This window comes from Herbaspirillum sp. ST 5-3 (assembly GCF_004804275.1).
GTDB lineage: Bacteria > Pseudomonadota > Gammaproteobacteria > Burkholderiales > Burkholderiaceae_D > Noviherbaspirillum.
Genome location: NZ_STGI01000003.1, coordinates 456,145 through 513,815, shown reverse-complemented (window position 1 = coordinate 513,815; position 57,671 = coordinate 456,145). Strand labels below are relative to the sequence as shown.

At 60.6% G+C, this 57,671-nt stretch carries 45 protein-coding genes (2 of these 45 only partly in view); 13 read left to right on the top strand and 32 right to left on the bottom strand.

What is annotated here, in order from left to right:
- Together mgtA and E6W33_RS09235 are read left to right on the top strand one after the other, a co-directional pair.
- A protein-coding gene (gene mgtA, locus E6W33_RS09240) for a magnesium-translocating P-type ATPase (RefSeq protein ID WP_136416667.1) crosses the window boundary here: on the top strand, positions 1-2,479 show its 3' portion. 53 nt of this gene lie to the left of the window's left edge; the window shows 2,479 of its 2,532 coding nt (coding positions 54-2,532); its start codon lies off the left edge, out of view; it ends in the stop codon at positions 2,477-2,479.
- 111 nt (positions 2,480-2,590) lie between these two features.
- Positions 2,591-3,556 (top strand): alpha/beta hydrolase, encoded by a 966-nt coding sequence (locus tag E6W33_RS09235; RefSeq protein ID WP_136416665.1) that lies wholly within the window; start codon positions 2,591-2,593, stop codon positions 3,554-3,556.
- Between the two features lie 129 nt (positions 3,557-3,685).
- On the opposite strand, the gene E6W33_RS09230 is transcribed toward E6W33_RS09235, so the two are convergent.
- The 4 genes from E6W33_RS09230 to E6W33_RS09215 all read right to left on the bottom strand — a co-directional run bounded on the left by E6W33_RS09230 (position 3,686) and on the right by E6W33_RS09215 (position 9,731).
- Complete coding sequence (locus E6W33_RS09230; RefSeq protein ID WP_136416663.1) at positions 3,686-4,039, bottom strand: c-type cytochrome; 354 nt, start codon at positions 4,037-4,039, stop codon at positions 3,686-3,688.
- Between the two features lie 83 nt (positions 4,040-4,122).
- Complete coding sequence (locus tag E6W33_RS09225) at positions 4,123-6,168, bottom strand: cytochrome c3 family protein (RefSeq protein WP_136416660.1); 2,046 nt, start codon at positions 6,166-6,168, stop codon at positions 4,123-4,125.
- A gap of 221 nt (positions 6,169-6,389) precedes the next feature.
- Positions 6,390-8,741: an MtrB/PioB family decaheme-associated outer membrane protein gene (locus tag E6W33_RS09220; protein WP_136416658.1), complete on the bottom strand. Its 2,352-nt coding sequence runs from the start codon at positions 8,739-8,741 to the stop codon at positions 6,390-6,392.
- Positions 8,742-8,756: 15 nt separating this feature from the next.
- Entirely contained in the window at positions 8,757-9,731 is a 975-nt protein-coding gene (locus tag E6W33_RS09215) for a DmsE family decaheme c-type cytochrome (RefSeq protein WP_136416656.1), read from the bottom strand.
- Between the two features lie 847 nt (positions 9,732-10,578).
- Here E6W33_RS09215 and E6W33_RS09210 point away from each other — a divergent pair.
- The 3 genes from E6W33_RS09210 to E6W33_RS09200 all read left to right on the top strand — a co-directional run bounded on the left by E6W33_RS09210 (position 10,579) and on the right by E6W33_RS09200 (position 15,404).
- Positions 10,579-11,532 carry a DmsE family decaheme c-type cytochrome gene (locus E6W33_RS09210; protein ID WP_136416654.1) on the top strand — a complete coding sequence of 318 codons (954 nt, stop codon included), beginning with the start codon at positions 10,579-10,581 and terminating at the stop codon, positions 11,530-11,532.
- Between the two features lie 18 nt (positions 11,533-11,550).
- Positions 11,551-13,776 carry an MtrB/PioB family decaheme-associated outer membrane protein gene (locus tag E6W33_RS09205; RefSeq protein ID WP_136416652.1) on the top strand — a complete coding sequence of 742 codons (2,226 nt, stop codon included), beginning with the start codon at positions 11,551-11,553 and terminating at the stop codon, positions 13,774-13,776.
- A gap of 302 nt (positions 13,777-14,078) precedes the next feature.
- A complete protein-coding gene (locus E6W33_RS09200; RefSeq protein WP_136416650.1) occupies positions 14,079-15,404 on the top strand; it encodes an ethylbenzene dehydrogenase-related protein in 1,326 nt (441 codons plus the stop codon).
- 204 nt (positions 15,405-15,608) lie between these two features.
- On the opposite strand, the gene E6W33_RS09195 is transcribed toward E6W33_RS09200, so the two are convergent.
- The 18 genes from E6W33_RS09195 to E6W33_RS09110 all read right to left on the bottom strand — a co-directional run bounded on the left by E6W33_RS09195 (position 15,609) and on the right by E6W33_RS09110 (position 34,255).
- Complete coding sequence (locus E6W33_RS09195; RefSeq protein WP_211097276.1) at positions 15,609-15,968, bottom strand: c-type cytochrome; 360 nt, start codon at positions 15,966-15,968, stop codon at positions 15,609-15,611.
- 95 nt (positions 15,969-16,063) lie between these two features.
- Positions 16,064-16,816, bottom strand: a complete 753-nt coding sequence (gene rquA, locus E6W33_RS09190; protein WP_136416648.1) for a rhodoquinone biosynthesis methyltransferase RquA — start codon at positions 16,814-16,816, stop codon at positions 16,064-16,066.
- Between the two features lie 457 nt (positions 16,817-17,273).
- A complete protein-coding gene (locus E6W33_RS09185; protein ID WP_168798584.1) occupies positions 17,274-19,352 on the bottom strand; it encodes an MtrB/PioB family decaheme-associated outer membrane protein in 2,079 nt (692 codons plus the stop codon).
- Between the two features lie 20 nt (positions 19,353-19,372).
- A complete protein-coding gene (locus E6W33_RS09180; RefSeq protein WP_211097275.1) occupies positions 19,373-20,317 on the bottom strand; it encodes a DmsE family decaheme c-type cytochrome in 945 nt (314 codons plus the stop codon).
- A 70-nt stretch (positions 20,318-20,387) separates the two neighbouring features.
- Positions 20,388-20,741 carry a c-type cytochrome gene (locus tag E6W33_RS09175; protein WP_136416644.1) on the bottom strand — a complete coding sequence of 118 codons (354 nt, stop codon included), beginning with the start codon at positions 20,739-20,741 and terminating at the stop codon, positions 20,388-20,390.
- 166 nt (positions 20,742-20,907) lie between these two features.
- The gene (locus E6W33_RS09170) at positions 20,908-23,403 is read right to left on the bottom strand and encodes an MtrB/PioB family decaheme-associated outer membrane protein (RefSeq protein WP_136416641.1); all 2,496 of its coding nucleotides are present in this window, start codon (positions 23,401-23,403) and stop codon (positions 20,908-20,910) included.
- 30 nt (positions 23,404-23,433) lie between these two features.
- Positions 23,434-24,486 carry a DmsE family decaheme c-type cytochrome gene (locus E6W33_RS09165; RefSeq protein WP_136416639.1) on the bottom strand — a complete coding sequence of 351 codons (1,053 nt, stop codon included), beginning with the start codon at positions 24,484-24,486 and terminating at the stop codon, positions 23,434-23,436.
- A gap of 492 nt (positions 24,487-24,978) precedes the next feature.
- Positions 24,979-26,253, bottom strand: coding sequence for a c-type cytochrome biogenesis protein CcmI (ccmI, locus tag E6W33_RS09160; RefSeq protein ID WP_136416637.1), 1,275 nt, complete (start codon positions 26,251-26,253; stop codon positions 24,979-24,981).
- Positions 26,250-26,717: a cytochrome c-type biogenesis protein gene (locus E6W33_RS09155; RefSeq protein WP_348983154.1), complete on the bottom strand. Its 468-nt coding sequence runs from the start codon at positions 26,715-26,717 to the stop codon at positions 26,250-26,252. The genes ccmI and E6W33_RS09155 overlap by 4 nt, the downstream gene beginning before the upstream one ends.
- Positions 26,710-27,237 carry a DsbE family thiol:disulfide interchange protein gene (locus E6W33_RS09150; RefSeq protein WP_136416635.1) on the bottom strand — a complete coding sequence of 176 codons (528 nt, stop codon included), beginning with the start codon at positions 27,235-27,237 and terminating at the stop codon, positions 26,710-26,712. Before E6W33_RS09150 ends, E6W33_RS09155 begins: the two co-directional genes overlap by 8 nt.
- A gap of 67 nt (positions 27,238-27,304) precedes the next feature.
- Positions 27,305-29,287: a heme lyase CcmF/NrfE family subunit gene (locus E6W33_RS09145; RefSeq protein ID WP_136416633.1), complete on the bottom strand. Its 1,983-nt coding sequence runs from the start codon at positions 29,285-29,287 to the stop codon at positions 27,305-27,307.
- Positions 29,288-29,755, bottom strand: a complete 468-nt coding sequence (gene ccmE, locus E6W33_RS09140; protein ID WP_136416631.1) for a cytochrome c maturation protein CcmE — start codon at positions 29,753-29,755, stop codon at positions 29,288-29,290.
- The gene (gene ccmD, locus E6W33_RS09135) at positions 29,739-29,933 is read right to left on the bottom strand and encodes a heme exporter protein CcmD (RefSeq protein WP_136416628.1); all 195 of its coding nucleotides are present in this window, start codon (positions 29,931-29,933) and stop codon (positions 29,739-29,741) included. The genes ccmE and ccmD overlap by 17 nt, the downstream gene beginning before the upstream one ends.
- Positions 29,930-30,610, bottom strand: coding sequence for a heme ABC transporter permease CcmC (ccmC, locus tag E6W33_RS09130; RefSeq protein ID WP_136416626.1), 681 nt, complete (start codon positions 30,608-30,610; stop codon positions 29,930-29,932). The genes ccmD and ccmC overlap by 4 nt, the downstream gene beginning before the upstream one ends.
- A gap of 348 nt (positions 30,611-30,958) precedes the next feature.
- Positions 30,959-31,627, bottom strand: coding sequence for a heme exporter protein CcmB (gene ccmB, locus E6W33_RS09125; RefSeq protein ID WP_136416624.1), 669 nt, complete (start codon positions 31,625-31,627; stop codon positions 30,959-30,961).
- On the bottom strand, positions 31,621-32,256 hold the full coding sequence (gene ccmA / locus E6W33_RS09120) for a cytochrome c biogenesis heme-transporting ATPase CcmA (RefSeq protein WP_136416621.1): 636 nt from the start codon (positions 32,254-32,256) through the stop codon (positions 31,621-31,623). Before ccmA ends, ccmB begins: the two co-directional genes overlap by 7 nt.
- Positions 32,257-32,600: 344 nt before the next feature.
- The gene (locus tag E6W33_RS09115) at positions 32,601-33,272 is read right to left on the bottom strand and encodes a Crp/Fnr family transcriptional regulator (protein ID WP_168798583.1); all 672 of its coding nucleotides are present in this window, start codon (positions 33,270-33,272) and stop codon (positions 32,601-32,603) included.
- A gap of 380 nt (positions 33,273-33,652) precedes the next feature.
- Entirely contained in the window at positions 33,653-34,255 is a 603-nt protein-coding gene (locus E6W33_RS09110) for a cytochrome c3 family protein (RefSeq protein ID WP_136416617.1), read from the bottom strand.
- A 44-nt stretch (positions 34,256-34,299) separates the two neighbouring features.
- Here E6W33_RS09110 and E6W33_RS09105 point away from each other — a divergent pair, with 44 nt between their 5' ends.
- From E6W33_RS09105 to E6W33_RS09090, 4 genes are all read left to right on the top strand, one after another.
- Positions 34,300-34,950 carry a hemerythrin domain-containing protein gene (locus E6W33_RS09105; protein WP_168798582.1) on the top strand — a complete coding sequence of 217 codons (651 nt, stop codon included), beginning with the start codon at positions 34,300-34,302 and terminating at the stop codon, positions 34,948-34,950.
- A 216-nt stretch (positions 34,951-35,166) separates the two neighbouring features.
- Complete coding sequence (locus E6W33_RS09100; RefSeq protein ID WP_136416612.1) at positions 35,167-36,573, top strand: bifunctional enoyl-CoA hydratase/phosphate acetyltransferase; 1,407 nt, start codon at positions 35,167-35,169, stop codon at positions 36,571-36,573.
- The gene (locus tag E6W33_RS09095; RefSeq protein ID WP_136416610.1) at positions 36,570-37,763 is read left to right on the top strand and encodes an acetate/propionate family kinase; all 1,194 of its coding nucleotides are present in this window, start codon (positions 36,570-36,572) and stop codon (positions 37,761-37,763) included. Before E6W33_RS09100 ends, E6W33_RS09095 begins: the two co-directional genes overlap by 4 nt.
- Positions 37,764-38,262: 499 nt before the next feature.
- Positions 38,263-39,513, top strand: a complete 1,251-nt coding sequence (locus E6W33_RS09090; protein ID WP_136416608.1) for a putative Na+/H+ antiporter — start codon at positions 38,263-38,265, stop codon at positions 39,511-39,513.
- A 56-nt stretch (positions 39,514-39,569) separates the two neighbouring features.
- On the opposite strand, the gene phaZ is transcribed toward E6W33_RS09090, so the two are convergent.
- The gene (gene phaZ / locus E6W33_RS09085; RefSeq protein WP_136416606.1) at positions 39,570-40,781 is read right to left on the bottom strand and encodes a polyhydroxyalkanoate depolymerase; all 1,212 of its coding nucleotides are present in this window, start codon (positions 40,779-40,781) and stop codon (positions 39,570-39,572) included.
- Between the two features lie 112 nt (positions 40,782-40,893).
- A complete protein-coding gene (locus E6W33_RS09080) occupies positions 40,894-42,627 on the bottom strand; it encodes a methyl-accepting chemotaxis protein (protein ID WP_211097274.1) in 1,734 nt (577 codons plus the stop codon).
- A gap of 476 nt (positions 42,628-43,103) precedes the next feature.
- On the opposite strand from E6W33_RS09080, the gene E6W33_RS09075 reads away from it, so the two are divergent.
- Positions 43,104-43,547, top strand: coding sequence for a CBS domain-containing protein (locus tag E6W33_RS09075; protein WP_136416604.1), 444 nt, complete (start codon positions 43,104-43,106; stop codon positions 43,545-43,547).
- A gap of 19 nt (positions 43,548-43,566) precedes the next feature.
- Here E6W33_RS09075 and E6W33_RS09070 read toward each other — a convergent pair whose 3' ends face one another.
- The 7 genes from E6W33_RS09070 to E6W33_RS09040 all read right to left on the bottom strand — a co-directional run bounded on the left by E6W33_RS09070 (position 43,567) and on the right by E6W33_RS09040 (position 52,377).
- Complete coding sequence (locus tag E6W33_RS09070; protein WP_211097273.1) at positions 43,567-44,049, bottom strand: universal stress protein; 483 nt, start codon at positions 44,047-44,049, stop codon at positions 43,567-43,569.
- Positions 44,050-44,190: 141 nt separating this feature from the next.
- Positions 44,191-45,564, bottom strand: a complete 1,374-nt coding sequence (locus E6W33_RS09065; RefSeq protein ID WP_136416599.1) for an HlyD family efflux transporter periplasmic adaptor subunit — start codon at positions 45,562-45,564, stop codon at positions 44,191-44,193.
- A gap of 4 nt (positions 45,565-45,568) precedes the next feature.
- Complete coding sequence (locus E6W33_RS09060) at positions 45,569-48,067, bottom strand: FHA domain-containing protein (RefSeq protein WP_348983153.1); 2,499 nt, start codon at positions 48,065-48,067, stop codon at positions 45,569-45,571.
- A gap of 11 nt (positions 48,068-48,078) precedes the next feature.
- Complete coding sequence (locus E6W33_RS09055) at positions 48,079-49,473, bottom strand: efflux transporter outer membrane subunit (protein ID WP_136416597.1); 1,395 nt, start codon at positions 49,471-49,473, stop codon at positions 48,079-48,081.
- Positions 49,470-51,401: an HD domain-containing phosphohydrolase gene (locus E6W33_RS09050; protein ID WP_136416595.1), complete on the bottom strand. Its 1,932-nt coding sequence runs from the start codon at positions 51,399-51,401 to the stop codon at positions 49,470-49,472. The genes E6W33_RS09055 and E6W33_RS09050 overlap by 4 nt, the downstream gene beginning before the upstream one ends.
- A 140-nt stretch (positions 51,402-51,541) precedes the next feature.
- Entirely contained in the window at positions 51,542-51,964 is a 423-nt protein-coding gene (locus E6W33_RS09045) for a DUF4399 domain-containing protein (protein ID WP_136416593.1), read from the bottom strand.
- A gap of 20 nt (positions 51,965-51,984) precedes the next feature.
- Positions 51,985-52,377 (bottom strand): DUF4399 domain-containing protein, encoded by a 393-nt coding sequence (locus E6W33_RS09040; protein ID WP_211097290.1) that lies wholly within the window; start codon positions 52,375-52,377, stop codon positions 51,985-51,987.
- Positions 52,378-52,731: 354 nt separating this feature from the next.
- Between E6W33_RS09040 and E6W33_RS09035 the strand changes: the two genes are divergently transcribed.
- Positions 52,732-54,546, top strand: coding sequence for an SUMF1/EgtB/PvdO family nonheme iron enzyme (locus E6W33_RS09035; protein WP_247869585.1), 1,815 nt, complete (start codon positions 52,732-52,734; stop codon positions 54,544-54,546).
- Between the two features lie 32 nt (positions 54,547-54,578).
- Here E6W33_RS09035 and E6W33_RS09030 read toward each other — a convergent pair whose 3' ends face one another.
- Complete coding sequence (locus tag E6W33_RS09030; RefSeq protein ID WP_136416587.1) at positions 54,579-56,663, bottom strand: serine/threonine-protein kinase; 2,085 nt, start codon at positions 56,661-56,663, stop codon at positions 54,579-54,581.
- Positions 56,664-57,094: 431 nt separating this feature from the next.
- Here E6W33_RS09030 and E6W33_RS09025 point away from each other — a divergent pair, with 431 nt between their 5' ends.
- On the top strand, positions 57,095-57,376 hold the full coding sequence (locus E6W33_RS09025; RefSeq protein ID WP_136416585.1) for a hypothetical protein: 282 nt from the start codon (positions 57,095-57,097) through the stop codon (positions 57,374-57,376).
- A gap of 65 nt (positions 57,377-57,441) precedes the next feature.
- Positions 57,442-57,671, top strand: the 5' portion of a protein-coding gene (locus E6W33_RS09020) for a hypothetical protein (RefSeq protein ID WP_136416583.1). Its footprint extends 34 nt past the window's final position; only the first 230 of its 264 coding nucleotides appear in the window; its start codon is at positions 57,442-57,444; its stop codon lies beyond the right edge, outside the window.

Sequence of the window (57,671 nt, the reverse complement as noted above, 5' to 3'; positions counted from 1 at the left end):
TCTGGATACCCGTATCGAAGGGCTGTCCAGCGAGCAGGCACACATCCGCGCAATGCGGCATGGTCCCAATGCTGTGGAAGCCGATGAGGAATTGCTCGCGCTGTCACTGTTGCTGCGCCAGCTTGCAAGTCCGCTCGTCCTCATCCTCGTGTTTGGCGCAGTTGTTTCGCTGGTGCTGCAGGACTGGACCAACGCCATCATCATCCTCGTCATCGTCCTGGGCAGCGTCCTGCTCGGATTCTCGCAGGAATACCGCGCCTCGCGCGCTGTCGCCCGCCTGCGCCGCAGCCTCGCGCTGACCACGAGGGTTTTCCGCGATGGCAAGCTGCAAGCCTTGCTGGCCAGCGAACTGGTGCCGGGCGACATCATCCGGCTGTCGGCCGGCAACCTCGTTCCCGCCGATGGAGTGGTGATCGACGCCACCGATTTTCTGGTGACAGAAGCCAGCCTGACCGGCGAACCTTTCCCGGTCCAGAAGCAGGCCGGCGAGCTTGCAGCGGATACGCCTATCGCCGAGCGCACCAACTGCGTCTATTCCGGCACGTCGGTGCGCAGCGGCACGGCAACCGTGCTGGTGGTCGAAATCGGGCGCAGGACAGCGCTCGGCGCCATCGCCGCCAGTCTCAAGTCGAGCGCCCCGGAGACCGAATTCACGCGCGGCGTGCGGCAATTCGGCTACCTGCTGCTGCGCGTCATGCTGATCACGGTCATCTTCGTGCTGGCGGTAAATCAACTGTTCCATCGTCCCGCCATCGAGTCGCTGCTGTTTGCCGTCGCGCTGGCGGTCGGGCTCTCTCCCGAGCTGCTTCCCGCCATCGTGAGCGTCACGTTGTCGCATGGCGCGCGCGCCATGGCACGGCGCGGCGTCATCATCCGCCGGCCCGAAGCCATCGAGAACCTGGGAAGCATGGATGTCCTCTGCACCGACAAGACCGGCACACTGACCGAAGGTGTGATCGAACTCAATGACGCGGTCGATCCCGATGGCAACACTTCATCCTCGGTGCGATGGCTGGCCTATCTCAACGCTGCCTTCGAGACCGGCATCGAAAACCCGCTCGATGCAGCGCTGATCGCCGCGGGCGAGAAGGAAAAGATGAGCACCGACGGCCTGCGCAAAATCGATGAAATTCCCTATGACTTCATCCGACGCCGGCTGACCATCGTGGTCCAGGAACCGGCGTCGCAGGACCGCCATCTGATCATCACCAAGGGCGCGTTCAGCAACGTGCTCGAACTCTGCACCGCGCTCGCGTCAACAAATGGCGAACGCCCGCTGGACGACGAAGCCCGTCGCAAGCTGCAGGACTACTACGAATGCAAGGGACGGAAAGGTTTCCGCGTGCTTGCCGTGGCGACCCGGCATGCGGAGCCCAAGGCCGACTACGTCCATGAAGACGAAAGCGCCATGGCATTCGCCGGCTTCCTGCTCTTCTTCGATCCGCTCAAGACCGGCGCCGGCAAAACCCTGCATGACCTGGCGGCACTCGGCATCCGGGTCAAGATCATCACCGGCGACAACCGTTACGTCGCCGCCCATGTCGCGGAAGGTCTCGGGCTGGAATGCGAGTCGATGCTCACCGGCGCGGAAATGTCGCGGCTGAACGAGGAATCCTTGCGCTATCGGGCCGAGCGCACCGATCTGTTCGCCGAAGTCGATCCGCAGCAAAAGGAGCATATCGTGCGCACGCTGCAGCGCGCCGGCCATGTAGTCGGCTATATCGGCGACGGCATCAACGACGGCCCGCCGCTGCATATCGCCGACGTCGGCATTTCCGTGGACAAGGCGGTCGACGTGGCGCGCGAGGCGGCCGACGTGATCCTGCTGCGGCCTGACCTTGACGTGCTGTGCAACGGCGTCAGGGAGGGCCGGCGCACCTTCGCCAACACGCTCAAGTACATCTGCGTCACGACCAGCGCCAACTTCGGCAACATGATGAGCATGGCATTCGCCACGTCGGTGCTCGATTTCCTGCCGCTCAGCGCCAAGCAAATCCTGCTCAATAATTTCCTCTCGGACATCCCCTCGATCGCCATCTCTACAGACAAGGTGGATCGCGAACGCGTAGAACATGCGCGCCGCTGGAACCTGCGCGAGGTGCGGCAGTTCATGATCGTGTTCGGCCTCGTCAGCTCGGCGTTCGACCTGCTCACTTTCGCCACGCTCATCAAGGTCTTTCACGCCGACGTGGGCACCTTCCAGACCGCCTGGTTCGTCGTCTCCCTGCTGACCGAGCTGGTGGTGGTGCTGGTACTGCGCACCGCCAAGCCCGCGTGGCGCAGCCGACCTTCCCGCCTGTTGCTGGCGACGACAGCGCTGGTGGGCGCACTGGCCTTCTGCATCCCCTATATTCCATACGTCGCGCACGTGTTCGGCTTTGTACCGCTATCCTGGCCAATGGCGCTGACGGCAATGGCGATCGTGCTCGGCTATATTCTCTGCACCGAGGCGGTGAAGCGCAGGTTCTTTGCGTCTTGAGGCCAGCCTCCGGCGGAAGGATACAATGAGTGCCGGTTGCAGACGCCGGCGCACAGGACGGGCCGGCATTCCCCCGAAACAATTTTTCTGACTAATTCCATCATGATCCCCATGAGAACATCATTTTGCATCGCCCTGCTTTCACTGAGCTGTGCACTGCCCGCTGCCCATGCGGGCCGGCTGATGGAGCGCCGCGCCGTTGAACTGCAGGACGACGACACGTCCGGCGCCGCGACGCGTCTTCCGGCCGGCGTCACGCTGCGTCGTGATGTCCCCTATGGCGACGACCGCCTGCAGCGCATGGATGTCTACATTCCGGCGCAAGCGAAAAACGCCCCGGTCATCGTCATGGTCCACGGCGGCGGGTGGCGGCGCGGCGACAAGGCGATGCGTTCGGTAGTCGAAAACAAGCTCGCACGATGGACGGCAAACGGCTTCATCTTCATTTCGGTCAACTACCGGATGCTGCCGCAGGCCGAACCAGCACAACAGGCCGATGACGTGGCAAAGGCCCTGGCCTCCGCACAAGCCCAGGCGGCAAGCTGGGGCGCCGATCCGTCCGCTTTCCTGCTCATGGGGCATTCGGCCGGCGCGCACCTGGTCGCCCTGCTCTCCGCCGATCCCTCGCGCGCATTCCGCCAGGGCGCGAAGCCCTGGCTGGGCACGATTGCGCTCGACAGCGCCGCGCTGGACGTGGTGCGGATCATGCAGGGAAGGCATATGCGCCTGTACGACCAGGCCTTCGGCAGCGACCCGTCCTACTGGAAATTCGTGTCGCCCTTCCACGCGCTATCGTCGACAGCGGTTCCGCTGCTGGCCGTGTGCTCGAGCCGGCGCACTGATTCCTGCCCGCAGGCGAGGCAGTTCGTCTCCGCAGAGGAGCGGCTCGGCGTGCGCGCATCCGTGCTCGAACAAGACCTGTCGCATCGGCAGATCAATGAAGAACTGGGGCTGCCCGGTGCCTATACCAGCGAGGTCGAGCAATTCATGCATTCGCTCGGCCTGCCTGTGTCGGCCAACGCGACATCCTTGCCCGCCCGCGCCCCGGTCAGGCGCCGTTTTCTGCGCAAGGAGTAAGCGCCCCTTTCTTCGCCGGAATGAAAAAGGGCTGGCACTGCCAGCCCCAACGCGATTCGCATCGCGGTTGCATCAACGGGTCAGGATGACCTTCTGGGTATTAGCCCTGTAATCCTGCCGTTCCCTCGCTTAGTGCGAAAGAACCCATTTCGCGATGGCCTTCAGATCGCCCTGGTCCTTGGTCTCGATGATCTTGTGCTCTTCCTCGGTACCGTCTTCAAGCTTGACCTTCGGGCCGGTGGTGATGTTTTTGATGATCTTGGCTTCGCCGTCCGGCTTGGCCTTGAGATCCGCGGCGATCTTCTTGTACGACGGCCCCTTCTTCGTCTTGTCCACAGCGTGACACTTGAAGCAGCCTTGCTTCTTCAGATACGGTTCGACGTCGGAGTCGCTCATGGCGGCGAAGGCGTGCGTCGAAACGGACAGGACCACCGCAGCGGCGGCCATTCCCAACAGCTTGCTGGTGATGGTGTTGAGTTTCATGATGCCTCTCTCTAAAAAATGAAATACCAGTTTTACTTCCGCCTGATTTACAACCGGGGGACGGGCGCCCCGGGTTAACAAGTTCAATGTCCCAGGAATCCGTTCACCACCATCGCGAGCAGGCTCAGGCCGACGACGATCAGGGTGAAGCCAAGTATCTTGGCGCCCAGGGTCATCGGTTGCGACGGCGCATCCACCAGGTACTTCTTCAGTTCTCCCGTGCGCACCAGACGATCATACTCGACCCGGTGCTCGTGGCGGAACTCTTCCAACGGGAAGGTGCCGGTGAACATCACGGTATCCAGCGGGAACTTGTCCGGACGGAAGTGGTTGTTGAAGAAGTGGACGGTGAACAGGAACACCACTGCCAGGATCGCTTCTTCGCCGTGGAAGATCATCGCCACGTTGAACACCCAGCCCGGCAGGTAGCTCGCAGTCACGTGCGGGAACCACATCATCAGGCCGGATACGCCGATGATCGTGACACCCCAGAACGGTGCCCAGTAGTCGAACTTCTCCCAGTAGGTCCAGCGATCGAACACCGGACGCGGTGCCAGGCCGAAGAACCACTTGAACATGGCGATGATATCGGTCAGGTCCTGCAGGCCCGGGATCAGCGAATCCGGTCCGAAGATCTTGAACTTCTTCCAGTTCTTCGCCAACTTGATGCCGACATAGAAGACGTGCCAGATGAACACGATGCCGAAGATCGTGGCAAAGACGCGGTGGATACTGCCCGCAACCTTGTAGCCGCCCAGCGCCTTCATGATCACCGGCGCCCATGCAGCGTCCGGGAAGAACAGCGGCATGCCGGTCAGGGTCAGCGCCATCAGGCTCAGCGCGAATGTCAGGTGGGCGATACGCCAGGTCGCGGTGAAGCGCTGGTAGTGTTTGCCCTTCAATTCTTCAGGCAGCGCTTCCACGTTCACATGCGGACGCAGTTTGCGTTGCTTGCGTTCCTTGTATTCACGGTAGAACCAGAGCAGCGTGTGGGTCCAGAAGAAGGCAAAGGTGCCGACCAGCAGACCGATCATGAAGTTCTTGGCCAGCCAGATCTGCGGATAGGTCTTGAAGTCGCCTGCGGTGCCGTGCGGCTGGAAGGAGACGAAGCCGGCTGTTGCGTCCGCACGGCCCTTCTTCTCGGCGTGGCACTGCTTGCAGGTCTTCAGCAGGTTCTTCTCGTTGACCTTGGAGTCCGGATTCTTCTTCGGCTGAATGCCATGGCTGCCGTGGCAGTCGAAGCACTTGCCGGTTTCGGCGTAGCCCAGGGCCGTCACCTGACCGTGGTAAGTCGATTTGTAGGACTTGTAGCGGTCGGTATGGCAGTTGCCGCAGGACGCCGTGATCTTCAGCTTGGTCGGATCAGCCGAGGTGTTGGCGACAGCATGTGTCGTATGGCAGTCGGAGCAGACGGCAGCCTTGATATTCTTCTTTTCGAGAACTTCCTTCCCATGAATGGAATCCTTGTACTCTTCGAGTTGATCCTCGTGGCATTTTGCACCGCAGGTCTCCGCGATGGTCAGGCGGTTTTCCGCGCGGCGCGTGGTGCCCTCGGGGGCCACGTCGAAAGTATGGACGTCATGGCAGTCGTTGCAGGCCGCATTCGCATGATCCGGCTCGTCCTTGTTGGGACGTGCGTGCAGCGATTTCTTGTAGGCCTCGATGTTATCCACCACGGCGCCAAGACGCGCCTTTTGCGTGGCCAGGCCGTCCTTCTTGGCCTTGTTCCATAGCGCTTCGTGGCAGGAGATGCAGTCCGGTTTTTTGGCCGTGGCGGACTTCTGGTGCTGCGCCTTGGCATCGGTGATTTCGGTATGGCAGTCGACGCACTGCATGGTCGAGTGCACGCCCTTGCCGTACTTCTCGGGATTGATCGCATTCAGTGCGCGCTTCTCGCCGCCGGCGGTCTGCGCTTCCAGCTTGCCCTTCTTCCCGTCATGGCAGCCTTCGCAGCTTGCGTTATCGAGCTTTTCCGCAGTCGGTGCGGCAGCCGCGGGCTTGGCGTCTTCCGCCGAGGCAGGTGCCAATGTGAAGACGCCGGCAAGGCAGATAACCGCTGTCAGCGCCCAGTTCTTGAGCTTCCGGATCGGCACAGCCGTCCTGTTTCGGTAAGCGAGCGATTTGGTCATGATCTTAAGGAGGGTGTTTAATTATTCGGTACTACGGTGTATTCGGTATTACGAGAATGCAACTTTCGCGCCAGGCAGGATACGGGGCTGCATGACCAGCGAGCGCCAAAAGAAACGCCCCTTGCGGGGCGATAAAACAAGGGCCGTCCACATGAACACTCCACCGGTTGCCAGTGACATACTCGTTGGTCCGGTGGAGGGTCATATCGGGGTGCCAGACCTTACTGGAACTTGTAGATGTAGGTCACACCGATGAAGCTGACGTTTTGCGTCTGCTTGGCGCCGACAGTCGTGTTGTCGGCGAACGTGAACGGGACGCCATTGCTGGCCCATGTCCATTCAACCAGTCGTGCACGTTGATGGATCAGGTCGAGACGGATATCCGCGTTCTTCTGCAGCGTGTACTTGCCGAAGAAGCTCAATGTCGTCGTACGGAACGTCACGTCCGGCAGGCCGATCGCAGCCTGCGCGAGGTTGGTTGCACTCGCCGGCGCACCCGTTGCCGACGGCGCAGCATCGATGCCGTACTTGTTGATGTCACTGAGGTAGGCCAGGTTTGCACCAACCAGCAGCTTGCTGCTCAGCTTGCCGTCCACTCCCAGGCCGAAAGCATCGCTCCGGTCATTGAGAGCCAGCATGTAGCCCGTGCTGTGGTTGATATGCAGAGTCTGATCGCCGTAGGATGCATAGCCGTTGAGCTTCCAGTTGTCGCTCAGGGCGAAGGACATATCAAGACTGTACATCTTGAAGTCCGAATCACGCCAACCCTTGCCACCAGCCACCGGGTTGAAGAAATTCGTGTTCTTGTCCTTGCCGTCTTCCAGGCTGACCTGCACCGTCAGACGCTCGCTCGGGGTCCAGTCGGCGGACAGCTTCCACTTGTCGCGCTCCAGATCCACCATGTTCATCGGCATGATCGTCGTCGCTGACAGGCCCACCAGCGTGGATGCCGGCACTGTCGCACCATAACCGGCACCTGCCGCCACAGCTGCAGCACTGGTCTGCAGGGAGGTCCAGTCGGATCCACCGCGCTTGCTGCTGGAATAGCCGATCGCGCCATTGAGCGTTTCCGACATGTTGCGACGCAGTTCCAGGCGATAGCCCGTTTCCGAGTTTCTCGCGCGCAGGCCACCCAGGCCGGCGACGATTTCATCGCCGGCAGGCGTCGGCACCTCGCGTTCGACCGAGGCGTAGTCCGCGCCGATCGTTGCACGATAGTTGGCCGGCAGCAGATAGCTGGCTTCCAGCTTGCCGTTGACCTTGGTCGACGTCACATGGTTGTTGTTCCAGAACTCGCCGACATTGGTATAGCTGGCCGGGGTGGTGGCCGGCGTTACCGCTGTCGCCTCTACGTTGTACAAGGCGTTCGGTGTCTTGTCGTCCTTGTTCTCGTAGCGAACATTGGCAAGCAGGGAGAGCTTGTCAATCGGGCGCGTGGTGAACCCGACTTGTGCCAGTACGGTATCAACGCGTCCGCCAAGGTCGGTCATGCCTGCCGGGGCACCGCTCAGACCCGCGCCGGCGAAGCTGGCGTTCTGCGTCGCATGCGTGTATGCATACTTGAAGTTCGCCTTGGTCTTGGGTGTGAACGCATAATTGCCATCAATGTAGATCTGATGCGCCTGGTTGTCCGGAGGCAGAGCCATCGCCGATTGCAAGTTGTTTTGCAGGCTCGTGCCGCCACCCGCGATGATGTTCGTGCCGACAGCCGGATAACCCGGGAAGGGTTGACCGAGGCCGTTGTTGAACAGGTTCGGCACCACAGGATTCAGGCTGCCGTTCGAGTTCGAGTAGAACGAACCGTAGTAACCCGCGCTCAGCATCAATTTCTCGTCGTGGAAATTGAGCTTTGCATCGATCTGCTTGGTGTTGGAGTTGATCGGCTCGGCGACCAGCAGGAGCGCATTCTTCACGAATGCGGCCTGACTGATGGCTGCAGTCGTGGAACTGCCGCAGACGTAGGCCGCGCAGTCATACCCCCTGCCCCACAGCCTTGCGCCGTCCTTGTCCTCGTTCTTGAACTCGGTAACGAATTGCAGCGAAGGCGAGACCCATTTTTCGAAGCCGAGCATGGCGTTCTTGCGCTTCGTCTTCAGGTCGACATCCGTGCCGCTGCCCGGCGTGGCCAGGCGGTTGATCGTGGGCGTGCTGGTCCCGACACCGGTCATGCCGGTATTGATTGTGCGCGGATAGATGCGTTCCAGTTCGCTGTATCCCGCCTTGACCTTCCAGTCGCCTTGCTTGTCGTAGCGGAAGCCGAGTTCGCGGGTACTGAGTCCGAGATCACTGCCATTGAATTGCAGCCAGGTCCCGGTCGCGTCGTCGCGCTTGAGATAGTCGAAGTTGAGCAAACCGTAGGCGCTGTTATCGCGCATGCCGTTGTACTGGCCGAACAGCGCGCGGTCCTTGCTGTCGCCGCTGACGGCGCCCGCACCGACGCTGACGAAGCTCGAGGGCGTGGTCAGTTCAGCGACGCTCTGGCCATCGTCGGCGCGTGCCGGGCCGAAGGCCGCGAGCAGCGCGAGCGCGATAGCAGTTTGGCTCACGCCAAGATGTTGTTTCGAGATTTTCATGATGTTAGCCCTTTCTTAGCGGAACATGAACTGCGGCGTCGGGTTGGTTGCGCTCGGATTATTGCTTCCGTGCACCTGCGTATGGCAGTTCATGCAAGCCCTTGCCTGAGTCACGTTGATGCCGCTCTTGCCTGCACCGTTGACCGTCGGCGCTACAACCTGTGCTCCTGCAACTTGAGGAATGAAACCACCGTGCGGTGTATGGCATTGATGGCAGAGGAACGGCGGACGTGCCTTCAGCAGACTCTCTGCAACGGTGCCGTGCGGGTTGTGGCAGTTACCGCAGTCTTCGTCGACCGGCGAGTGGTTATGCACGAACGGACCGCGCTTCTCCATGTGGCAGGTGTAGCAGGTCTCGTTGACGCTGTTACGCTTCATCAGCTTCGGGCTGACCGAACCGTGCGGTTGGTGGCAGTCGGAGCAGGCGACCTTGCCTTCGAGGATAGGATGGTGCGAAGGACGGCTGACCTGGGCGCGCTGTTCCTTGTGGCAGGCGAAGCACACTTCCGGCTGGGTCTTCTTGTCCATCACCTTGTCGTGACCGGCATGCACCGTGTGGCAGGAGGAGCAGGTCACATCGCGCGCCTGGTGCGTGCTGCCTTCCCAGTGCGAACGGTTCGCATCCTTCTTGTGGCAGCTCAGGCAGGCTCCGCTGCGCTGATCTGTCGAGTTGGTGGAGTTCTTGGCGAAGGTGACATCGGGCTTCGGCGGCTTGTCCTTGCCCTTGTAGTCGGCATGCTTGTCGCTGTCGCCGTGGCACTTGGTACAGGTCGGCGTGCGCTCGTCAGCACGCGTGCCGTGACGCGTCTTGCCGATGGCCAGCAGCTTCGGAGAATCGGCCTCGTCATGGCAGGCGGTGCACTTCGCGTCGCCCTTGAGCACGAGATCCGTGGCTCCCGGTTTGGCGGCATCCGCCGCGAAAGCCGGCGCAATGCCAGCCACCCCTATCGCAAACGTCACCAGCGTGACGACCTTTTTCCAGAGCTTCATCAGCTTCCTCCCTATGGTTCAACTTCGATTCTTGCGTTTGCCGGTTTCCGACATCGGCAAGTCTTTATGCTCTGTTCGTGCGCTCTACTTTTGACTTCAACGCACGAATATCCACATAGCAAGAAGGGTATCGACTCGCCACCCTTTGCACAACGACCTATGTTGCAAATCGCACGATGATTCGAGAAACTTTTCGAATTGTTTGATGTGGCGCAATTTTTCGAGCCACTGAAAATCGACTGCATCAACACGACGATTTTTGTTCGACTTTCGTCGGGAGCCTTTGCGTGATGCGCATGCGCGAAGACTCTTCATCGATGCTTCTCCAAATCGAGAAACCTGCCGATCGGTGCTCGTCATTTGCCCTGCATTCGCACTTGAAGAATGCCGTCATCATTCTTGATTCAATCTTCTCTAAATCGAGAATGCAGAAGACATTCATCCAGGATGCGATGCTATGAAAACAGGCACACGCTCTCGACCAATACTTCTCTAAATCGAGAATCAATCTCTTCAAACTAACGCAGATCAAAAACTTTCTATCACGTCTTGATCTATTCGTTGCGTATGCCCACAAGCCCTTATTTCACGTCAAAAGATTCAAAAGTTTTCGAGCTCATCTGCGCCATGAAGAAGAGTGAAGTTGTATAAAGAATCGCAACCCTACCCTCCATCACGCACGCATCGTTGCATAAGCAAAAATCAAACCGGGTGTCGATGAGAGGCGAAAGAAGGCGCTCAGCAATCGATTGGTCCGATCACTGAAGACGCACGAAGGGCGAGCAGGTTTGCAGTCACCGTGAACCAGCAAACGCAGGAATCGAAGTGAACCATAGGGAGAACACTGATGAAGCTCTGGAAGAAGGTCGTCACGCTGGTGACGTTTGCGATAGGGGTGGCTGGCATTGCGCCGGCTTTCGCGGCGGATGCCGCCAAGGACCTCGTGCTCAAGGGCGACGCGAAGTGCACCGCCTGCCATGACGAAGCCGATTCGCCAAAGCTGCTGGCCGTCGGCAAGACCAAGCACGGCACGCGTGCTGACGAGCGCACGCCGACCTGCACCAAGTGCCACGGCGACAGCGACAAGCATGCCGACTACAAGGGCAAGGACAAGCCGCCGAAGCCCGACGTCACCTTCACCAAAGACTCCGCGAATCCGGCCCAACAACGTAGCGATGTCTGCGTGAGCTGCCACAAGAAGGATGCGAAGCGCTCGCACTGGGAAGGCAGCACCCACCAGACCCATGAAGTGACCTGCTCCTCCTGCCACACGGTCCATGCCGGTCGCGACAAGGTGATGGACAAGAAGACCCAGCCGGAAGTGTGCTTCGCCTGCCACAAGGAACAGCGCAGCCAGGTCAATCGCATTTCGCACCACCCGATCCTCGAAGGCAAGGTTTCCTGCTCCGACTGCCACAACCCGCACGGCTCCGTAGCTCCGAAGCTGATGAAGGGCGACAGCGTGGTCGAGACCTGCTACACCTGCCACATGGAGAAGCGCGGCCCGTTCGTGTGGAACCATGCGCCGGTCAGCGAGGATTGCGCGATCTGCCATAACCCGCACGGAAGCAACGTCGAAAGCATGTTGAAGACCCGTCCGCCCTTCCTCTGCCACCAGTGCCATTCACCGCACGGCGGCAACCTCGCCCAGTTGACCAACCAGTCGACTCGTGCGGCGACCGTCGGTCGCAACGGCGTGACATACACCCAGGGACGCGGTTGCGTGAACTGCCATACACAAGTGCATGGCAGCAACAATCCGGCGAACGCACAACCCACTCCGCAGTTCATGCTGCGTTAAGAACAGGGAGATCAGGTCATGAAAATCTCAAAAGAGCAATTTGGTTTGAGCCAAAAAGTGTTGGTGCTCGCCATTCTTGCGGCCTTCGGCCCGGCACATGCCGACGACGGCATCAACGAGTACATCAAGCCCGACAGTTCGGTGCGCGTCGGCATAGGCGCCGTGAGCGGCGACAGCAAGGACCGCGCGCTGTTCGGCCAGTACAACGGCATGCGCGGCGATGACTACTACGGCCTCGTCGACGTCGACATCAACAAGCGTGATGACGCGACGGGAACCTGGACTAAATTCAGGGGCAGCAACCTCGGACTCGAGACGCGCGAGCTGGGCTTCGGCCAGCAGAAGCAAGGCGACTGGAAGTATTCGGTCGAATACGGCGAACTGATACGCAACTATCAGAACACGATCAACACCGGCATGCAGGGCATCGGCACGGACACCCCAACGGTGACCAGCCTGACAGCCCCGGGTACCGGACGGGATGTTGACCTGCAAACGAAACGCAAGGCTGCCACCCTGAACTTCGGAAAGTGGATTTCGCCCAACCTTCAGTTTGAAGCGAACTTCAAGAACGAAGACAAGGATGGCGCGCGCGTGTTCGGACGCGGGCTCAACTGCGGCACGATCAGCGGATTCGTCCACATTTTCTGCGGACCGGGTTCGTCGGGCGGCATCCTGCTGCTGCCGGAACCGATCAACTCGACCCAGCGCCAGGCGGAAGCACGCCTGACCTTCACTGGCGAGAAGTTCCTGATCAGCGCGGCTTACAACGGTTCGTTCTACGACAATGCCTTCGGCTCCCTGCGGCCGACCATCAGCGGCAACCTGTTCAACCCGAACGGCACGGTGCTCAACACCGCCACCGGTGCGGGCAGCGGCGTTGCGACTTACATGACGCAGCCAATGGCATTGGCACCCGACAACCAGGCGCACAAGTTCTCCATCCTGGGCAACTACGCATTCACGCCGTCGACGAAGGCGAACTTCAAGTACGCATATACCTATGCGAAGCAGGATGAGGGCTTCGCGAGTGCGGGACTGACCACCGGACCGGCGGGTGTATCCAACCTCGGCGGGCGCGTCGACACGACGCTCGCGCAGGTCGGCGTGACCTCCCATGTCATGCCGAAGCTAACGCTGCTGGCGAACGTGCGCTATGAAGACCGCAACAACAAGACTCCGGTCGCGCTCTATGGCTGGAATCCCGGCGTGACCAACAGCCAGGATTCGGTGACGAAGCTGAACGGCAAGGTCGAAGCGAACTACCGTTTCGCTCCGGGCTATAGCGGCACGCTGGGCATGGACTACGAGTCGATGGATTACGGCCTCCCGGCCGCGACAGCGACTCCCGGTGGCTACGACCTCCTCCGCGAGAAGACGAACGACCTGGCCTATCGCCTCGAACTGCGCCGCAGCCTGTCCGAGACCTTCACCGGCGCCATCGGCTACATCCACAGCAAGCGCGATGGTTCCGACTGGCGCAACGCAGACGTGCAAGGCACGCCGGTAATCAGCGCAGCTCAGGCTGCCCTGCTCGGCGAAGGCGGCCGCCCGGTGACGCCGAGCATGTTCCAGGACCGCAAGCGCGACAAGCTCCGTCTGTCGGCCGACTGGACGCCGATGGAACGCGTCTCCCTGCAGTTCATCTACGAGGATGGCAAAGACAAGTTCAACTCCCCGACTACCGGTGAAGTGAAGGGTCTGGAAGACAGCGATGCGAAGTTCTATGGCATCGATGCTTCCTTCGCACTGTCCGACAACTGGAAGATGAACGCCTACTGGAACCAGGGCGAAGAGTCGATGCAGGTCAACCACACCTTGTATCTGGGTTCGCTGTCGAGCAAGACCGCCAGCTTCGGCCTCGGCCTGAACGGCAAGGTTTCCAGCAAGATCGAGCTGGGCGGCAACCTGACTCTCACGGATGACAGGTACACGTACAAGCAAGGACTCGCCGAGGACAATCCGGCGGCGACCATCGCAACCAACCAGGCATTCCTGGATCGGACAGGCGGTCTGCCGGATACTTCCTACCGTGCGACGACGCTGAACCTGTTCGGCAAGTATGAACTGAGCAAGAGCTCGGGTCTGCGCCTCGACCTGGTTCACCAGCGTGCGAAGTACAACGACTGGGTTTGGGGCTATGCGGGTGTGCCGTTCTTCTACTCGGACAACACTTCCGTCAGTGCACAACAACAGCAGAACGTCACGTTTATCGGGGTGAGCTACCTCTATAAATTCCAGTAAGACGCGCGCTGTTCACGCGATGCTCCACCGGCCAAGGGAGAAGTTTCCCGCGGTCCGTGGAGCATCTTTTTTTTTCGCGTGATGATACCGTCGCTCCCCTGCCTTCGTCGGGGCTTCCCCAAATCAAAAAACTCCGAAATATATTCAAACTGGTCTGCATCTTGCTCTGTATGCAGATGTATAACTGCAGTAAGGGCCTACCATCCATCGCGCATGGCTACTTCTCGCAGCAGGCAGTAGCAGCGCCACGCCCGACGGACGATAGAACGGAAAATTCCATCACTAAACCACGGAGCGAAAAAATGCGACTAACAACAATCACGCTTTCTGTCTTGTCGGTATGCGCGGCGCTGGCGTCCGGCAGCGCACTGGCTGCGGATCCCGCCAAGATCAACTGGTCGAAAATTCCGACGGTCAACGTCCCGCTGTTCTATCCCGGACAATCGTCCTACGAGTGGCTGCTCAGCGATGCCCACAAGGGCGCTGCGAAGGAAGTCAAGCGCGGCGACGCCTGCATCTCCTGCCACGACGAAAAAGATGCTGAAAAAGATCTCGGTGAAAAACTGGTGAAAGCAAACCGGCTCGAACCGACGCCGGTCGAAGGCAAGAACGGCTTCGTGAATCTCAAGGTGCAAGCCGCTTATGACGACAAGAATGCCTACCTGCGCTTCCAGTGGAAGACCCACAACCCCTTCCCCGGCATCGAGCATCAGTACCTGCGCTTCGACGGCCATGAGTGGAAAGTGTATGGTTTCCCGAAACTGGACAAGGTCGTGCAGGAAGGCAAGCAGCCCGGCATCTATGAAGACCGCATGACAGTCATGCTCGATGACGGCAAGGTGCCGAACTTCGCCAAGCAGGGCTGCTGGCTGACATGCCATGACGGCGAGCGCGACATGCCGAAACTCGCCACCAAGGACGAAGTGGCCGCCAACGCCATGCTGACCGCGTTCAAGAAGAGCGACGTGCGCAAATACCTCCCCGCGACACGCAACGATCCAACCGACTGGAAGAGCGGCAAGACAGTCGAAGAGATCAACAAGCTGAAGGCTGAAGGCGGCTTCGTTGATCTGATCCAGTGGCGCGCGCATCGCACCTACCCCCTCGGCATGGCCGATGACGGTTACGTTCTCGAATGGCGCAACAGCGATGCCGGCAAGGATCCGTTCGGCGGCAATTCGAACAAGGAAACGCATTCGCCGAAGTACATGTACGACGCGAAGATAGTCGGCTACAAATCCATCACCGCAGACCAGTTGCGCAAAGGCGATCATTTCCTGATCCGCGAGGTGAATGCCGTGCCGTTTGATCCGAACGCGGGATGGAAGGAAGGCGACATGGTGCCTGACTACATTCTCAGCCGCGAGGATGCCAAGGGTTCTGCAGCCGACAACAACGCCATCGCCAGCTGGAAGAACGGCGAATGGACCGTGGTCATGATTCGCCCGCTCGGACTCACCAACGATGACGACAAGACGCTGAAAGAAGGCGGCGTCTATAACGTCGGATTCGCCGTCCACGACGACAACATCACGACCCGCGGCCACCATGTCTCGTTTGTGAGAACGCTGGCTCTCGGCGGCGGCAAGGACGTGAAGGCCGACATCAAGGCAACGAAACTGAAGTAGCCGGCAGTACCGATTCTTCCGGGAGCTCCTCCCCGTTCCCGGAAGCGGTCCACTTTGGGGCGCACCGCGGTGCGCCTTTTTTTCGGTCGTTCATCGAGACCCTTCTTCACCCGAAAAAACGCCTGGCCTTGCCGCTAACACCAGGCAAGTGAAGACATTGATTGCGTCACATCTCAGGGAACGGATGATGCCCGATACAAGCCGCTATTCGAGCGACAGAATCCACTGCACCAGATTCCTGATCGCGGCCTCGTCACGGGTCTTGATGATCCGGTGATCTTCCCATTCTCCGCTACGCATCTGCACAGATTTACCCGACTTCACATGTTCGATCAGATGCTCCTCCGCATCCGGCTTGCCCTTGTATTTGGCCGCCACTTCCTTGTACGCCGGTCCGTCCTTGTTCTTGTCGATGCCATGGCATTTCAGGCAGCTCTCGCGCCGCGCCAACGATTCGGCGGCATCGGCATCGACCCCTGCAGCCGTCAACGGCGCGAACGACACGACGAGCGTAATCACCGCGGCGGACAGATGCGCGGGATTGAAACTCCATTCGCGCTTCACTTCTTTTACTCCGGAATTCTTGGTTATTTCAGAGGGCGACGCCTCCTTGCGCCGCCCTCTGTTGGTTTGGCATTCAAAGAATGCCCTTGCAGACATCAGCGGGTCAGCACCACCTTCTGGTACAGGCCGCCGAAGTAGGTTTCCTTCTGCATGCCGGAAAACTGTACGTCATGCGGCAGATAGGTTTGAATCTCGTTGTTCCACAGATCGTCCGCATACGGTTCCAGGCGCCTGAGCAAGGCGCGCAGCGGATGGCGAACCGGATTCCAGCTGTCCGGCCGGTGATAGTCGACCACGATGACCTTCCCGCCAGGCTTCACCACGCGGCAGGCCTCGGCCAGCGTACGGCGCCGCACATCCTCCGGCTGTTCATGCAGCAGGAAGAACACCAGCACGCGTTCGTAGCTGGCGTCGGCAAAACCGAGCGCGGCGGAATCGCGCTGGATCAGGGACACGCGCATGTCGGCAGGCAACTTGCGCTTCAGGTTCTCGAGCTGAATGGGCAGTACGTCGATCACGTGCAGCTTTCCATCGTCAGCGATGCGTTCGCGCAGACGCGGCGTGAGATCGCCATAGGCGCAGGCGACCTGCAGCGTGCTGCCCTTCGCATCGTGGCCGATCTCGTCGAGCGCCTTGTCGCGCAGCGCGGAGTAATTTCCGAACAGGATCAGGTTGACCAGCCATTCGCGTTCGAACACCTTCACGGCATTCGGATGCACGTAGGCCCACCAGTAGATCTTTTGCAGGTAGGCCGGAACCGTGATGCGAATCGTGGTCTCGTCGAATGCAATCGGTGCGGAATGATCAAACTGCGGCGTGATGCCGTGCTCGGATATCAGGTTATTCATCTCCAGGTTCCTTATAGTCATCTGGCAAGAAGTGCATTCGATACAGGTCTTGCCTCCCTGTGTCGCTTCCGCGTAATTCGTCCTGGCTCTCGGGTCCTGTCCGGGTTTCCATGACGAGCATGGCATTCGGCAGGACCGTCCTCCCACATTCCATTTGCTGCGCGACCCGGTTCTCAGTTTCGAGACAGAACCCGAGAATCGAGAATCGCTTGCTTCTTCGGCGGCGCCGGTCTGCCTTGGTCTTCCCCCGCAAACTCCGCGAAACATGCCGATCACTGCGGTCACTCAATCAGCTGACCGGCACATTCGGACGCCTTGTAGGACATAGTATGCAAAGGGTGTACCAGCTTTTCTTGTGCACTGCATCGAAGCGGCATGCGCAGAAAAAAAGCGGAGCTGCTCGCGCGCCCCGCTTGAAATCGGCCTCTGCGGCCGACTAAAACGTCATTACAGCGATTTACTGGAACCGGTAGATATAAGTCACCCCGAGGAAGTTGACATCCTGCTGCGGCCTTTGCGTCAAGGTGGTGCCGTCGCTGTACGCCCAGCTCGACCAGGACCAGTCGTTGGTGCTGTAGCGGTCATGAACGAAGTCGAAGCGGATGCTCGTATTCTTCTGCAGCGCATAGATCGCATACAGCTTCACGTTGCTCTGCCGCGTGTACACGTCCGGCAGGGAACTGACCGCCGCGCCGGCAAGCGCCTGCAAGCGGTAGATATCCGCGATTTCCGAATGACTCAGGTCCATGCCGATTTCCAGCCTGGAGGTCGGATTGCCGCGCAGGCCGATGCCGATGGAATTGGCGTTGTTCAGCAAGGTGGACGACCATGGCGTGGTGGGCGTCGTGCGGGTGGCGCGATTGGCGCTGGTATCGTTCTTCGAGAACCATGCGCTGCCCTGCCATTCATCCGAGAATGCGTACGACGCATCGATCGAATAATTCTTCGACCCGCCGTCGCGCAGGCCGAAATCATCGGCGGTACGGCTCGCGTAATCGTCCCATGTCTGGTCGGCCATGAATTGCACCGCCAACGCTTCGCTGGCCTGCCAATTCATCGACAGCCGCAGCTTGTCGCGCTGGCGATCAGCCAGATTCAGCGGGGCAATGAGATTGAATGCCGAGCTGACGGTCGTGCCGCTTGTGCATGTCACGCTGCCGCAGTTGAGGACGTTGGTCTGAAAATCCGAACCGGTGCGATCGCTGTGGACGTAGGTCACGGCGCCGCTCACCGTCTCCGAGATGGTGCGCTTGAAGCCAAGACGGTATGACGTCTCCGTCGTCCGGTCGCGGAAGCTGACCGCGCGAATGACAGGCGCAGTGCGGTCCTTTTGGACGTAGTCGATACCGGCCGTCATGCGTATCGCCTTCGGCAACTGATAAGTTGCTTCCAGCTTGCCGGTGGTCGACTTGAGTGAGTGCGGCTCGTACAGGCCGGTATAGGTGGAGGTCGGCGACACGCCGGCTTGCGTGTAGAGACGGACCGGCGTCTTGTCCTCGCGGTCCTCGTAGCGCACGTCGGCAAGCACGGACAGCTTCGGCATCGGCAGCGCCGTCACACCGAACTGCAATTGCGTGGTGTCCATGCGCCCGTGCAGGTTGTCGACCGCATTGATGCCATTGGCAAGCGTCACGCCGGTGATGAAATCATCATTCTGCGTTGCCCGCGTATAGGCAAGCTTGAAGGTGCCGCGCGTAGTCGGACTGAAGTTGTAGCCGCCGTCCAGCGCGAGTTGGTGCGATTGCGAATCCGGCGGCAGTCCTATCGGATTGAAGCTGGCCAATGCGCTGCCCCCACCGGTCAATCTCAACGCCGGATTGCGGTTGTCGTAGGCGGTGCCGTAATAAATGCCGGAGACCTGCAGCTTCTTGTCCGCATAACCCAGGATCGCTTCCAGCTCACGCGTGGTCGAGTGGATCGGCTCCGGCGTGAACTCGAAGGCATTGGTTCCTGCGCCGCGTCCGAAAATACGCGAGCCGTCCTTTTCCTCATTGCGCGCACGGACTTGCAGGTCAAAACCCCGGCCCAACTGCTTGGTGAATCCCATGCCGAGCGACTCGCGCTTCATCTTCAGTTGCGTCGGAACCTCGACTGCCGCGGCGGATGTCGGAATCACCAGGTTGGGTGTACCGATGCCGGTCACCGCGGTATTCACTGTATAAGGCTCGAAGCGCGGCGTCTCGCTGTAGTCGATCGTATATCCCCAGTCACCCTGGCGCTCATGCTGGAAGCGCAAGTCGCGGTTTTCCAGTCCGAGATTGCCGCCCTTGAACCTGGTCCAGGTGCCGGTCGTGGTATCGAGCTTGTTGATGTCGATGTTGAGCAGGCCGTAGGCGCCCTCCTCGCGCAATCCGGTATAGCGACCGAAATTCGGTGCATCGCCCGACAGATAGCCGGCGCCGATCGACATCGTGCTGGAAGGCTTGGTGAGCCATGCAAGATCGCGGTTCTGCTGCGCGTGCGCCGGCCCGAAAACCGCCAGCAGCGCCACCGCCATGGCCGCAAGGGGAAATGCAAATTGTGATTGACGTGTCATGTTCATTCTCCTGTCCCTGATCAGCGCCGCATGGTCCGCTCGTTGTTGATGTTCGCCGGATTGTTGGTGCCGTGCGTATTCGTGTGGCAGTTCAGGCAACCGCGCGCCAGTGTGTTGGCGGCTTGGGCAGGATTGGCGTTGGAGCCGGTCAGCGTCGCAATGCGCCCCTGGTGCGTGGCGGGCTCATGGCATTGCTGGCACAGGAACGGCGGACGCGCCTTCAACAGGTTGGGCATGGTGCTGCCGTGCGGGTTGTGGCAGATGGTGCAGTCTTCCTGCGCCGGCTGGTGGTTGCGGATGAAAGGCCCGCGCTTCTCCATGTGGCAGGTGTAGCAAGTCGCGACCACGCTGTCGCGCGCCAGCAGCGTCGGACCGGAGGTGCCGTGCGGATTGTGGCAATCGGAGCACGCCATCTTGCCGTCCTTGATGGGGTGGCGCGATGGACGCGTATAGAGCGCACGCTGCTCCTTGTGGCAGGCAAAGCAGACTTCCGGCTGAGTCAGCTTGTCGCGCACCTTGTCCTTGTGCGTGTGCATTTCGTGGCAGGTCGTGCACAGCACGCCGGCACGTTCATGCAGGCTGCCCTGCCAGTGCGAGCGCTTGCCGGAATTGTGGCAACCGACACAGGCTTCGATGTCCTTCGACGTGGCCTTCTCTCTGGAACTGAAGGCGTCCACCAGCGGACGCTCCGATGCGTGGGTGCTGTTCTGGACGTGCGCCTCGCTGGCGCCGTGACAGGACTGGCAGGTCGGAGTACGGCCATCCGTCTTTACGCCGTGGCGCGATTTCTTGATGGTCAGAATCGGCTTCTGCTCGGATTCGTCGTGGCATCGCGTGCAGATGCTCTCTTGCGCAAGCGCCTTGTCGGCTTGCAGTGCGACGTCTTCGCCTGCATGCGCTGGCATGGCGCCAAGCGTGCTGAGGGCGAGCGCCAGCATCGAGGCAATTTTCTGCCAGTATTTCATTATTTTCTCCCTGATTTTTGTAGCTGATGACCGGCGTCTTCCCTCGCCGCGTCAGAGTTGATGCGTCTTCTTATGTGAGCGACAGGATCCACTGGACCAGATTCTTGATCTGATCCATGTCCTTGGTCTTCGGGATCTTGTGCTCCTCTTCGTGGCCGTCGGGGAACTTCGCTTTTTCACCGCTGCTGAGGTGCTGCAGCAGGCGTGCTTCCGCGCCGGCTTTGCCCCTGAACTTGGCCGCGACTTCCTTGTAGGCGGGACCATCCTTGCCGCGTTCGACTCCGTGGCAACGCAGGCATCCTTCCTGACGTGCGAGTTTTTCCGCCGCGACTGCATCTGCGGCAAAGGCATGTCCCGATACTGAGAATGCGGTCGCAGTGGCGACGAAGGCGACGATCTTGCCAATGGTGAAGACTGATTTCATGACTTTCTCTCTTGCTCTCTTGCTCCGGCATTCCGGCTTGATTTTCTCGATAGCGGGAGTAAACCCGCGCCTAAAATATTGTTTCAAGTCAACATTGCACAAAACATGCCAGAACGAAAAAGGGCCGGCGGATGCCGGCCCAGTCAAGCGAGAAATGAAACCGATGCTACTGGAATGTATAGATGTAGGTCACGCCCACCGCCTGCACTGCATAGTTCGGCGACGTGATGCCTATGCCGGGAACGATCGGGATTGCGAGGGCGCCCAGCGCCGACTTGGTGTAGGCATCGTATTGCCAGTCCTCTGAACGCAGGCGCCGGTACAGGTAGGACAAGCGCACCGCGGACGCCTTGCCGACCTTGTACGTGCCGTTCAGCCTCAGATCGATCACATTACTCGTGATATCCGGGAAGGACTGTGCCGCGACCCAGACATTATTGATCCCGCCAGCAGCCGTTGTCGCAGGATTGCCGTTACTGGTGTAGAAGCCACCCGAGACATCGATCGGCGTGCGACTGTACGAATAGGCGAGATCGAAACCGAGATCCAGTTTGCCGTTCATTAGCTTGCTGGCCTTGGCGCCGAAGCCGATGGTATGGATCTTGTCGGTCTGATCGGCAGTCCACTGACGGCAGGTATCGGTTCCTTCATCCGAGGGCAGATGGCCGGCCGCGGCGAAGTAACCCGTGCACGCCGCACCCGCCACATGCGCCGGCGCGTCCAGGATGGTGGTCGAATTGCCGCGTCCGATCACCAGGCTGTCGAGCTGCGACTTGCGGTCCTCATAGGTGTAGAACGCATTGAACACCAGCTTCTCGCTTGCGGCATACGCGCCATCGAGCTTCAGGACCCAGGAGTTCGAGTTCTTCAGGCCATACGGCGAATTGTTGAAGTCGTCGCGGTTGTAGTCGACCCCGGTCTGCAGGCTGAACGCATCGCTGACCTGGAAGTTGAGCGCGCTGCGAAGTTGATCGCGGTTGCGGTCGGCGAGGTAGAACATTCGGAAACCGGGCAACAGCGGATCGGCAGCCAGTGCGGGCGGAACGGTCGGTACCGGCAGCAGGATGTTTTCCTCATACTCGGACGACCGGCGCTGCGCGTGCGAATAGCCGACGCGTCCAGTCACCGCAGCAGACACGCTGTTGCGGTAATCCAGGCGGAAGGTGTTTTCGCGCGTGGTATCTGCCTTGAAGGGATTCTCTTCTGCGGTGGAGGTGCGCTTGACTTCCTGCCACTCGTAGCCGAACCGGACTGCCTGACGGCGCGCGAACGAATAGTCGGCGTCGAGGATCAGCTGGTTGCTGCGCCGGTTGAGCGGCTCGTTTTCAATCAGGTTCGGCGCGGCGGCCTGATCGGTGCCGATCACCAGCAGCTCACGGATCGGCGTCCGATTATCGCGATCTTCAAACTTGTAGGTCGCGCTCAAGCCAAGGTTGTTCATCGGCCGTGTCGTCAGCGTTGCGTTGATGTTGGTATCGATCACCTTCGCATTCGCCGATGCGGCCGGAACGCTCCAGCTCGACGGCAGGCCAGTCAGGAAGGACTCGTTCTGCGTCATGCGCTGATAGTTGCCGTTGACCACCAAGCGCGTCAGCTTCGTAAAGTTGTAGCCGCCCGACAGGGAAAGCCGGTGCATCTCGTTGTCCGGCGCGCCGATCATCCGTGCGTTGTTGCTGAATGCGGAGTTCAACAGGTTGCCGGTGAGCGGATTCTCGACCGTCCAGACATCGGTCGAATTCTTGTAGAAGGAACCGTAGTAGCCAAAGGTGATGTGGCCCTTTTCCCCCGCATAGCCGACCGATGCGCGGAGCTGGTCAGTACTGCTGTTGATCGGTTCCGGCACCAGCACGCCGCCTCTGCCAGGGCCGCCGAACGAAACGCCGGTCAGCTTGGTGCCATCCTTGAGCTCATGCGTGGCTGACGCCGAGGCTGTCCAGCCCGGCGCCAGAATGACGCTCAGGCCAAGGTTGTGCTTGGTACGCTGGGTCTCGACGTCGAAGTTGTGCATCGCCGCCGGAATCAGGTAGGCCGGCCCGCGGCATGCCGCCGTGGTCGGCGCACCATATACGCCGCCGGAAAGTGCAGCCGCCGCGCATGCCGAAGTTGCATACGGCGATTGGATATTCCCCCAGTTCGACAAGGCGGCATTCGCGTTCGCCGTGCTCGACACGCGCGATGCCGCAGGCGTTGCGGCGAACGAAGCCGGCAGCCTCAGTGCATTACTGCCCGCGCCATCGTAGAAGGTCTGGTACTGGTCCGAGTAAAAGCGCTCCAGCTCGTCATAGGTGTAGGTGAAGCGGAAGCGCCCCTGCTCTCCGGCATCGATGTCCAGGCGCCGCGTGTTGAGCCCGAGGTCGCGTCCGGTCACGCTCCAGCGATAGGCATTGTCGCTGTCGTAGCTGCCGCCGCCGCGCAGGTCGAAACCGGCGATGCCATAAGCACCGTCCTTGTGGAGACCGTTGTACTCGCCGAACTTGTCGGAAGCGTGGTTGACGTAACCAATTCCGACTTCCACCTGTTTCGACGGCTGCGTGAGCGCACGCACTTCATCGTTATCAGCTTCCGCTGCATGAACGGCTGGAAGCACGGCAAACGCTGCAAGCGCGGCGCGTACGGCGATCACCGAGGCGCGTACAGCGAAACTGCTCTGATTGCTATTCATTATCTTCTCCCCGATCAATTCGAAATCCGCTTAGCGCGTAAACCGTTTACCTGCAGGATGGTTGGAGCCGTGCACCTGCGAATGGCAGTTGGTGCACGCGCGCAACGCAAGCTGCGAGGCCGGGTTGTTGAGTGTCACGCTTTGACCGGTTACCGGATTGATCACACTGGCAAGCGCGCTCCTTGTATTCGCGTTGGACGCTGCGCCACCCGGAAGGTAAGCGCCGCTATACAGGTTCCCCGGATGCGGCGCGCCGTCGGCGTGGCAGTTCTGGCAGATCCAGGGAGAACGTCCCTTGAGCAGTGGCGCGGCCGTCGAACCGTGCGGAGTATGGCAATTGCCGCAGTCGTCCATCGCGGACGGATGCTCCCACAGGAAGGGACCGCGCTTCTCCGCGTGACAGTTGAAGCAGGTGTCGCGAACCGTGATATCGGCCATCAGCTTCGGACCTTGCGAACCGTGCGTATTGTGGCAGTCGGAGCACGTGACCTTGCCGGCCTGAATCGGGTGGGTGGAGGGACGCATCATTTCGGCGCGTTCCGTCTTGTGGCAGGCAAAGCAGACGTCGCGCTGCGCAACGCGGTCAAGCGCCTTGTCCTTGCCCTGCACATGCACTTGATGGCAACTGACGCAGGACACGTCCTGGGTTTCGTGCTTGCTGCCCTCCCACAAGGTGCGCTTGCCAGACTTGTGGCACGTGAGGCAGGTCTCGTTCACTTCCCTCGCGTCGGCCTTCTTCGCACCGTTGAACATTCTGTCCGGCGCGGGACGGCGGCCCTTGCTATCCTTCGTCGCCGTTTTCACGTGCGCTTCGCTCGGACCGTGGCAGGTCTGGCAGCCGGGCGTGCGTGCATCGGCCTTGACGCCATGGCGCGTCTTGTACATCGCAAGAATCGGACGTTCCTCCGATTCGTCATGGCATTCGGTACAGACCTTGTCCTTCTCAAGGGCCTTCGCCACCGTCGAATTCGGATCGAGCGACCTCCCCGCAGGCTTCACATCATCCGCGGCAAGGGCCGATCCGGCGAATGCCGTACTGACGGTGATTGCCGCTAACGCGACAAGCTTTTGCCAGAGCTTCATCTTGTTTTCTCCCTAAGTTCCACTTGATTCGTAAAGGAGCGATCCTGCTACCCCTGCCATCGGTGCGATCCGATTCGTTACGAGGACTCGGGTCAGACTTGCCGGCGGGCGCACTGCATCGGTGATGACGCTTTCGCGTTGGGTGCGGCTACGGATACGAAAGCGGATATTTGATGCGGTGCGACACCGTCGGCGTCAGACGCAAATCCACACTAAGAGAAGGGTATCTTTGTGGAAACTTGGCTACAACAAAATTCTTTGCGTATTGCTATAAATCGAAGGGAGATTCGGAATTCGTTGATACCCATCAAGGACTGACAGGGTCGTTCGCAAATTCGGGAAAGCGGCATGTGGCGGCATCGAAAAGAGCCGGCCGGGAAGGACAGGATTGGTGCAACGCATCACTTGTGCTGCACGGGGTGGAGGTACATGCGCACGACAGGCCGCCGCCCCATGATGGGACAACCGGCATGTCGTGCGCAGGTGGTTTTGCTAGTGCTTCGTGTTGATTCGAATCGTCAGATTCGTCGCACCCGGTGCGACCGGTTCGCTGACGCCTTCCAGATCGCCAGGACCAGGTGTCGCGCTGCCAGACTTCGAAACGCGCGCGCCAACTATCACTTTCGGGAAATTCGACAGCTTCGCTTGCGGCGTCATGCTCATGCTGTCATCCAGCACGAACTTGAACGGCAGATCCTTGACCTGCTTGCGTACTACGGCCAGCGGGAAACGCGGGCCTTCCGCAGCGCGTGCGAAGATGAAGACCGCATCCGTATCGGAAGCCTGGGAGCGCAAAGCGGGATCGATATCGACCGTGCCTTCCACCTTCGCACCGGCGACGGCTTGCGGCGCGTTCTCAGTCTGAGCGGTCTGGGCGGCCGGAGCGGCCGGAGCGGCTTGCGGCAAGGCGACAGGCGGCTGCCCCATCAGGCCTTGCGCCTCATTGATGCTGCCGAGGACGGAACGTGCGATGTCGGAATCGCGCGGGACCACGTCGAGAATCTTCTGCCAGCTGGTCACTGCATGCGCATAGTCCTTGCGCTCGAAGGCCGCGCTACCTGCCAGGGCGAGCGCCTTGACGTTCTTCGGGTCAATCGAGAGCGCGCGTTCGATCAGCTTCTCCGGTTCGCCCTGCAGGCTGCGATTCGCCGCCATGGCCAGCGTATCCGCGTAATCGGTCAGCATCGCGGCGTCGTCCGGTACCAGTTTCACGAGATGCGCAAAGGCCTCGCTGGCTTCCGTATAACGGCCCATTGCTGCGTACGAACGTGCCAGCATGTTCCAGCCTTCGATATTATTCGGATCGCTCTTGAGGCGTTCCGCGAGCTTCGCGACCATGCCCTCGATTTGTTCGTTCGTGAGCTCGTGCGAGCTCTCGTTCGCGGCAGTGACCTTGGCAGGATCGAGCGCCGCAGGCGTTCCCACCAGCAGGTAAATGGCAATCGCCAGCGCGGGCACCGCAACACCGACCAGTATCGCCGTCCAGCGCTTGCTGGCGCCGCTGGTGTGCACCGATGCATCGGGCTTGACCTCTTCCGCAACGCGGCGTTCCAGCTCGTGCCGCGCGCTCTCATAGGCGAGCGGCTCGATCAGGCCGCCCTCGAGATCCGTATCGAGTTCACGCAACTGATCGCGCAATACCGCAAGATTCAATTGATCGCGCTGGATGTGGTCAGTCGTGACCCGTTCCTTGCGCAGCAGCGGCGTCAAGATGAAGGCCAGTGCCGTCGCCATCAGCAGCGCGGCGCCAATCAGAAATGCTGTCATGCTTTATCCTTCGGTGTGTTCGCGTCCTTCAGCAGGCTGGCGGCGCGTTTCATTTCTTCTTCCGGCACATTGTCGGTCGGCGCATCACGGCGTTTAACCTTGACCACCAGCACCGCGATTCCGCCGATCAGCAGCAGGAACGGACCGAACCACAACAGCCAGGTGGCGCCCTTGACCGGCGGCTTGTACAGCACGAAGTCGCCGTAGCGCTCCACCATGTAATTGATCACGTCCTTGTCGGACATGCCGGCGGCAAGTTTCTCGCGCACCTGGTTCTTCAAGTCGATGGCCAGCTCGGCATGCGAATCGGCAATCGTCTGGTTCTGGCACACCAGGCAACGCAATTGTTCGGTCAGGTCCAGCATGCGCTTCTCCAGCGCGGGATCGGCCGCTGCCGGCGGCGCCTCCTTCGCTTGCGCGGCGAAGGACAGGACGAGCATCAGTGACAGAAAAAATTTACGCACTCTTCAATTCCTTGATCAAGGGCAGGAGTTTTTCGGCGATCGCCTCGGGCGTGATCGGACCGGTGTACTTCATGCGGATGACGCCTTGCTTGTCGATCACAAAGGTCTCAGGCACGCCGTACACGCCGTAATCGATGCCGACGCGGCCATCGTTGTCGAAGGCCGATACGGAGTAGGGATTGCCGAACTCGCGCAGCCAGCCCAGACCGTCTTCACGCTTGTCCTTGTAGTTGAGGCCGACGATGGGCAAGGTATTGGTCCGGGCAAAATCCATCAGCACCGGATGCTCCTGGCGGCAGGACACGCACCACGACGCCCACACGTTCAGCAGCCACACCTGGCCCTTCATGTCCTGCGGCGAGATGGTCTTGTCAGGTGCCTGCAATTGCGTCAGCTTGAATGCCGGCGCCGGCTTGCCGATGAACGGCGACGGAATCTCGCGCGGGTTGAGGCGCAGGCCGATGGCAAGGAAAACCAGCAGACCGATGAACACACCTAGCGGTAGAAGAAATCGTTTCATAAGCTTTGCTTCGAGAGGATTGGTTTGTCCACGGAAAATTTTCCGTGGACCGATCCCGGTTGGTTCGTCAAACGCTGACGGGTTTGACCGCTGCGATGGTTTCTGCGGCCTTCTTGCGTGACGCGACGCGATAACGACGGTCCGACGCAGCCAGCAAGCCGCCGAATGCCATGATCAGGCAGCCGCCCCAGATCCAGCCGACGAAGGGCTTGTACTGCACGCGCACCACCCATGCGCCATCCGCCGTTTCCTCGCCGAGCGACACATACAGATCATGCGTGAAGCCGCGGTCGATGCCCGCCTCCGTCATCGGCATGCGTTGCACCGTGTACAGGCGCTTTTCCGGCATCAGCGTCGTGACCGGCTTGCCGCCATAGGTGACGTCGAAGGTCGCCTGGGCGGCAACATAGTTCGGCCCCTTGATTTCTTGCAGATCCTTGAAGTTGAAGGTGTAGCCGTTCACCGACGTGGTGTCGCCGACGCGCATGCTGACGTCCTTGGCTTCATCCAGTCCCTTGACCAGGGTCACGCCCACCACGAACACGCCGATGCCGACGTGCGCGACCAGCATTGCCCAGTAGCTGCGCGGCTCGCGCGACAGCCGCTTCCACAGCGACATGTCCTTCGGCGCATGACGCGCGCGTTCGACTAGGTGCGCAATCGATCCGAACACGATCCAGATCGCAAACGCAAGACCCGCGGTCACCATCGGCGACGCTGCCAGCACCAGCGCGATGGCCAGGGCCAGTCCGACCGCTGCCAGCGCTACCCAGCGCAAGCGGCGCAGCAGATCGGCGACCGATGTTTCCTTCCAGCGCGCAAACGGTCCGATGGCCAGCAGTACCAGAACCGGAATCATCAGCGGCACGAACACCGCCTCGAAGTACGGAGGCCCAACGGAAATCTTGCCGAGGTTGAGCGCGTCGAGGAACAAGGGATACAGAGTGCCGAGCAGCACGGTGCCGGAAGCGACCAGCAGCAGCACGTTATTAACCAGCAGCATCGACTCGCGCGAAATCAGTGCGAAACGGCCGCCCAGTCCGACGCTCGGGGCGCGCCATGCGTACAGCGTGAGCGAGCCGCCGATCACGATCGCGAGGAAGACCAGGATGAACATGCCGCGCTCCGGATCGGTAGCGAAGGCATGCACGGAAGTCAGCACACCGGAACGAACCAGGAAGGTACCCAGCAGCGACAGCGTAAAGGCGATGATTGCCAGCAGCACGGTCCAGTTCTTGAAGCTGCCGCGCTTTTCCGTCACGGCCAGCGAATGGATCAGCGCGGTGCCGACCAGCCACGGCATGAAGGATGCGTTTTCGACCGGATCCCAGAACCACCAGCCGCCCCAACCCAGCTCGTAATAGGCCCAGAAGCTGCCCATGAAAATGCCCAGAGTCAGGAACATCCACGCGACCGTCGTCCAGGGGCGCGACCAGCGTGCCCATGCGGCGTCGAGCTGCCCGCCCATCAGCGCGGCAATCGCGAATGCGAACGCGACCGAGAAGCCGACATAGCCCATGTACAGCAGCGGCGGATGGATGATCATGCCGAAGTCCTGCAGCAAGGGATTCAGGTCACGGCCATCGGCCGCCATCGGCAGCAGGCGCGCAAACGGGTTGGAAGTGAACAGCAGGAAGGCAAGGAAGCCGACGCTGACGAGGCCCATCACGCCAAGCACGCGTGCCACCGTCTGGTCCGGCAACTGGCGGCTGAATTGGGCGACGGCAAGTGTCCACAGTGCCAGCATCTGGATCCACAGCAGCATCGAACCCTCGTGGCCGCCCCAGGCGCCGGCGATACGGTAGTAGACCGGCAGCTTGGAGTTCGAGTTGGAAGCGACGTAGGTCACCGAGAAGTCATTGGTGACGAACGCATAGACCAGACAGGAGAACGCCGTCGTCACGAGGATGAATTGCGCCGCCGACGTCGGCCGGGCGAGCGCCATCCAGCGCTGGTTGCCCGTGAACGACCCGGCGATCGGGAGAATGCCTTGCACCAGCGCCACGCACAAGGCGAGGACGATGGCGAAATTGCCAAGTTCAGGAATCATTTATTTTGCATCCTTTGCCAGTGTGCCAGCAGCCTTCTGATTGGCCTCCTGGCCCTTCTTCATTGCGTAGGCGGCATCCGGCGGCATGTAGTTTTCGTCATGCTTGGCCAGCACTTCTTCCGCGACGAACTTGCCTTCATTGTCGAGTTTGCCTTGCGCAACCACGCCCTTCCCTTCCTTGAACAGGTCGGGCAGGATGCCTTTGTAGGTTACGGGAAGCTTTTGCGCCGTGTCGGTCACGACAAACGTGACGGTGACGCCGTCAGGCTGGCGCTTGAGACTGCCGTTTTCGACCATGCCGCCGATGCGAAAGCTCCGCCCCTTGGGCGCTTCGCCGGAAAAAACCTGGGTTGGCGTGAAGAAAAACACCATGTTCTGTTTAAAGGCCGACAACACAAGCCATGCAGCCAGCCCCAGCGCGGCAAGCCCTGCGGCAACCAAAACCAGGCGCTTATGCCTTGTCTTCATTCTCTTCCCTCCGATTGTTCCGTATCCAGCGGCTGTATTGCTTGAGCAGCGTATTGCGTCGCGCGCGTACCGACATCAGCTCCGCCCCCAGCAATACGAAAGTCATCAGCACCGAGCCCCACACATAGAGCGCGTACCCGCCCATTGCGAAAAATTCGCTCCAGCTATGCCAATTCATGCGTTTTTCTCCACGTATTCCTTCACCCAGTCGGTATGGCGCTCGCGTTCGAGCATGATGCAGCGCACCCGCATCAGCGTCACCATGATGGTGTACGCCCACGAGGCCAGCGCGAGTACCAGCATGCCGAGCAGCATGGTCATCGCCATGCTCGGCGCCTTGGTCATGCTGACCGATGAGCCCTGGTGCAGCGTGTTCCACCACTGGACCGAAAAATAAATGATGGGTACGTTGACCACGCCGACCAGCGCAAGTACCGCACCCGCCTTGTCGGCACGGCGCACGTCATCGATCGATGCCTGCAAGGCCATGAAGCCGATGTAGAGGAACAGCAGAATCAGTTCCGACGTCAGGCGCGCGTCCCATACCCACCAGGTGCCCCAGGTCGGCTTGCCCCACAAGGAACCGGTCCACAGCGCGAGGAAGGTGAACATGGCGCCGGTCGGGGCCAACGCGGTCGCCATCATTGAAGACAGGCGCGTATTGAGCACCAGTCCGACCGCCGACCAAAAGGCCATCACGCAATAGATGAACATCGACATCCACGCAGCCGGCACATGCAGGAAGATGATTCGATAGGCGTCGCCCTGCTGGTGATCGGTGGGCGCGAGCACCAGACCGATATACAAACCGACAATGCCGAGAATGACGGCGGCAGTTGCAAACAAGGGAATCATTTTTCCCGCTAATGGGAAAAAGGTCTGTGGTGATGCAAATTTGAAAAATCTGAATCCGCTCGATTCCAGATTACCGGAGAGAAGGTGGTCGGAAATGGACACTACTGCAATGCTCCAATAAGGTTTTCTACAAGGATTGCCTCTCGAACCCCGAATGGAGAGGGTCAATCATCTTCCCGAAATCGGGAAAGCACTCTACAGCATATTGCCGGCGCGTGCTTAAGGCGCGCTTAACAGAACATGGACCAGGCGTTTTTAAGCCAAAACAATATTCAGTCGCGTTTTTCCGCTATGAAAGCAATCGCTATGCCACGGATGAAACTATTGGGCGCGCCACTCGACCGTGGTTTATTCCAATGCAATCCGCAAACCGGCAGCGGTCGCCCATGGCGTCAATGCAGCCGCGCCTGCCAGCGCCCCGCCCAGCAGCAACAGATGCGCGCTCGCACCAACACCGGACGCTTCCGCGCCGACGGCACCGGCGCCGAAAATCAGTACCGGGATATACAGCGGCAGCACCAGCAGCGAAACCAGCACGCCACCGCCGCGCACGCCCAGCGTCAGCGCCGCACCGATGGAACCGATCAGGCTCAGCACCGGTGTGCCGAGCAGCAGGGTCACGAACAGGACGCCCACCGATGATGTCGGAAGATCAAACTGAATCGCCAGCACCGGCGCCAGCAGCACCAGCGGAAAACCGGACACGAGCCAATGCGCAATCACCTTGCCGATCACGATGACAGTCAAGGGCTCGGACGACAGCACCATCTGCTCCAGCGTGCCATCGGCATAATCCAGCGCAAACAGGCGCCCCAGCGCAAGCATGGAAGCCAGCAGCGCCGCCACCCACAGGATGCCGGGCGCCATGGTCCGCAACAAGGACGGTTCCGGCCCTACGCCAAGCGGAAACAAACTGGCGACGATAATGAAGAAAAACAAGGTCGTCAGGACATCGGAACGCCGCCTGAACGCCAGCAGCAGATCGCGCCGGATCACGCACATCAGAACCTTCAGCATAGACGCCCCTGGTTCATGTCCAGGCACAGCGAGCGCCGCGCCTGCAGATCGACTTCCTGATGCGTGGTGTAAATGACCATGCCGCCGCCTGCCAGATGCTTGTTGATGGTGCCGCACAGGGCCTTGACCGCGTTGACGTCGAGCGCCGTGAACGGCTCGTCGAGAATCCACAAGGGCATCGCCAGGCCGAGGCTCAGGCGCGCCAGTGCCACGCGCTTGCGTTGTCCTTGCGACAGCGCACGCGTCGGCAGATCGGCAGCACGCCCCAGTCCCAGCTCCTCCAGCGCGCCATGCGCCTCATCGCTGGTCACCGGCCTGCCGGTCAGTGTTGACGAAACAACTAGGTTTTCCCATGCCTGCAGGTCGTCCTTCACGCCATTGGCGTGGCCGAGGTAAATGAGCTTGCTGCAGAATTCGTCGCGCAGGCTGCGGATATTGCGTCCGGCCCAGCGCACTTCGCCCTGGGCCGGGACCGACAGTCCGCACAGGATGCGCAGCAGGCTGGTCTTGCCGCTGCCATTGGTACCCGCGACGCGCATTGCGTCGCCGGGCTGGATGTCGAAATTGATGTCGGAAAACAGTTGCAGATCACCGCGGATGCAACCTAGTTGATGAGCCTGCAAGGTCATTCGCGTCCTTTGCCGTGCCGGCGGGAAGAATTCACGCGTGAATGCGCGTCAGGCGGATTACAAGTAGCCATAAGATGATCAAAAAGCAAACAGGGAACACGCCGCGCTACGCGCAACATCGCGTTTCCGTCCGGAATGCATATTATGTGCCATGTTGCGATAGCGTGCCCGGGGAATCGTCGTCGGAAGCGATCCTGAGTTGACTCAGATCACCAATCCAGGCGTGGGATTTTCAATGTACGGAATGATACCCGGACGCAGCCGTTCGCCGCCCTCTTTTTTCGAAGGGGAAATGGGTTTGGCCGCGCACGCATTGTACGCGGCTGGCAGGTACGGCGCGAAGTTCAGGCAGCGAGCATGCCGCCCATGCGCTCGTAATCCAGGATCTTGATGCGCCGGCCGGTGACCGAGATCAGCCCGTCCGACGAGAAATCGTGCAGCAGGCGCGACAAGGTTTCCGGAGTGAGGCTCAGGCGCGAAGCGATCAGGGTCTTGCTGGCGATAAGCTCAACACAGTCGCCGGCCTGGTACTGGCTCTGGCGCAGCAGATAGCCGGCCAGACGCTGCTTGGCGGTCTGCAGCGAATAGCTTTCGATGTCGCGCACCAGGGTGTACAGCTGGCGGCCGACGCAGACCATCAGCTCCTGTGCGAACGGAAAGTTCTCCTTCGCGACTTCCAGCACCTTTTCGCGCGAGGTGTGCAACAGCATCGAATCGGTGGTGGTTTTCACGAAGGCCAGATGTGCGCGGTCGAGCAGCATTTCGCCCAGGCCGAAGCATTTGTTCTGTCCCAGGATCGCCAGCGTCTTCTCGCTGCCGTCCTTGCGGTCGAAGCCGATCTTCACCTGCCCGTAGACCACGATATAGACGCCTTTCGGTGCATCGCCCTGGTTGATCACGCAGGTGTTGGTGGAGGCACGGATGGGTTGGGTTGAAGCTGTGACTTCATCGAGCTGCCTGTCATCGAGCATTCGGAACAGCGATGTATTGGCAAGAATGCGTCTCAGGTTTTGCATGGAGTCGTCTCGCGGCGATCGAACACGTTCTATTCTCATTTTCAAAAACCTCGTTACTGACAATCGGAATCCGCATCACCCAGAGAGCCTGCAATGAACCGCACTCATGCGGCTCCCTCTGCGGCTCATGACATGCCCTCTGCCCCATCGCTTTCTCTCTGATGGAAACGCACATGACCACGGTCAACCAACGGGCAACCAACTGGCGCAGGGCCGTTATGAACGGCCGTTGAAATCAAGCGATACCAAGGAAACATGCAAACTTCGCGCCAGCCCCTTTGAGAGAAATCAACATATCCATAAGGGTAACGTGGTCGTTATTCTCTTTAATGATCCAGATCAATTTTCCCGAAATGGGATTAAAAAAAACCAAGTCCAAGTCACCACCACGCCTTGCCACCCCCATGCAGCACGCTATGACAACGCTCGCAGGAATACAGCGCGGCAAACGCGACGCGCCCATGGCAGGCGCCGCAATATTCCCCCTGAAAAATCTTCGTCATGGTGATCGCGTTGGCGCCGGCCTTCGGCACGAAAATCTTGTCATGGCAATTGCTGCAGGTCAGCCATTCCGTATGCGAACTGTGGGGGAATTTCACGTAAGGCATCTCCTTCGTATTCTGCAGGATGATGTCCAGGTTCAACAGTTCGGAAGGCTTGCTGCCATTCAGATCGGAGCGCGGCTGGATGGCGCCGCTGCGCAATGCCATCATCCAATCGACCTTCCCTCTCTTGTCGAGCGGAAGTCCGACGCGCGCTTCTTCGATTTTCTGCAGATTGCCGTAATTGGGGCTGTCGACATCGTAAAGCCCGGTGGAATTCGTGATCTCATCGACTGCATTCGTCTCCGCCTTGACGGCAGGCGTTGCCGGCTGGTAGGGAGGCACTTCCACGGATCGCAATTGCGAAAACGCCGCGTTCTGGACTGCCGCTGCCAGCAATGCTGCGACGAGACAAACGAGAAGGTGGCGAAGACGAGGCATCAAAATCAACAGGCCGTATGCGGTGTGCGAATCAGACTATAGCGATGCCGAGCGGCAATTTATTTGATCTGGGTCAAGCCGTACCGAATTCTTGCCATCATGACATCCGCGGCTCTCTTGCGGATTTGGAAATACCTATTTCAGATCAAGGAGATAGCACGTGTTTCACAGTACAAATAGGACGATCACACGGGGTGCATGTCATGGATACCATTTGCGGCCAGTTGGGGCTTGACCACAAGCACTGCGACCTTTTGTTTGCGCAAATTGGAACCTGCCTTCGCGAAAGAAATTGGGAAGATGCACACACCCGCTTCCTCCGATTCAGCGACGCGATCAAGCAGCACATTCGCATGGAAGAGAAAGTGCTTTTTCCCGTTTTTGAGCAAACCATCCGCCACGGCGCCGGCCCGATCGAGATGCTGCGCCAGGAACATCAGCAATTGCGCTGCATCGTGGACCGCATGTTTGACGCGCTGATCAACTTCCATCCCGCCGATTTTCTGTTGCACGCCGAATCCTATACCCTGCTGATGCAGCAGCACTGCGTGAAAGAGGAAATGCTGGTCTATCCGCTGCTGGACAAGGTAGCGGCCGAGCAGCGCGCGCAGATCGTCCACGCAATGACCGAATATTCGCGGGCCATTGCGCCGTCAGGCCAGAGCGAGATAACAGAGAGATTGCAGTCTGACTGACAGACGCGCACGCCACGCGCTGACATTGCCGTTCGGCATAGTCCTTGCTTTTACCCAACTCCGGAACCTTCTCCATCCGCGCCCCGGCCGCTGCCGTCATGCACTGACTCGTGCACCGACGCGACGGCCGATGCGGATGACGTGCCGTTCAGTATCCAGGCGGCTCGGCAACGAGCCGCGAACACATCAGCAACTCACTCTCCGCAACCAGCTTCTATGAACGACATTATTTCGAAACAGATCGAAAACACGACTTACGATGAACTGACCGTCGGCCAGTCGGCGCGCCTCGTGCGCACCCTGACCCTGGCCGATATCCAGGCATTTGCCGCCGTCTCCGGAGACTACAATCCGACGCACGTCGATGCGGAGTACGCCGTCCAGACCCTGTTCCACGGCGTGGTAGCGCACGGCATGTGGGGCGCGACGCTCATTTCCAGCCTGCTCGGCACGCAATTCCCGGGCGCCGGCACCGTGTATGTCGACCAGACCCTGCATTTCACCCTGCCGGTGCGCGTCGGCGACACGCTCACCGTTGTCGTGACCGTCACGGCAAAGGACGATGCCACCAAGCGCGTCACGCTCGACTGCAAGGTATTCAATCAGAACGGCACCAGCGTGCTGGTCGGCGCGGCCGTGGTCGTTGCGCCCACCAAGAAAGTGTCGCGCCACTCAATGAGCACGCCCTGGGTCCATACCTTCGATCCGCAGGCGCGCCTCGATTCCCTGCTTGCTACCGTGCGCCACCTGCCTGCCGTGCGCTGCGCGGTGGTCCACCCCTGCGATGCCGAGTCCTTGCGCGGCGCTCTGAACGCTGCCCAGCATGGGCTGATCATCCCCGTGCTGATCGCGCCGGAAGCCAGGCTGCGCGCGACTGCCGAGGCTGCCGGCCTGGACCTCGGCGACATCGAGATCCAGTCGGTGGAGCACAGCGTCGCCGCCGCCGAACGTGGCGCCGAACTGGCGGCCTCCGGCACCGTCGAGGCATTGATGAAAGGCAGCCTGCATACCGACGAGTTGATGCATGCCGTGGTCACCACCCGCGCCTTGCGCACCAAGCGCCGCCTGTCGCATGTGTTCCGCTTCGACGTGCCGATGTATGACAAGCCCCTGCTGATTTCCGATGCCGCGCTCAACATCAAGCCGACACTGGAAGAAAAAGCCGACATCATCCAGAACGCGATCAACCTGTCGCATGCGCTCGGCAACCAGCGCCCGAACGTCGCGATCCTGTCCGCGGTGGAAACGGTCAACGTCAAGATGCAATCGACGCTCGATGCGGCGGCGCTGTGCAAGATGGCGGACCGCGGCCAGATCACCGGCGGCAACCTCGACGGTCCGCTCGCTTTCGACAACGCGGTGTCGATGGAAGCCGTGCGCATCAAGGGCATCAATTCGACCGTGGCAGGCAATGCCGACATCCTCATCGTGCCCGATCTGGAATCCGGCAACATGCTGGCCAAGCAGCTCGAATACCTGGCCGGCGCCACCACCTGCGGCGTGGTGCTCGGCGCACGCGTGCCGATCGCGCTGACCAGCCGCGCCGACAGCGCCAATGCGCGTGTCGCATCGGCCGCGCTGGCCCTGTTGCTTGCACATCACAACCGCAAGGTGCAGCCATGAGCGCCCTCAATGCCATCCTCGCAGTCAACGCGGGATCGTCCTCGCTGAAGTTCGCGCTCTATCCGCAGGACGGTCGCGATATCGGCGCGGCCCGCCTGTCAGGCAATATCGAAGGACTGGAAGCCGGCGGCGCGCCAATCGTCAAGGTTTCGGGCAGGGACGGCAACAGCAGCGACACGCTGCAAGCCGGCGATGGCTGCCCGCACGATCGTGCGCTGGCCGCGCTCGACACAGTACTGAAGCGCCATGCCGACGGCATCCGCATCACGGCCATCGCGCATCGCATTGTGCACGGCGGAGAACGCCTGACCGAATCGGTGCTGCTGGACGATGACATGCTGGCCTACCTGACATCCCTGTCCTCGCTGGCGCCCTTGCATCAGCCGCACAACCTGGCCGGCGTGCGTGCGTTCAGGAAGAGCTTTCCGCACCTGCCGCAGATCGGATGCTTCGATACCGCATTTCACGCGACCTTGCCGCAGACGGAATATCTGTTCGCCCTGCCGCAATCTTTGCGCGAGATGGGCATCCGCCGCTATGGCTTCCACGGCCTGTCGTATCGCTATGTCGCCGACCGGCTCATGGAGCACACGGCGCATGCACGAGGCCGCGCCGTGATTGCCCACCTCGGTAACGGCGCAAGCGCCTGCGCGGTAAAGAACGGCAAGAGCATTGCCACCACCATGGGTTTCTCTGCACTGGATGGACTGATGATGGGCACGCGCAGCGGCGAAGTCGACCCCGGCGTGTTGCTGCACCTGCTGCGCCACGGCTGGAGCTGGGAGCAACTGGAACGCATGCTGTACCGCGAGTCGGGCCTGCGCGGCGTCTCCGGCGTTTCGGCGGACATGCGGACGCTGCATGCGAGCGCGGAGCCCGCCGCCAGGCTCGCCATCGACATCTTCATCCATCGCCTGGTGCGCGAATGCGGCGCGCTCTCCGCCTGCCTGGAGGGATTGGATGTGATCGCGTTCACGGGCGGCATCGGCGAACATGATGCGGCCTTGCGCAAGCGTACCTGCGATGCGCTGTCCTATCTCGGCATCCGCATCGATGAAGCGGCGAATCAGACTGCCAACGGCGATGCGATTGCCGCCATCCATGCGGCTGACAGCAGCGTGGAAATCTGGGTAGTGCCGACCGACGAAGGACGCGTGGCGGCGCAAGATGCGGCGCGCCTGATCAACTAGCCATCGACCATGAATAGACGCGCCGCATGGGCACATGCGTAATGCGAGCCGGTTGACTAATCCGACCGGTTACCTCACCTGCAGTCCCGCTGCGATGTATTTCGCAGCGGGACGCTATCAATAAGAAACCTTGTCTCGCCGATACTTCGACGGTGAGTCCGATCGCGAAGCAGGCATTCTCATCACCTGAACTTGCGTGCTCGTCACGGACGTTTTCATGCGAGGACACCAGGTGAAAGCCATTCATCCGCCATGCAGGTTTGGGGCCGCCGTATTGATGAGGTACATGGCCAACAATCCAGTGCTTGTCCGGCTACCGATGCGCACGGCTCGGGATGCCGCTCGTCAAGCACGTGCCAAGCGCAGATACGACGTGCACTACTGCTACATGCGAGTCGTCGCAACAACCGGGATCAGGCTGCTTAATCCCTGGTTAAGATGAAGCCTGTATGATTCCTGCAGCTGGCTCTCATTCGTGCATCGGCTCAACTCATCATCCATGAACATCATCAACAACATTGCGGCGCTTCTTTTTGCTTTTGCACTGATTCACACCTTTGCCGCAAAGTCGTTCGAACGTCTTGCGGACCGCAGTACCAAGCATGCCGGGTTATTTCACCTGCTCGGCGAAATCGAGGTGGTCTTTGGCTTGTGGGCCTGTGTTTTGCTCGTGACGATGGCATTCGTGCAGGGCGGCGATCAAGCGATCGAATACGCGGAATCCCGCCAATATACAGAGCCGCTGTTCGTGTTTGTCATCATGGTCGTGGCGGCGTCGCGCCCGGTTCTTGAAGCGGTCAAGGGCCTGATTTCCATGTTGGCAAGGCTCATGCCGGTCAGGGATGTGGTCGCACGAACCTGGCTTTGCCTTGCCATGGTGCCGCTTATCGGCTCCGTCATTACCGAGCCGGCGGCCATGACGCTCGCCGCGCTCATGCTTGCACCCCTGGTTTTCCGCCAGGGCGTGGCGGAATGGGTCAAGTACGCAGCCCTTGGGGTGCTGTTCGTCAACGTCTCCATCGGCGGCACATTGACCTCATTTGCAGCGCCGCCGGTGCTGATGGTGGCCGCCAAATGGAATTGGGATACCGCATTCATGGCGACGACTTTTGGCTGGAAGGCCTGCGCCGCAGTGCTTGTCAATGCGACGGCGGTAACGTATTTCCTCCGCCCCTATTTAAGCGATCAGTCATTGGATGCAGCAGTTGAGGGAGATGCAGGTGTTCCCTTTTGGGTAGGTGCAATCCATCTCCTGTTTCTCGTCGGCGTGGTCGTCTTTGCCCATCACCCTGTCATTTTCCTTGGGGTATTCCTGTTCTTCCTCGGATTCACACAAGCCTATTCGCAATACCAGAACACATTGATCCTGAAGGAGGGATTGCTTGTCGGCTTTTTTCTCGCCGGTTTGGTGGTCCTTGGCGGCATGCAACAGTGGTGGTTGCAGCCGATTGTCTCCAGCCTGGAACCCACGGCAATGTTTCTGGGTGCGATTGCACTGACCGCCATTACCGATAATGCCGCCCTCACCTATCTCGGTTCGCTCATTGAAGGGTTGGCGGATCAGGCGAAATACATGCTCGTGTCCGGTGCAGTCGTGGGCGGTGGACTGACGGTCATTGCCAATGCGCCGAATCCTGCGGGGGTCGCGCTGCTCAGGAATGGATTCGCCGATGAATCGATTGGCCTGGGCGGCCTGCTGCTTGGCGCTCTGCTGCCGACCGCGGTCGCCGCACTATTCTTCTTCTTTTAAATTTTCCCACATCGTGATCCGACCTTTCTGCTTCCGCAGCATTTTTCATTGCGCTGTCATCCGTTGTTCGCGCGAATAAACGTGCTGACTACCGGACAGATGTTCTCGCGCCAGCGCCGACCGGAGAAAATGCCGTAATGCCCGCTTCCGGGTTCTTCGTGATGCATTCTCTTCACCGACGGAATCGCGCTGCATAGCGTGTGCGCCACTTTCGTCTGGCCGATGCCGCAGATGTCGTCCTGCGCACCTTCGACCGTCAGCAATGCGACGTCCTTGATATCCTGCGGGCGCACCGGTTGTCCATTCACCTGCCAGGTGCCGTTCGGCAGGTTGAAATCCTGGAACACCACCTTGATGGTTTCCAGGTAAAACTCGGCGGCCATGTCGAGCACCGCATTGTATTCATCGTAGAACTTGAGATGGGCATCGACCGGATGTCCGTGCGCGCGGTTCTCGTAAAAGTCGACATAGCTTTGCATGTGCTTTTCCGGATGCATGGCGATGAAACCGGCATGCTGCAGGAAGCCCGGATACACACGCCGTCCCGCACCAGGGTAGTTGAAGGGAACGACGTCGATCACGCTCGCTTCGAACCACTCGTAGGGCTTGCTCATCGCGAGCTTGTTGACTTCGGTGGGTGAAATGCGTCCGTCGATCGGACCGCCCATCAGCGTCATCGTGCGCGGCTGGATGTCGCCGGCGCTTGCCATCAGCGACACCGCGCCCAATACCGGAACGGTCGGTTGACAGATCGCGAGCACATGCACATCAGGCCCAAGCAGGCGAATGAAATCCTGCACGTAGGCGACATAGTCGTCCAGGTGGAAATCGCCTTCGGACACCGGCACCATGCGCGCATCGGTCCAGTCGGTGATGTACACATCATGCTCATGCAGCAGCACGCGCACGGTGTCGCGCAGCAGCGTCGCGTGGTGGCCGGAGAGCGGTGCGACGACCAGCAATCTGGGTTGCGCAAGAGCTTGCTGTTTCCGGAAATGCAGCAGCCTGCAGAACGGTTTGGCGGCGAGCGTTTCCTCCTGAATCTCAACGACCCGCCCATCGACCGTGGTGGCATCGATATTGAACGCAGGCTTCTTGTAGTCCTTGGCGATGCGAACCATCAGGTCCGCGCCGGCGGCGACGTCCCGTGCAAACGGCACGTAGGAAAGCGGCGAAGCAGCGCTGCCAAACAGTTGGGATACGGCACTCGCCCAGTTCGCCAGCGGGCTCATGACCGCATGTCCAAGTTCGTGAATCTGATACAGCATTTTCTTACCTCGATGATGTTGTCTTGAAAAAAGCCGGCAAAAAAAAGCCGCCCGTGAAGGGCGGCGAAGGAGGAGACAACCCTGAATTCATTTCTTTCGAGTGGATACCTTTCTAGAATTCTTCCCAATCGCCACCGCGCGCACCGGCAACCGCGGCAATGCGCGGGCGCGGCGCTTCGACCGGCAAGCCTCTTCGCGTCGAAAGCTGCACCACGGCGGAGGGGCGTTGCGCGGGTGCCGCTTCCGCTGCATTCGCTGCAAGCTGCGGCACGGACTCCGCTTCGAACTCGCCTTCCGGAGCGTTTTCAAGTTTGAAGATATTCACCACCTGCACCAGGCCGTTCGCCTGATCGTGCAAGGCGTTTGCCGCAGCGGCGGCTTCTTCCACCAGCGATGCGTTTTGCTGTGTGACGCGATCCATCTGCGCGATCGCCTGGTTGATCTGCTCGATGCCCGTGGACTGCTCTTCGCTGGCGCACGTGATTTCGTCGATGACATCAGTCACACGCTTCACGCTGGCGACGATCTCGTGCATGGTCTCGCCGGCCTGGTCGACCAGCTTGCTGCCGGCGCCAACCTTGTCCACCGAGTCTTCGATCAGTGCCTTGATTTCCTTGGCGGCGGCTGCGGAACGTTGCGCCAGGTTGCGCACTTCTCCGGCGACCACGGCAAAGCCGCGTCCCTGCTCGCCGGCTCGCGCCGCTTCCACCGCTGCGTTCAGTGCGAGGATGTTGGTCTGGAATGCAATGCCGTCGATCACGCCGATGATGTCTGAAATCTTCCTTGCCGAGGCATTGATCGATCCCATTGTCGCGACGACCTCCGACACCACCGCCCCACCCTTCACTGCCACCTCGGACGCCGATGCGGCAAGCTTGTTGGCCTGACGGGCGTTGTCGGCATTCTGCTTGACCGTCGACGTCAGTTCTTCCATCGACGATGCGGTCTGCTCAAGCGAGCTGGCCTGTTGTTCGGTGCGCGAGGACAGATCCTGGTTGCCCGCCGAAATTTCAGTGGACGCCGTGGTGATCGTGTCGGTGCCAGACCGCACCTGGGTGACGATGCGCACCAGGCTGTCGTTCATTTCCTTCAGCGCCTGCATCAGTTGCCCGGTTTCGTCGCGCGATTTCACTTCGACCTCGCCGGTGAGGTCGCCCTGTGCGACGCGGCGCGCAACTGCGACCGCTGCATGCAGGGGCTTGGTAATGCTGCGCGTCACCGTCCATGCCGCGCCGATGCCGAGCAGCAGTGCCACGCCGCCGATCAGCGCGGTCAGGATCAGTGCATTCTTGTAGGTGGCCTGCGCATTTTCCACGGCCTTGTCGGCATCGCGCTCCAGCAGGCGCACCAACTCATCCATCGCGCCCATCCACTTGCGCTGGCTGGGCCACACTTCATCGACCAGAACCTTGACGGCATCGGCCTGCTTGCCGTCGCCCAGCATGGCGAGCGCCTTGTCGGTCAGCGGTTCGGTAGCGTCCTTCGCGGCGGCGATCTTGGCGAGCACTGCCTTCGCGTTGTCCGCGTGAACGAGGCGCTCGAGGTTTTCGACGTAGGAGTTGTATTCGTCCCGGTCGTCGGTGATGCGGTCGGTTTCCCTCAGTTTCTGATCTTCATCCGTCGTCAAGGCAAGGTTGCGCGTGGCCAGGCCGATCTCCAGCACCATCTGGCGCATCGAGAACGCCGACTTGATCATGACGTTGTTTTCGTTGACGATGCCGTCCAGGCTGCGTTCGATCTTTTGCATGCGCATTGCGCTGAGCACACCAAGTGCAATCATCAGCACCAGGACGAGGCCGAAGCCGCTTCCCAGACGGACACCTATTCTTAGATTCGCGATCCTCAATTTTCCGCTCCCTTGCTGTGGGTCTCGCTGCAATTGGCGCTACCCGGTTACTGCTTCCCCATGATGCAAAACCCAATGACCTGCTATTTCTGTTTGGTTTCCGTTTAGCAAATACCGGGCCAGACGGCGCCAGCGAGGAACGACGCGGTCTTTCAGGGATCGGCGGCGCAGCGAAGATCAAGATTGAAGCCAGGGCTTCCCAAAAGCGGGAGCTTGCTCTTGTTTGCGGGAAAGACGCGGTACGGTGTGCAAGCCAGACACCGACAAGCATTGACCATGCACCACGCGTGGATATCGAGCGCTTCACCCGACGATGCCCGGTAAGCCTTACATCGCGCGGTATATAAATCCGACAATGAGCAGCACCAACATGACGAGGTCCACGGGCATGACGCCTCTGCAGACGTGTATGCATCGACTGGCATACGCGTTGCATCGACCTGCAAGGCCCCCATGACTTCATAAGGAGACCTATCATGCGAGTTGCTGAAGCAATGTCACGCGATGTACACGTGGCCAATCCGGACCAGAGCCTCATCGAAGCCGCAAAGATGATGGCGGAAGGCGATTACGGCGTTTTGCCTGTCGGCGAGAACGATCGCCTGGTCGGCATGATCACCGACCGCGACATCGTGGTACGCGCGCTTGCCCAGGGCAAGAGCGGTGATACCAGAATCAGGGATGTCATGAGCGAGGACGTGAAGTACTGCTTTGAAGAAGACGACCTCGACGATGTGGCTCGCAACATGGGCGATCTGCAAGTTCGCCGGCTGCCGGTCGTCAACCGCGACAAGCGGCTGACAGGCATCGTTTCCCTCGGAGATATCAGCACGACGGGAGAAACCGCACCGGCGGCGGAAGCGCTCTCGTCCATTTCCGAGCCGGGATCGCAGCACGGCAGCACCCAGCAGCCGCACTGAGTCGCCAACTACGCCGGCGTCAGACGCGATCGTGCGGACCGGGCTTGTGAACCATGACCGGCACCTTGCTGTGAATCAGCACCTTCAGGGTTTCACTGCCCAGCACCTGCGCCGAATCACCCTTCCACCCATGCGATGCCATGAAGATCAGGTCGCAGTGCAACTGCTCCGCGGCCTTCACGATCGCCAGGTAGGGTTCGTCCGCCTTGATCATCTTGCAGCTGCACGGCACCTCTTCTGCCAGTGCGCTGTTGGCGATGAAGGATAGATACTCGTCGGCAAACTTGTCGAACAAGACTTGCCGGCGCTCGGGGTAATGCGGGTCGTGATGCATCCAGGCCTCCAGTTGATCCTGGTGCGGCGTGGGAATGACGTGGATGCCAACCACCGTTGCGCCGGTGTTTTTCGCGAACAGGATGCCGCTGCGCACGGCTTTTTGCGAGAGCGCCGAACCGTCGGTCGGTAACAGGATGTGCTTGTACATGGTGAAGTGAGCGTTCAAATGTGGCGTTGCACGGGAACAGGTTCCGGCGGCTGAGTCGATCCGCCGGCGCTATTGTCAGAATCCGGTTTTCCTGAACATCATGTCATCAGCTTAGCCGAGTGGCTGGAGGCGACTTGAGATCCGTCAACTATTGCATTCTTAGCCCCCGATCTGCCGGAACGGGTCGAGCGCCAGATCGATCAGGCGCCGCTCCCGCACGACCACTTCGGCAATGGCCGTCATGCCGTAACGCAAGGGATACTTCGTGTCGCCCACCAGATAATGATCCTGGTCGAGCCGCACGCGTCCCTCGTAGACCGGCTGCTTGCTCTGCGGCGAAGGCTTGGTCGCCGGCGAAATGAAATCCAGCCTGCCGTTGATGATGCCGTAGCGCTGATAGGGAAAGGCGTTGAACTTCAGCTTGACCGGCAGTCCTTCGCGCAGGAAGGCGCGGTCATGTTCGGCGATCTCGATCTTGAGCACGGGGCGCGCATTTTTCGGCGCGATTCCGCCCAGCGGCGAATTGGCCTGGATCTTGTCACCTGGCTGGGTGGAGGTGACGTCGGTGATCACGCCGTCCACCGGCGCGACGATGAGCAGGAAGTTGTCCTTGTCGATGTTTTCGAAGCGGATACGGGCAGCGGCGTCGGCGACGAGGCGCGCGGTCTGCACCTGCAGGCGCAGCTTTTCTTCCGCATTGGCCATTTCCTTCGCGGCCGCTTCGTACTGCAATTGCAGCTTGGTCAGCTCCTGCCCGCTGGTTTCGAGTTGCGAGCGGGCCTGTTCATATTCCTGGCTCTGGCGCACGCTCAATTCGCTCAGGCGCGACTGCGCCACCCGCAGCGCATTCTCCGCCGCCAGCAAGGCATTCTTCTTGTTTTCCACCTGCAGCTGCGAGACGCCGCCGCCGCCCGTCATGGAAAACAGCCGCGCATACTTGTCGGCCTCTTCCTTGGCGGCATCGCGCGCGCGGCGCGCTTCGTCGAGATTGGTGCGCGCCTCCTGCAATTGCGCGCGCTGTCCTTCGGCCAGCTTGGATGTGCCTTCACCGACGCGCTTGGAATGCTGATGCTCTTCCAGTTCCATCGCCTGCTTCAGTGCGGCCACCTTGCGCTCCATGAGCGCTTTCTTCTCGGGGAACTGCTTCCATTCCCGTTCTGCGTCTTCCAGCTTGAGCTGCGCCTCAAGCGCATTCTTCGCCGCCTCGATGGCGCCGCGCGCATTCAGGCGGGCCAGCGTGTCGCCCTTCGACACCGGCTGCCCTTCGGCGATGTACAGGTTCGCCAGTTCGCCGTCGATGGGCGCATAGAAACGCCGCACCTCGGATTCGGGCATGAGCGCGCCTTGCGCGGTGACGATCACATCGGCGCTGCCGACGAAGGACCAGACCAGCGCGGCCAGCACCAACGCAACCATGGTGAAGACCGCCGCCTGCGTGAAGCGCCAGGGCTCGGCGGTGAGGATCGCGATGCCCTCGGCGCTGTGGTCTTCGAGCGCTTCGGTGAGCGGTTTGAGACGGCTGGTGGCGGGCATATCCTCAGTTCTCCTCGCTGCCGAGCAAGGCCAGTTTTGCCTTCAGCAAGCCCGGCTCCAGCACGTTGCGCAATTCCAGCAGGCCCTTGCGCTGCGCATCGGCTTCGGCCTTGATGTCCTCATTCAGTTTCTTCCATTGTGCCGGCGCGTCGGTTTTCAGTTGCGCGTAGATGCCCATGCCTTTACGCGCATCATCCCGCGCTTCGGACAGCAGTCGCGCCTGGTTGCGGAACTTGTCGGAGATCCTGGTTTCCAGCCGCTGCTCGCCCTCGATCGGGCCGTTGTCCCGGTATTGACGCCAGCGCGCTTCCGCCTGTCCGGCCAGGTCCCGCGCGCGACTGAGGGCCTTGTCCTTGAAACGCCCGACATCAGGTTCGATGGCGCGTACGAAATAGGTATCCTCATCCGGGATGAGCGCACCATAGAAAGCCAGAAGACGCTCGTCGTAGTCCTTGGCATCACGCGACTTCTGCAGCGCGGCGTACTGGTCGGCGACGGATTTCTTGCGCTCCAGTTCCTTCGCGGCCGCATCGCCCCATGCGCCCGATCCCATCTTCTGCAAGCCGGCGAAGGCTTGGCCGGTATCGCCGCCGCGCCAGGCTTTCAGCGACTCCTGGTACTGCTGCACCACCGGTGCAGGCGGATAACGATTGCTCGAGGCCAGCGCACGAAACTTTTCCTGGAACGGCGGCGTCGAGAACCTGGCCTTGCCCTGCAATGCAATCATCTGGCCGAGCTTGCGTTCCCGCGCCAGCTTCTCGGCTTCGGTGTACTGGCGCAAGTCCTGCCGCACTGCGTCCAATCCGCCGAGACGGGGGTACTTCTCGGCGTAATCTTTGAGCACCGCATCCAGGTTCTCCGGCTGATCGCGCTTGAGCTCGTCGCCTATCGTGCCCTTCAATCGCTCGATGGCGGCCAGGTAGACGGCATCGTCGCTTTGCAGCTTGCGCAAGTGGCTGAGCGCTTCCGCGTAAGAATCGCGGAACTCGGGCACAGCGGACGCCACCGCGTCGAGGGCGCGCTGGTGCCCCTGCGGGTCTTCGTCCCATTGCCTGAGGATGGATTTGATCCTGTCTTCGTCGGCGTAGATGCGAACCGGCGCGTCAGGTCCGCCCCGGGTGCTTATGAATCGTTCCATATTGCCCATCCATGCAAGCTGGTTCACCAGGGGCTGCACGTCGCTGTTGTGGCGGCCGCGCTTGCCCATCTCGGCGAGCGCCGCGTTCGCCTGGTCGAAATTGCGCGCCTTGAGCAAAGCCAGCCACTTCGGCACATGCGCCTTGAGCAAGGCTTCGCTGCCCATGGCCCTGACTTCCGCATTCTCCGGATCATGCTCCAGATAGTCGTCGGCCGCCGCCGCCGCTTTCGCGTATTCGCCGTCGGCGAACATGTCCTTCACCTCGCGTTGATCGGAACCGGTGAAATACAAGGCCAGCGCGAAAACAACGAGCAGCGCGACCAGTCCGGCGCCTACCCAGCGCGCCTGCTTCATGCCTTTGCGTTCTTTCCCGACGAAGGCGTCGATCAGCTCGGAGCTGAAGATGGCAAAGCGGCTGCGCGGCGGATGCTTTTCCTTTTCCTTCGCGGCATCGTCCGGCGCTTTCAGCTCTTCGGCATTGAGTTCGTCATCCTGCTGCTGCACGTGATCGACGCAGAAGATGTCGAGGAAGGAATCCGCGGCGGCGACGAAGGTAGTCTTGTCGGCGTCGGCGGTCTTTTCCGGCACGGGCCGCACCGCCGGACTCAGCTTGGTGATGGTCGGGTCGGATTCCTCCTTCTGCTGGCTTACCTTGTAGACGAAATGATGGCCGCCGAAGGCAAGCACGTCGCCGTCCTCCAGCGGCATCGCATGTTCGTCCAGGCGCTTGCCGGCGACGAAAGTGCCATTGGTGCTGCCGAGATCCTCCACGAAGGGCGAGCCGCCCTTCAGGAAAATATGGGCGTGGCGGCGCGAGATGTAGTTCACCTGGTGCGGATAGTCGTCCTTGTAGCGAGCGAACACCTCGTCCGCCTTGCTGATCAGGAAGGGAAAGCGCGTGATCACGATGGGCTGCAGGCCGAGGTCGCCGCGTTCGGGCGTCAGCGTGAGACTGACCAGCTTCGCCACTCGCCCTCGCATCTCGGCACGGGCGCCGAGATGCACGCGATAGGACAAGGTGCCGCCGAAGCAGATCTCGTCGCCGTCGTGCAGCCGGGTGATCTTCTGCTGCACATTGACGCCATTGACGGTAGTGCCGTTCTTGCTGTCGAGGTCGGCGATATACACGCCGCCGTGTTCGGAAAAGATGCGCGCATGGCGGCGCGACAGATCGGCCACCACTTCCGGCGGATAGGCGTCGAACGGCGGCTCGGTGCGTCCGATCGCAAACAGGTTTTCGTCGATGCGGATGTTGCCCAGCTCGGGATGGGAAACCGGCTTGAGCACGATGTCGAACTCCAGGCCAGCAGCCGCCTGGGTGTCAGCGATCGTTGCCTGCTCGGTAGCCATGTGTTGACCTGACATGCGGTGCCTGTTCACTGACTTGCATTGCCGACCTCGATCGACGGCCAGCCGCCGCCGAGAGCCTTGTACAGCGTGACCGTATCCGACAGGATCTGCTGGTGATTCGCCAGCAGCGCCAGTTGCGCCGACAGGAGCGAACGTTCGGTCTCGAAGACCTCGAGTTGCGACACGAGCCCTTCCTTGAGCTGCGCCTGGATTTGCGCAGACACCACTTTCAGATGATCGATCTGCTGCTGCAACTCGGTGCGCTGCTTCTTGTGCGCATCGAGGTTGACCAGCGAATTTTCGACTTCCTCGAATGCCCCGACGACCGTCTTGCGGTACTGCTCTTCAGCCACCCGCGTCTCGGCCTCGCTGGTCTTGATACGCGCCTTCACGCCGGGATCGAAGATCGGGATATTGATGCTGGGCAGGAGGCCGAAGGTAAAGGATTTGAGCAGGTCGGTCAGCGCGAAGCTGGAGCTGCCGCCGCGCCCGGTCAGGCTGATCGAGGGCAATTGCGCCAGCTTGGCCTGGCCAACCAGGTCATAGGATTCGAGCACGCGGTACTCGGCCGCGACGATATCGGGGCGGCGCTTGAGCAGTTCGGCCGGCAGTCCGCCAGGGACGGCCGGAAGGCGCACCCTCTCCTGCAGGCGTCCGGCCGGCACGCGGAACTCGCCCGCGGGCACGCCGAGCAAGGTCGCCAGGGCATTGCCCGCCAGATCGCGTGCGCGATGCAGTTCCAGCAAATCGTTGGTGAGGCGATTGATCTCGGCACGCTGCTGCAGCACGCGTGTGTTCGGCAGCAAGCCGTTCTTGTACATCGCTTCATAGATGCCAAGGATTTGCTTGTTCTTGTCCAGCGTCTTCTGCTGCTGGTCAATCTGCTCGTCGAACTGCAGAATCTGGAAATACGTGGTTGATACATCCGACACCAGCGTCAGATAGCCCGCACGCCAATCCGCCTCTGAAGCCTTGAATTCCGCTGTCTGCGCCTGCACACCCTTGGCGACCTTGCCCCAGACGTCGATGTCCCAGTTGACCTGCGTGCCGAGATTGAATTGCTTGGTGAATTTCTGTCCGGTGCTTTTCTCGAAGCTCGCGCCGGCGCCCGCATCCAGCGTCGGCAATGCGCCCGCGCGCGCTTCGCCCACTTGCGCGCCCGCAACCTGGATGCGCGCGGCAAGAATCTTCACGTCAAAATTGCCGTGGATCGCCTTGTTCACCAGTTGATCGAGATAGGGGTCGCGAAATTCCTTCCACCAGTCCGGCGCAATGGTCGTGGCGGCCGACACCGGCGCCCCCGACTGCTGCGACCAGGACGTTTTGACCGGTGCATCGGGACGGCGGTATTCCGGCATGCTGACATCGGCGCAGCCGGACAGCACGACGATACCAATCCCGGCGGCAATGAGCAGCTTCATAACCAGCTCCTGGATTCGACAAAGACATTGAACAATCGGGGATCGATATGTCCGGCGCGGCATTCGCCCGACAGCATATCCAGCGCCATTTCCACCGGCACTGCTTTCTTGTAGGGACGGTCGCCGGCGGTGAGCGCGTCGAAGATGTCGCAGATCGTGAGTATCCGCGTCTGGATGCTGATCTGGTCGCCGCGCAAGCCCATCGGATAGCCGGAACCGTCCAGTTTTTCGTGATGGCCGTGGGCGATCGAGGGCACGCCGGAAAGATCGCGCGTCCAGGGGATCAGGATCAGGAAGGAGTAGGAATCCGCCACATGCGATTCGATCTGGCGCCGCTCGTCCGGCGTCAGGCAACCTTTGCAAACGCTCAGCGCCGAAAATTCCCATTCTTCCAGCAAAGGCGCGCCAAGGCCGTCCGGTTCGTGATAGGCGTAATGCAGGATTTCCTTGAGGTCGGGAGCACCCTCGGTGTGCGATATCGCCGGCTCGTTGGCATGCCGTATCGCATCAAGAAACTTGTCGAGGCGGCCGAATTCCTCGCGCAGGTTCTCTTCAATCTTTCGCCTCTCTTCGCGGAAGGCGACCATGCTCAGTTCATGCTGCGCATGCATCTCGACAAGGTGCCGATAGGCCTGGCGCTCCAGGCAGGCACGCGCATACTTGAAGCGCTGCTCCAGCAGGCGCATGTCTGCGTGATGCAACTTCTTCTCTTTCCGCAATACATGCTCGCGTACGCCGACCTTGCCGAAATCATGCAAGAGCGCCGCATAGCGGATCTCGCGTACCTGGTCGATGGAAAACGTCACCTGTCGCACCTCCGGCGCATCGCTGCGGTCCACCGCCTTTGCCAGGTGCTCGGCATAGTCGGCCACGCGGAAAGAATGGCCGGCCGTGACCGGGTCCCTTTCTTCAATGGCCTGCACCGATGCGCGCACGAACCCATCCAGCAATTGTTCGATGTCGGAATACAACTGGAAATTCTTCAGCGCGACAGCCGTTTCCGCGCACACCCCGGTCAGCATTTCGAGATCCTGTTCCTTGAAGGCATAGGGATCGGACGAGGTATCCACCTGGATCAGGCCCAGGCATTCGCCCTCCAGCAACAGGGGTACGCACATGACGCTGCGGATCGCCTGGGAAATGATGGAATGCTGGCTGCCGAAATGACGATCCGACAAGGTGTCGACCGAGAGGATCGACTGCTTCTTGTTAAGCACTTCGCTGATGATGGTGCGCGACAGCTTGACGCGCTCGGGGTCCATCACCGTGCCATCGCGCCGCGCCGCCGCCACCGGCACCGGTTCCTCGCCCTCGCTCTTTCTCAGGAGGATGAAGGCACGCTCGGCCAGCGGGAACAGCTCGAAGATGAAGTTCATGATCTTCTCGGTCAGCGTCGCGCGATCGGTGACGGCGCCGAGTGCGATGCTGACTTGCGCCATGGCGTGCAGCTTCTGCACGGTGCGCTGCACGTCGCATTGCGTGGGATCGGGCGAGGCATCCAGCATGCGCGTCAGGTCGGAGGCATCGACCGCCTTGGCGATGACGGTGCTGGTGTTCTCGCGCGCCGGCATCAGCAGCGAGTGAAACACGATCTGCGCGGAAGACACGCTGACTTCGTCGCCGTCGCGCAAGGGATGCCAGGCGCCGGGACGCAGCCGGTTCCCCAGCACGAAGGTGCCGTTGAAGGAATGGAGGTCTTCGACGTAATAGGTATCGCCGCGGCGCCGGATGCGCGCATGACGCCGGCTCACCGTATGTTCAGGTATGCAGAGAAACTTGTCGGCGGCGAGCGAGTCCTGCGGCTCGCGGCCGATCACCACTTCATCATGGATCGGAAATACGGTCGGCGTTACCGCGCCGTCGCCCGTGACTTCCAGATATGCCGTGACCGCGCCGACCGGCTCGCCCAAACTTGCTGTATTTCCCATATCACTGCCCTTCGAGGCTGTGAACAAACCGCGCGCCGCGATTTCCTGTCTGCCCCGTCAATTCAGCCGGCCACGCTGAATGGCCTTCGAGAAATTTTGGACACTGTGCCGCAACGCCGGTTCCGAGGGAAACACGCTCCTCATTTGACCGTAATCGTGATCTTCTTCGAATAGATCGGCGGATTGTGCGGAACGTGGTTTTCATCGCCCATCAACAACTGCAATGTGTGCTTCCCGGGCGGCAGTTCGATCATGGTCTCGGTTTCGCCTGCGCCGAAGTGCAGGTGATTTCGATCCGATGGAATCTCCTGGTCGGCCGGCGGCAGATCGGTGTCGATCAGCAGATGATGGTGTCCGGTGTTGGGGAACTTGACGCCCTTTGGCGCGACGCCCATGTCGCGCAGTCCGAACCAGACGCGGAACGGCTTGCCGCCCGCGATGACTTCACCGTTGTTCGGCCAGCCTATATAGAGATGGGCATTGGCGGGCGCCGGCGTGGGGCCCGCGAAGACGATGCCGGCGAACAGGCAGGATGCGATTGCCGCAACGATTCGTTTGAACATGATGGCGCCCCTCTCGTTTCTCAACGCACGGTGATCGTGATTTTCTTCGAGTACACAGGCGGATCATGCGGCCGGTGGTCCTGGTCGCCCAGCAGCAACTGAAGGGTATGCTTGCCCGGCGGGAGTTCGATGCGCGCTTCGGTCTCGCCCGCGCCGAAGTGCAGATGGTTGCGGTCGCTCGGAATCTGCTCGTCCAGCGGCGGCAGATCGGTGTCGACCAGCAAATGATGATGCCCGACATTGGCCATGTTCACGCCCTTCGGCGCCACGCCCATATTGCGCAGCCCCATGCGCACCCAGAACTTGCCGCCATTGATCACCGCGCCGTCGGAGGGCCAGATGAAATAGACACGGGCGTCCTTGGAAGCCGGCGTGCCCGCGGAGATCGCTGGGGGAATGGCGAGTAGCGCCATGGCCAAAGCGGAACAAATGAGTGCTCTTGGCATACTGTGCATCCTTTCGGAGTGGCCCGCTTCAACCATGGCAGCGCAGCGAAGTGCACTGCCGTAGCGCGGTCGTCATTACTTGCGATCAGTGCAAGAAACTTCGCGCTGTTCGACGTCCTGGAAAGTTTCCCAACGGCGCATCGAGCACCTTGCGGCGACTGGTGGCTATATCACCAAAAATCACCAGGATCTCAAAATTTATCAGAGGGATTCGACCCGATTTTGAAGTGCGTCATAAAGACCTCCGGAATTATGAGTGAGAGTTCAACGATGCACCCCATCGCATTGGCAAAACGAAGGTCCGCTGTGTGGCGAAAACTCTTGATTGCTCTTCTGTTCGGAGCCGCGTGCTGCAGTTGGGCCGAGGCAGACATCCCGACATATCGCGCCAGCAACGCATTCGCGCAGGCCCATCCTGAGGGCAGGCGCATCGCCCTCGTGATCGGCAACGGGAATTACGAAGAGGATCCGCTTCCCAATGCGCACAACGACGCACTTGCGATGAGCGAGGCCTTGCGCGCGCGCGGCTTCGACGTGATGCGCTACGAAAACCTGAGCGGCGCGCAGATGCGCGAAGCGCTCCTTGCCTTCAAGCGCCGGCTCGGCGATGGCGGCATCGCTCTGTTCTATTTTTCCGGGCATGGCTTTCATGTTGCGGACAGGACATTGCTGCGCCCCGTCGATGCCGACAGCCGTGCGCCGCGCGATCTCCTGCGCGGCGGGATCGATCTGCAGGCGGTGCTCAAAAGCATGTCCGCGCCGCGCCAGGCAAAGCTGAACCTGATCGTCCTCGATACCTGCATGAACGAGCCTTTCGGTGCAGCCGGCAGCGCATCGCTCATCGCGCCTGACCAAACGATGATCGCCTATGCCGCCGCCCCGGGTGCTTTCGCCGCCGATGGCGCGCACCACGGCCTCTTTACCGGCGCCTTGCTGAAAGCCATGGCGCTTCCCCGCACGACTCTCGAGCAATCCTTCGCACTCGCCGCTGCCGCCGTGCAGGAAGCCAGCGGCGGGCAGCAAAGCCCCTGGCTGTCTTCCTCCTTGCCCGGCCTCACCTCGGAAACCCGGCTCGCCGGCCTGTCGCTCGATGCGGATGAATCCGTGGATACGCTGAGAAGCCGCGGCGTCATCCCGAAGGACAGTGCCGAGCAGTATGAACTGACCTTCTGGGATTCGATCAAGGACAGCAATCACGTCGCCGACTATGAGGCCTATCTGCAAGCCTATCCGAATGGCCGTTTCGCCGCATTGGCGAAGGCGCGTATCGAACGCCTGCGCAAGGCCGCACCGAAGACTGAAGCACCCGCCACGAAGGCGCCGCCGGAGCGTCCCCGTCCAACGCCCCCTGCAGCTGCCAAGCCGGCGCCACCTGCCGCCGCCGCACCGGAGCGCCCCGCTCCATCGGCCGCGAAAGCCGGCGGAGCAATCAAGGACTGCCCGACCTGCCCCGACTTGGTTGCCCTGCCTGCCGGCGACTTCACCATGGGAAGCAACGCGAGCGATCCTTCCGAGAAACCGGCCCACCATGTGTCGATCGCCACCCCCTTCGCGATCGGAAAATATGAAGTCACCGTGGCGCAGTGGGATGCCTGCGTCGAGGCGGGCGGCTGCCAACCTTCGCCGAACGGCAGCGGCCGCCCCAAGAACACGCCGGTGCGCGATGTCAGTTGGGACGATGCGCAGCAATATGTGAAATGGCTCACCAAGCTCAGCGGCAAATCCTACCGCCTGCCGACCGAAGCCGAGTGGGAATACGCCGCGCGCGGCGGAACCACGACGCGCTTCTGGTGGGGCAATCAGATGCAAACCGGCAAGGCCAACTGCAAGGACTGCGGCGAACCCTGGCAGCAGGAAGGCCCGACCCCGGTCGGCTCCTTTGCCGCCAATCCCTTCGGACTGCACGACATGAACGGCAGCGTCTGGGAATGGGTGAGCGACTGCTGGCACAACAACTACAAGGGCGCGCCGGCCGACGGCCGTGCCTGGGATGACGCGCATTGCCGGGTACGCGTGATCCGCGGCGGCTCATGGCGTGAAGGCGCGAGCTACATGCCGACGACGACGCGCTTCAAATATGATGCCAGCGTGCGCCATTCGCAGAACGGCTTCAGGGTGGCGAGGGATAACAAATGAGTGCGTGCGACTGAAAGGCCGTCGCAAATGCTTCAGGGCGTGCGCCCCCTGGTGGTGATCTGCACGAAATCCACCGCGATCTTGTCGCGCCCATATTTGCCGGCCATCTGTCCTAGTTGCTTTTCGATCAGCCGCAGATAGTCGGTTCGACCTTCGCTGATCGGGCGAACGCCCTCGAACAAGGGTGCGGGCGTCACCAGCAGCACGATCAGTTCATTGCCGAAGGGCTTTGAAATCACCCAGTTTCCGAGGCTGCCGATAGCCGCCTTGTAATTGGCCGGCGCCTGGTTGTCGCGCGATTTCGGGTTGGGCAGCAAATGCGCGACACTGCCGTCCAGCACGTAGTAATCGACATAGACGTAGGAGTCATACGCCGGTGTCGTGATATCGAGGATCAGCGGCTCGCCTTCGCGCAGTTCCGCATTGGGTGCGCGTGTCTGGATCTCGGCAGCACGGCCGGCTTGCCAGTTCTTCGTCCAGTAAGGCGCCAGCGCATTGATCACGCCGCACTCGGCATCGCTCACCTGCTTCGCGTCGAGATTCAGCGTCTTGACGCCGGGGATGGCGTTGAGCATCTCCTTCAGGCGTGCGCTGCCCATGCTCTTCGGAAAATAACCCTGCACCTGCAGCGTGTGGTCGCGCACCGCGGGCGCCAGGGCGGCACACGGCACGCTGGCGAGCACTGGGGTCACGGCGGAGAGCGTCAGCGCAGGCTCCGCCACGGGAGGCGGTGCCGACTGTAGCGGCGGCGCGGGTGTGACGGATGGTGCGGATGGTGCGGATGGTGGCGGACCCTGCCCGCTCTGCTGGTCGCCCGTGGTTCCCGACGAGCCCGAGCTTGCCTGCTCTGCGGTAAAGCTTGCCGCCGGCCGCCAGTAATAATTGATCGCCAGCGCAAGCACGACAGCGGCGGCGAGCGTCGTTCCTGCCATCGTGGCGTATTTCGCAATATGCAGCTCACCGCTCATGCCTTGCAGGAAGCGTGCGACCGTCGGCGTTCTTGCTTCGCGTTCAAAGGCCAAGGCGGCTTTCAGCGCCCGCCATTGCCGGTGGCCCAGGTTCTTCGGCCGCTGCGCACGCATGCCTGAATTGCGCGCCTGCGTGGCTGACAACCGGTCGAAAGGATGGTGCCCGGCAAGCAATTCGTAGGTGATGCATGCCAGCGCGTACACATCGTCGCGCGGATCCGGCACGCGATGTTCGATCATCTCCGGACTCGCATACGCAGGCGTCAGCGCCCCCAGGCTGCCGGCATCGAACACGGTGGCCTCGGCCTCTTCTTCCGGCTTCTGGAACACGCGGGCGATGCCGAAGTCGATCACCTTCACTTCGCCCGAATCGGTCAGGATGACGTTGGCGGGCTTGAAGTCGCAATGGACGAAGCCGCGTTCATGTGCGTAGGCCAGCGCCTTGCCCATGCCGGTGACGATGCGCATCGCATCGCGCAACGGCATGCCGGTAAAACCGGGCATGCGCAGCACGCGACTCAGCGGTTTGCCGGACAGATACTCCATCGTCAGGAAGACCGTCGATCCGTCGCGATCGAAATCGTACACGGCGACAATATTCGGGTGGGCCAGCGTTTGCGCCTTCTTGGCTTCGCGCTGCAGGGCGATCAGCGATTTCGGATGCCCGCGAAACTGCACATTCAGCACCTTGATCGCGACATAGGGCTTGCGGTCGGATGCCTCGAGCTTGCGCAGGTCCAGCGCCTTGTACACCGTGCCCATGCCGCCGAAACCGATGCATTCCTCCAGCACGAAGCGGCCGTTGAGCGTATCGCCGACGCCCTTCATCCGCTCCGGCTCGCTCATGAATTCGCCCTCCTCCCCGCGCGTGGAGGGGGACGTGAGACGCTCATCGAAACGCGTCTGCATGCGGGTTTCCGTCGCACCCGATTTCTGCTTCGCGTCCAGCCGCCGCTCGACACGCCGCGCCAGTTCCGCATAAACGTCGGGCGGAAGCTGCACGCGCGTGTGTTCGTCGCCGAGGATCTCAAGCAGGTGTGCGGTATTGGTGTCTTCCGATGCCAAAGCGCGATCTACCTGCGCAAAGAATTCCTTGTGCGACAGGCCGCCGTTTTGGAAGGAATGAATCGCGTGTCCGAGGCTAGCCATAGGTTTAAACATTGAGATCCCGACTTGTCGTCTTGTTCTTGTTATCCGCACACCACGGATGATTTTGCGCATTCTGCGTCGGCCATCCGCCGGCTCCAGCACAGCTTGCCGGAACACTTGGATTCAGACACGAACGACCTCCGTAAATTCAAAATGTCGGCTTGATTCGTGTCGACGAAGGTGTCGCGTCCGGTCGAACAGGTGCGCTGAAAAGTGTCGGCCACGGCCCGTCTCTTTGCGCGTGAAAATGGGACGAGCCGGATGGAAAAATCGCCATGAAAAGCGTATTTATCCTTTGTTTTCAATGGCTTGAAAATTCGTGCACTGGTACTGAACGCTGCTGGCACAGTCCCTGCGATATCCCTGTCGAGTGCAACAAAACGCTCACCAACCAATCCGAATCCGAATCACTTTTTTAAAGGAACATCCCCATGAAAACCCTGACCATCAAAGACCTGTCCCGCACCGAAGAACTCGACCGCGACGCCATGGCAAGCGTGCACGGTGGCACCGGCAAAGGCTCCTATCCTTCCTATTGGGGCGGCCCTTCGTACAACCTGACCAAGAACGATTTCTCCTTCGACGCCAGCCAGTTGCTGTCGCAAAGCCAGGACACCGTCGTCAACAACGGCAACAACGTCGCCTTCGCCGACAACATCACGGCCAACGTCAACCCGACGCAAACCGGCACCAACAAGATCAACTTCGGTTAATCGATGCGCGGTGGGGGGCGCATCGCGCACCTCCCACTGTTCCAGAGAAAGCAAGGAGAACTCGCATGTCCACGATCCTGATTCACGACCTGGCCGCCAGCCAGGAGCTCGACCGCAAGGCGCTATCGGCCATTCGCGGCGGAAATTCCTGGATGAAAGGGCTGGGACCTGTCGCCAATGTGAATGTCGACGTCAACCAGAACATCGCGCAGCTGCAGAACATCAACGTCAATGCATTGAACAATGTGGGTGTGATCGGCGCCGGCTTCGGGCCGCTCAAGCTCGATGTCAGCCC

Excerpts from the sequence above, each read along its gene's own strand:
- E6W33_RS09055 (WP_136416597.1), bottom strand. The coding sequence starts at position 49,473 with ATGAAGCTGCTCATTGCCGCCGGGATTGGTATCGTCGTGCTGTCCGGC.
- ccmE (WP_136416631.1), bottom strand. The coding sequence starts at position 29,755 with ATGAAGACAAGGCATAAGCGCCTGGTTTTGGTTGCCGCAGGGCTTGCC.
- E6W33_RS09060 (WP_348983153.1), bottom strand. The coding sequence starts at position 48,067 with ATGTCAGGTCAACACATGGCTACCGAGCAGGCAACGATCGCTGACACC.
- E6W33_RS09230 (WP_136416663.1), bottom strand. The coding sequence starts at position 4,039 with ATGAAACTCAACACCATCACCAGCAAGCTGTTGGGAATGGCCGCCGCT.
- ccmA (WP_136416621.1), bottom strand. The coding sequence starts at position 32,256 with ATGACCTTGCAGGCTCATCAACTAGGTTGCATCCGCGGTGATCTGCAA.
- E6W33_RS09150 (WP_136416635.1), bottom strand. The coding sequence starts at position 27,237 with ATGAAACGATTTCTTCTACCGCTAGGTGTGTTCATCGGTCTGCTGGTT.
- E6W33_RS09115 (WP_168798583.1), bottom strand. The coding sequence starts at position 33,272 with ATGCAAAACCTGAGACGCATTCTTGCCAATACATCGCTGTTCCGAATG.
- E6W33_RS09225 (WP_136416660.1), bottom strand. The coding sequence starts at position 6,168 with ATGACCAAATCGCTCGCTTACCGAAACAGGACGGCTGTGCCGATCCGG.
- E6W33_RS09065 (WP_136416599.1), bottom strand. The coding sequence starts at position 45,564 with ATGCCCGCCACCAGCCGTCTCAAACCGCTCACCGAAGCGCTCGAAGAC.
- ccmC (WP_136416626.1), bottom strand. The coding sequence starts at position 30,610 with ATGATTCCCTTGTTTGCAACTGCCGCCGTCATTCTCGGCATTGTCGGT.
- ccmB (WP_136416624.1), bottom strand. The coding sequence starts at position 31,627 with ATGCTGAAGGTTCTGATGTGCGTGATCCGGCGCGATCTGCTGCTGGCG.
- E6W33_RS09170 (WP_136416641.1), bottom strand. The coding sequence starts at position 23,403 with ATGAATAGCAATCAGAGCAGTTTCGCTGTACGCGCCTCGGTGATCGCC.
- E6W33_RS09050 (WP_136416595.1), bottom strand. The coding sequence starts at position 51,401 with ATGGGAAATACAGCAAGTTTGGGCGAGCCGGTCGGCGCGGTCACGGCA.
- E6W33_RS09175 (WP_136416644.1), bottom strand. The coding sequence starts at position 20,741 with ATGAAATCAGTCTTCACCATTGGCAAGATCGTCGCCTTCGTCGCCACT.
- E6W33_RS09105 (WP_168798582.1), top strand. The coding sequence starts at position 34,300 with ATGCCGAGCGGCAATTTATTTGATCTGGGTCAAGCCGTACCGAATTCT.
- E6W33_RS09220 (WP_136416658.1), bottom strand. The coding sequence starts at position 8,741 with ATGAAAATCTCGAAACAACATCTTGGCGTGAGCCAAACTGCTATCGCG.
- ccmI (WP_136416637.1), bottom strand. The coding sequence starts at position 26,253 with ATGACAGCATTTCTGATTGGCGCCGCGCTGCTGATGGCGACGGCACTG.
- E6W33_RS09215 (WP_136416656.1), bottom strand. The coding sequence starts at position 9,731 with ATGAAGCTCTGGAAAAAGGTCGTCACGCTGGTGACGTTTGCGATAGGG.
- E6W33_RS09095 (WP_136416610.1), top strand. The coding sequence starts at position 36,570 with ATGAGCGCCCTCAATGCCATCCTCGCAGTCAACGCGGGATCGTCCTCG.
- E6W33_RS09090 (WP_136416608.1), top strand. The coding sequence starts at position 38,263 with ATGAACATCATCAACAACATTGCGGCGCTTCTTTTTGCTTTTGCACTG.
- phaZ (WP_136416606.1), bottom strand. The coding sequence starts at position 40,781 with ATGCTGTATCAGATTCACGAACTTGGACATGCGGTCATGAGCCCGCTG.
- E6W33_RS09185 (WP_168798584.1), bottom strand. The coding sequence starts at position 19,352 with ATGACACGTCAATCACAATTTGCATTTCCCCTTGCGGCCATGGCGGTG.
- E6W33_RS09045 (WP_136416593.1), bottom strand. The coding sequence starts at position 51,964 with ATGTTCAAACGAATCGTTGCGGCAATCGCATCCTGCCTGTTCGCCGGC.
- E6W33_RS09110 (WP_136416617.1), bottom strand. The coding sequence starts at position 34,255 with ATGCCTCGTCTTCGCCACCTTCTCGTTTGTCTCGTCGCAGCATTGCTG.
- E6W33_RS09200 (WP_136416650.1), top strand. The coding sequence starts at position 14,079 with ATGCGACTAACAACAATCACGCTTTCTGTCTTGTCGGTATGCGCGGCG.
- E6W33_RS09165 (WP_136416639.1), bottom strand. The coding sequence starts at position 24,486 with ATGAAGCTCTGGCAAAAGCTTGTCGCGTTAGCGGCAATCACCGTCAGT.
- ccmD (WP_136416628.1), bottom strand. The coding sequence starts at position 29,933 with ATGAATTGGCATAGCTGGAGCGAATTTTTCGCAATGGGCGGGTACGCG.
- E6W33_RS09075 (WP_136416604.1), top strand. The coding sequence starts at position 43,104 with ATGCGAGTTGCTGAAGCAATGTCACGCGATGTACACGTGGCCAATCCG.
- E6W33_RS09180 (WP_211097275.1), bottom strand. The coding sequence starts at position 20,317 with ATGAAATACTGGCAGAAAATTGCCTCGATGCTGGCGCTCGCCCTCAGC.
- E6W33_RS09145 (WP_136416633.1), bottom strand. The coding sequence starts at position 29,287 with ATGATTCCTGAACTTGGCAATTTCGCCATCGTCCTCGCCTTGTGCGTG.
- E6W33_RS09025 (WP_136416585.1), top strand. The coding sequence starts at position 57,095 with ATGAAAACCCTGACCATCAAAGACCTGTCCCGCACCGAAGAACTCGAC.
- rquA (WP_136416648.1), bottom strand. The coding sequence starts at position 16,816 with ATGAATAACCTGATATCCGAGCACGGCATCACGCCGCAGTTTGATCAT.
- E6W33_RS09205 (WP_136416652.1), top strand. The coding sequence starts at position 11,551 with ATGAAAATCTCAAAAGAGCAATTTGGTTTGAGCCAAAAAGTGTTGGTG.
- E6W33_RS09040 (WP_211097290.1), bottom strand. The coding sequence starts at position 52,377 with ATGGCGCTACTCGCCATTCCCCCAGCGATCTCCGCGGGCACGCCGGCT.
- E6W33_RS09235 (WP_136416665.1), top strand. The coding sequence starts at position 2,591 with ATGAGAACATCATTTTGCATCGCCCTGCTTTCACTGAGCTGTGCACTG.
- E6W33_RS09100 (WP_136416612.1), top strand. The coding sequence starts at position 35,167 with ATGAACGACATTATTTCGAAACAGATCGAAAACACGACTTACGATGAA.
- E6W33_RS09210 (WP_136416654.1), top strand. The coding sequence starts at position 10,579 with ATGAAGCTCTGGAAGAAGGTCGTCACGCTGGTGACGTTTGCGATAGGG.
- E6W33_RS09030 (WP_136416587.1), bottom strand. The coding sequence starts at position 56,663 with ATGGCTAGCCTCGGACACGCGATTCATTCCTTCCAAAACGGCGGCCTG.